Here is a 55,457-nt window from a genome sequence, read left to right as displayed (position 1 = left end):
ATTAAAATGCGCTAGCCGTGATTTATACCGCTTTAGCCCACTCAACTATGAGTGGGCTTTTTTATTTTTATGATAAACTGGCCGCCATTGTTATTTTTTAAGCGGTTTTTTTGTGTCTTCTTCTGATTATTCTTTAAGCTTATTGCCTAATTTTCCTATTGCTAAAAAGCAACCTTATGCGCTTACAACTCACGCAAAAACACGCAGTGATGATTATTATTGGATGCGCGATGATGAACGAAAAAGTGTCGAAATACTCGCGCATTTAGCACAAGAAAACGCTTATTGTGATGCACAATTAGCCCCTATTAAGCCATTACAAAGTGCATTATTTGAAGAGCTTAAAGACCGTATTGTAAAAGATGATAACACTGTACCGGTAAAAGACGGCCAGTATTGGTATCACTCAGAGGTTCGCGGAGATGATGAATATGCACGCCATTATCGCAGTAGCAGTATGGCAATGGCTAATAAAGTGTTGCTACTTGATGTGAATGAACTTGCTAACGGCTATGAGTTTTATGAGCTAGGGGAAGTGGCGCTGAGCCCCAGTGAGCAATTAATGGCATACTCTGAGGATACCGACGGCAGACGTATTTACACTGTTCGCTTTAAAGATTTAAACAACGATAAAATGCTCGACGATGTACTTGAAAATACCGAGGGGCAGGTTGTTTGGGCGAACGACAATAAAACCGTATTTTATGTAAAAAAGGATTTAAAAACCTTATTGGGTTATCAAGTTTTTAGACATGAACTAGGGACTGAGCAACACCAAGATGTACTGGTATACGAAGAGCAAGACAGCAGCTTTTTTATGGGCTTAGGTAAAAGCCGTGATGAAAGCTTAATTATTATTGATTTAGCGAGCACAGAAACTAACGACATGTGGGTGCTTGATGCCAATCAACCTAAAGGTGAGTTTACCGCTTTAATGCCGCGCGAAGAGGGGCATGAATTTGATATCGATAAGCTTGGTGGTACTTTTTATATAGTGACTAACTGGCAGGCCAAAAACTTTAGATTAATGACCGCAACAAGCGACACCATTGCTGATAAAAACCAGTGGCAAACACATACCCCTCACCGTGAAACTGTATTATTAGAAGGCGTTGAACTATTTAACGACTTTTTAGTGCTTAGCGAGCGCGAACAAGGCCAAGCACGCTTTGTTGTGGTTAACAAAAACGGCGAGCGAATGAACCTTGAGTTTGATGATCCTTGTTATTACGCCGCTATTGCGATGAACCCAGAGCCAAGTGTAGCTCATGCTCGCATTTACTATTCGAGCTTAACAACGCCAGGCTCGCTTTATAATGTTGATTTAACCACAGGCAAAAAAACCTTACTTAAACAACAAAAAGTACTCGGTGATTTTAATGCAGGAGACTACCAGTCAGAGCGACTTATGGTCAGCGCTCGAGATGGGGTAAAAGTGCCGGTGTCGTTGGTATATCGTAAAGATAGCTTTAAAAAAGATGGCTCAAATCCGTTGTTTCAATATGGTTATGGCGCGTATGGGATCACCATAGATCCTAGCTTTTCGAGTACGTCACTGAGTTTACTCGACCGTGGTTTTGTTTATGCAATTGCGCATGTGCGTGGTAGTGAAATGCTAGGGCGTTCATGGTACGAACACGGTAAAAAACAACATAAACAAAATAGCTTTAATGACTTTATAGATGTAACCAAAGCGCTCACTGAGCAAGGATACGGCAACAAAAGTAAAGTATTTGCCTCTGGTGGCAGTGCTGGGGGGTTATTAATGGGAGCTGTGGTAAATCAAGCGCCTGAGCTTTACTGTGGAGTGGGCTGCCATGTGCCATTTTTAGATGTACTTACCACCATGTTAGATGAAAGCATTCCGCTTACAACAAATGAGTATGATGAATGGGGTAACCCAAATGACCCCCATTTTTACGAGATTATTGAAGCGTATTCACCGTACGACAATATTAGTGCGCAACACTACCCCAATATACTGGTGACAACCGGTTTGCACGACTCACAAGTACAGTATTGGGAACCAATGAAATGGGTGGCTAAAATGCGTGAATATAAAACCGATGATAATATTTTAGTGTTTAAAACCGACATGGATGCAGGGCATGGAGGCGCATCGGGTCGCTTTAAGAGCTTAGAAGAAAAAGCGCTAGAAATGGCCTTTTTTATCGCTTTGTCATAGCCCGTAAATGATTTTTACAAAAAAGCCTCAGTAATAACTGAGGCTTTCTATTTTTTAAAATAACTTAATCTAGGTAGGCTTTTAACATCCACACTAGTTTTTCTTGCTCTTTAATGTAGTCACTCATTAATGACGCGGTACCTTCATCATCAGCTTCAGCGGCTTGTGCAAGAATATCGCGCTGCATTTTAATTAAGCTGCTGTATCCGGCCAGTAAGTTCTCTACTGCGGTTACGCCGTCGCTGATCCCTTTTGCTTCTTTAATTTCACTTACTTCTAAGTAATCTGAAAATGCATGTAGCGGTGCACCATCAAGCGTTAAAATACGTTCTGCGATTTCATCTACTTTTAACAGTAGTAAGTTATAAATTTCTTCAAACTTTAAATGTAATTCAAAAAAGTTTCGGCCTTTAATATTCCAGTGAAAACCGCGGGCATTCATATATTGAATTTGATAGCTGCTTAAAAGCGTATTCAGTGACTTAATAATATCTTCACTTTTTGTACTGTTTAAACCAATTGCATTTACTTGCGACATACTTTGCTCCTTAAATAACCGTTTTATGAATTTGTTTACACCTTGTTCAATACAGTCAGTATTGCCTAAGATAGTGTATTAATAAAATCGTTTATACATATTGGTGTCATAGCTAAAAGCTATCACCGTATCTGTGGTTTTATAAATAAATTAACTAACGCCATTTCATAGATATGGGTTGTGTTTATAAAAATACTACCTTGAGCAGCGAAATTGTTTATTTTGTGAGTACAAAATATGATCTAAAACAAGCTTTTGACAGGCGCAGCGCAGACTTATTTTATTTATTGATTTAGGTCAAAAAACGCGCATAAGTAAAGCGTATAGTTAATATAACCCAACTTGATAGAGAGCACTTTATTAAGTTAAGGGGGCTACTTGATTAGATGCGGAGAGAAATAATGGAAGCTAAAACACGTAAAGAGAATAAAGCTGAACTCATCGTTATTGGTATTGCTTTGGTCGCGTTTGTTGTTGGATTAGTTGCACACTTAGCGGGTGCGAGCTTTGCTAACTCTGATGCCTTTGGTTATATCGCTGCACCAATGCCTTTGGTGCTAGGTATTATATTTTTGATTAGCTACAAAGTGGCCGCTGCTGCCGAGGATTAAATGTCCTCATTCAAGCGCTCAAGAATATAATTAACGACCTGACGTGAGTAAATCATACTGGTATGGCTTAAATGAAACACCTTGTGTTCAGCCATACCTCTGAGCTTAGTCTCATCTAATAACACAGTGCCATCAGAGCGGCTGCCTTTTACAATGAGTGGCATTAAGCCAATCGGTAAGTCGCCGGCAATGCTATATAGCTTGGCTTTAAAAGGCCAGTCACCATTTTTTGAGAGTAAAAATTCAACACTATTTTTTAATAATAGCTCAAACCCTTTTTGCTGCATTTTTTCAGCAATATGGCTGCCAGTATGTGGCGTTCCTAAGGTGATTACCTTTTCAACATGATGACTTGGCGCTGAGTTTGCCTCTAAATAGGCGCGAGCAACTAAGCCCCCCATAGAGTGACACACTAAAGCAGAAGGCTCGTTGCCAATAAATTCATCTATTTGCGAAAAAATAGCATCCCGATTAGGGTCACGCGTATTGTAGGTTAAGTTTAAAACTTTCACCCCCGACTCTTCTAGACGCGAACATAACGGGCGCATAACCAAGCCAGACATATATAAGCCATGTAAAACAATCACGTGTTTAACTTTCATACGCCCCCTAATACCAATTTTATTAAAAACATGATCATTCTAGCGTATTAAATAATCCGCTACCTACGTTAAAAATTATTTATATAGAACAACTATATGTCACAATTTTCGCCTTGTTACCGACTTATTTACTTGTCGCTATAATAGATAACTAATTTAATGCAATTGGTATAACCTATTCTAGTTACATTAATTGCTGAGGTTTTATCTCAATGTTAGTGGTGTCGGTATTAACCCAAACTTCACCATCTTGAATAGTAATAGCCAATTTAATATTACGATCAACCAACGCAGCTAATAGCTGAGTAGCAGCATAATCAAGGCTAAAAATACTTAAGTTTTTAAACTCGTATAATTTAGGCTGATGCTTTTGCCACCAAATAGCTTGGTTATTTTCGCCATAGGTATATAAAACTACTTTTTTCGCTTTATTACAGGCTTTTTTAAGGCGCTTTTCATCAGGCAGCCCCAGCTCAATCCACAGCTCTATTTCTTCACTGTAATTGACATGCCAAAGCTCCGGCTCATCATCAGCACATAAACCTTTAGTAAACTCTAATCCATCACAGCTATTAAGTGCAAACGCTAGTAAGCGGATCATCAAGCGCTGCTCAGTTTCTGAAGGGTGTTGTGCCAAGGTTAAATTAAAGTCTTGGTATACGTGACGGTCCATATCGCTAAGCGATAGTTGCGCTTTAATAATGGTAGATTTAAGAGCCATAATATCTAATCTGAAAAAATTTGCGCCAGTATAGCGCAATTAAATGAATTGCCAGTTAAAATAGCTACAAATTATATGTTAGGAGTTAAAAATGGCTATCCAGTGGTTCCCTGGTCACTAGCATTAACTTCCGCCTTTATTCGCTGCTATCTTGTCTTTAATTTAAAATCAATGGATTATAATCGTTTTATTTCCGCTGTCTTCCATTGTTTGATTGCTAAATCCAAGTCATCCAGTACCCCGCTCAGTACCCCCGTCAATAAAAATACTATATACTCATGTTATTCATTAAATGTATAAGAGTGCGTCATATGCGCTTGACTGATCGCAAGATAAAATCAATAACTGCTACCGGCAAAGAACAAACCTTTTCTGACGGTAATTGCTTAATATTACGTGTAAGAGCTAATGGCACTAAGTCTTGGCGGTTTAAATATACAGTTAATAAAAAGGTTACCAAACTATCTTTAGGAAGCTACCCAGCAGTAACACTTGCGGCAGCAAGAGATATAGCAATGCACTATATGCAACTTTTAGCTAAAGGTGTTGATCCTAAGGAATATGAAAGCACTAAGAAGTTAGAGCTAACGAGGAAAAAGGCAAATACATTTTTGGCAGTTGCTGAGTCTTGGTATGAACGGAAAAAGCCAATGGTGACACCCCACCACGCAGCTAGGGAATGGCGAACCTTAGAGATGTATATATTTCCAAAAATGCAAGATATGCCTTTAGAAAGCATTACAGCAAAAGATACAATTGAAATACTAAGGCCGCTTGAGTCTGATGGTAAGCACTCAACAATAAAGAGAATTTGTCAGAGCCTAAATCAGATCATGGATTACGCGGTAAATCACGATGTACTCAATGCCAATCCACTAGCAAAAATCATAAAAGTTTTTACTAAGAATACGGTAAAGCATATGGCTACAATAAGGCCTGAAGAGCTACCTGACTTTTTAAGCGCTTTAAATAACTCACAAACCATTCAGAACAAAACTAAACTTTTAATCTTGTGGCAACTGCATACCATGACTCGCTCTAAAGAAGCCGCCGGTACTAAGTGGGCAGACATTGATATTGAAGAGGCTGTTTGGGTAATTCCTGCTGAAGAAATGAAGCGTAGAAGGGCACATCGGGTGCCTTTAACTCCTGCCACTCTGGCTATACTTGAACAGATGAAGCCACTCAGCGGTCAACATGAATATGTATTCCCGAGTGAGCGTAATGAAAAGAGCCATGCAAGCACTTACACAGTTAATGCAGCTATAAAGCGCAGCTTGGGTTATAAAGATAAGCTGGTGGCTCATGGCCTTCGTTCTGTTGCGTCTACTGCACTACATGAGCAAGGCTACGATAGCTTGTTAATTGAAGCTTGCTTAGCTCATGCAGATGAAAATGAGACCAGAGCGGCATATAACCGCTCTGATTATCTTGAGCAACGTAGGCCAATAATGGAGTGGTGGAGTAGGTTTGTAAATAGTTCGATCTCTAATCAATATTTTGAGTAGTAATAAGATTATTTAGAACTATTTTTGATATTTCATGATCAAGTTTACCTTCAGCTTTCATTTTAAGGTAAGTATTTATAATTATCTCAAGTTCGAGGTTTAGAGGTCTATTCTCTTGAATAGCTGACTGCCTTAGTATTTTAATAGTCTCTTTAGTAAGTGTGTAATTAGTTTGTAGTTTTGTTGCGCTTTTTTTTCTATTTTTATATTGTCGCCATGCTTGCATAGCTTTAGCTTTTTTTAGTTTGTTTGATGGGGTGAGTAGTTGATAATTCGATTTTATGCAAGGCACAAGAGCCTTAGTACCATAAAATCTCTTACCTTCTTTCTTTACAAGATAATCTGCAAACCAACTTGCCTTGTGAGGTGTTTTATCTTTGCACCAACTACATCCTTCCCCATTTGAACACTTTTCAAACTTCACTTAATACAATTCCAATAAAACATAATTAGCTTAACTTACATTATAATAACTATAAGCGCTAGTATCATGTACTAGTATATGATACTAGTATTGAATTTAATTTTATGAGTATTTTTAAAGATGCTTTTTGATGGGAACTACAAGGAACTACTTGCCTTTTTATACTTCTTCACTGAGGACTTCTCAGCACATTCGTCTGTTAATTCTGTGTCAAGATCATTTGGGATAGATAGCTTCTCTTGTAAAAAGGCGTTGGAAAGAATTAAACAAAAGTCACTTTTATCAATTAATGTCATCTACACTCAATCTAGGGGAGGGGAAACAAGAGAGTTTAAGAAAAATAATTATGCGTCAGAACTTTTTTTGAAAGGTTACTTGCCGGATTGTTATAAGGAGTTTATTGAAGATATTGCATATGCAAGGCGATACTCGAAGCCTTGGACAAATATTGAACGTGCCGTGTTACTTCTTTTTAGGTTCTTCGAGTATGAAAATAGTTATAGTAAATTTCTTGAAACTAAAGTTATCTCGCAGACCTTAAAAATTTCAGAAGCAAGAGTTCATTCAACAATCAAAAAGTTAAAATCCAAAAAAAAGGATGTGATCGTAGGCCGTGTTCATTATACAAAAAAACGTAAAGGATATTTTTTTTCATCGCTAATAAGATTAGAGTTCAAACATAAAAACAATCTACGAGACTGTGCCCTTCGTTCTATCTTTGTAAAGGATTATTTCTATAGAGGGAACTCTTTCGAGGTGAAGTTTCTAAAAAAGTTACATCAAAAAATGAAATTTTTTTCGAGAACGATCGAAAAAAGTGATGATGGGAGAAATAGAGGTAAAGTTTCAGATCAAGAGTGGGAGCATTATATATCTAACAGTAACCATGCGAGGATAGTGTTTATAGATAAATGCTTTAAAGGTTTTGAAATGGAGGAGGTCGAAAATTTCTTCACGTTTGATAATTTGATAAAAGCTTATCAAATTCTGAATAAACTAAACCTTACAGAATTAAGCTTGTTAGCTACCAATACTATTGATAGGTTCATTTGTGACTCTATTAGTGGGAAAGCTGAATTTCCTTATATCAATAGTTTAGCTCAAGAAGTACTTAAAAAAAGCTCTAAAAGCTTTAATGATGAAGAAGTTGATATCTTAGGGTTTTTAATAAGATCTTGGTTTAAAATGACACTTAGTCGAATTGAGACAAATTTAGCTGATATAGCAAAAACGCTCCCTGAAGGAGAGTTATCTATCGAGCCATCTCATCCATTAAAGAGGGTTGATTGTAATCTTATTTTTTTAGGCTACGGTATCGTTTCTTGTAATATGTTGGAGTATAGGGGTAAGCCATTAAGCACAATGAACTTGATAGGTTTTAATGTTTATGATGTGCAAAAAAATAAAAAGCTGGTTTACAAGTTATTAATTAAGATACACTTTTTGGATGTAACTCCAGAGTGAACTTTTTTTAATTTCCGTTATTTTCCGACCACGTCGAAAAAATCTATATGTAATTTGAGGTAACTTAGAAATTGATGATGTCGGATAGGTAAGATATACCTATTTAACTTAGTCGTTTATGAGCACTAATAAAGTAAGAAAGTACACAAGAGCCTCTTTGTATAGTTAACCAACAAAGAGACTGTAAAATGACAAAACAACTTTCATATAACCCGGCATACCTACAACGTATCGAATTAGTTTTAAACCATGCCATTGAGCAATATCCTCGATTGAATGTAGTAAGATTTGACTTATATCTCCCTGATTATTATCAGTGCATAGATACACCTAAAGCAGTAGCGAGTAATTTAATATCTAGATTCTTTGCTTCATTAAAGGCAAGGCTTAGCAGTGACGCTATACAGCGCAGGCGTTTAGGGCATAGAGTTCATGATACAGACTTGTACTATGTCTGGGCGAGAGAGTTTGGGGTACTTGCTGATAAAGAGCATTATCATATTGCTATTTTTATTAATAAAGACAGGTTTCACTCTTTAGGCAACTACGATTGTAACTCTGGCAGCCTCGCATCCTTGATTATACAAGCATGGGCTAGTGCACTCGATATTCCCATAGATGAAGCGCAAAACCTTGTAAACTTTCCTGACAATGCGAGTAACTGGGTTGCAAGAAACTCTACAAACTATTCATTAGAAAGGGATATATCAGTATCTCGATTACGCTATTTAGCAAAAAATGAGACTAAGGTATGCGGGACTGGTAAGAGGAATTTTGGTAGCAGCTCTGTACCTAAGAGATCTTGATAAAGCACTGTTAAAAGCGCCCCAAGTAGGGCGCTGGCTTATTTAATATCATCTTCATAGATTTTTTGAATTATCTTCAATATAGCAATCGTATGAATAATGATTCTTATCGTATTAGTATTTAGCAATATATCCTCCTCTTAGTTGTTACTGTCTAAACTTAGTAGTTGCCTTTCTGCAAAAGAAACACAAGTTTCGCCTACGATAATGTGATCAAGTACTGTCACGTCTATTAGCGCTAAAGCACTTTCCAACTTCTTTGTAATGAGTTTGTCTGCCTGTGATGGCGTGGGATCGCCTGAAGGGTGGTTATGAGCAAAGATAACGCTGGTGGCATTTTTATTAAGCACAGATTTCACTACCTCTCTCGGATAAACCGATGCAGCATTAATCGTCCCAAAAAAGAGTTCTTGATAATCAATAATCCGATTTTGGCTATCCAAATACAACGCAGCGAATACTTCTCGCTCATACACACCTAGTTTTGCCTTTAAAAAGTCTATGGCCGTAGACGGGCTGTTAAGGGCTCCTAGGCGAGCATACCTTTGCTGCATTATTTCAGCTGCTCTTTCTAAAATTTTATCTTCTAAACATTTATATTGTGATTCGTATTGCTTGGTTTTAATTAAAGCCATGATCAAGTCCTCAGGTGGGTAATGAATACACTTGAGTGATATATGCCTTCAATATTTTTGATTTTGCCACCAGCTTAAAAAGTAACTTTCTACATAACTGACATATCTCTTGAACCTATAACGGAGATAGAAAAATGCGGTTAATCAAATTAAAAGAAGTTATTCAAAAAACGTCACTAGGCCATTCAAGTATTTATAAGTTTATTGCAGAAGGTACATTCCCAAAGCAAGTATCGTTAGGTGCTAAATCAGTGGCTTGGGTTGAGTCAGAGGTGGATGGTTGGATAGTTGAAAGAATAGAAGAAAGAGGTTAATTGTTTTATTTTGGAAGGTAATAAGAGCTATCTAAAATAGATAACTCTTGAAGAGCAGTTGCTACGGTGTGTATTCTGTTTCATGACATTTAGGACAAGGTGGCAAAGTATCATCATGATCGTCAAGTGTTACAGTGTTGCCACAATTATCACATTGGTAGGTACCGGTACCTGGTTTTTCCCCTGTTGTAGACATTTTTATATCCTCTGTAAGTTTACCTAAAAAGCTGCTTCTATTATTGAGTTGGTGATTCAATAAAACTCAGTTTTATAGTGAATGCATTAATTGAAAGGTGTTCATTAAACTTAGTAATAAGATATCCATCTGTAAAGGTATTAAAGGTAATTTATAGTCTTAAAATCGTAAGCGATAAATTGGCTACTTATTTAACAATGAGGAAAAGATATGAACTTTTTTTTAATGATTTAGAAAAGCAGCTCCCAGGTATGGATGGTGGGAACATCAATGCGCCTTTATGGCTTTCAGGTCTTGAATGGGCTGGTGCGGATGAAAAAGTAACCTTAGATATTACACGACCAACCCATGAAGTTCATGGTTATTGCGTTCCTTACTTATCTAGTGGGTGGAAAGCTGAAAACCTGAATTTTTATAAATGGCAATTCGACCAAAAAATAGCAAAAATCCTTTGTAAGGCCTTTGAATTTGAAGGTGGTTATAAAAATTACATGAAAGATCACTACTGTAATTTTGATTCGAATGAGTTTAAGTTAAATTTGTTCCCCCTCCCTTGCAAGAATATGAACACTTGGTCAGAGGAGCATATCGAACTCACTAAAACTAAGATTAAATACCACTATCAAACACACTGTTCAATTACTCGGTTTAAATTGTTTAATGCCTTAGTAAAACAGTTCCAACCAAAGGTTGTAGTTTGCTTTGGGCCAAAGTATGTCGAAGAATATAAAATGGCATTTTGGGGCGATACTTATAATGAAAACGAATGCGCAGAAGAACGAGTATTTCTAGGGAGCAAAAACGAGTTAAGAATACTTAAAGGTCACGGGTTGCCAGTGTTAGTGCTTGCGCCTTTTTTAGGGAGAAATTTAGTCGCAAATGTTGAGTTAAATAACGTGGGGGAAATAATAAAAACATATCTTTAGTACAGTTCAGCTATAGGCCAATTTTCCTCTTTGTTAGATAGCTTTATAAAACCTCAAAGGTGTATGTGATTAACTCATACTCTGGTAGGATGATTCATAAAACGTAAGGATTACAAGTATATGAATAATAATATCGAAAACATTCTACTAGCATTACTTGCTGGTGAGCCGGTATCAAATGCTGAACATGTAGTTTTAAAGGATGCTTTAAAGCCAGTATTTTTTGGTAAAGGTTTTATGACATGGGCCCGAAATGAAAAAAGGGATGAAATAAAAGAAAATATAATAAGTGAAGGCAATAGCTTAATTTACAGTGCTAAAACTGACGCAAATGCATTAATTGACTCATTCGCAAGTATGGCGAGTGAGTTAAATCAAGGTGGTCAATTAAACTTATTCTACGATCTCTACAAAATCTTCCCTAAGTTTCAAGGTGAAGCGCTTAAAGCTAAAGACGCTAAGCTTTTGTCTATAATTAAAGATGCACTTCAATCGGAAGACAAAGATGCAAAAGCAAGAGCTACTATGTTAATTGCTTTGTATGCCGAATCCAGTAACTCTCAATCTAGAAAGTCATCCGCAGGTAACGCAGCTGAGCAAGCTATAGAGTTACTAATGCGTTCAATAGGCTTAGTTAAAGGTGAAACGTACGGAACACAGTTCATTTATCAAGGCTCTAATACCGATTTCGTAATTCCTTATGCGGAAAGTGGCGATATCAATAGTGTTTCAGCATTTATTGCTGTCCAAGTTAGTACTAATGATAGAGCCCGATTAAGTTCAAGTGAATTACACCGAGGTGCAAAGAGATACTTGTGTTCACTCAATGGTTGTAATGCATCAAGTAAAAGCACTAAAGACATTGGTGATGATTTAGCCGCAGGTTATTTAGATAATGAAACGCATTATGTTGTCATTGAGCGTGAACGACTAGCTGCAATAGAAGATGCTGAAAGAAGGTTAGAGAAAGCCGAGGGAACTCCAAGAGCTGTGAATGCTAAAAGGCGTTTAAAATGGCTGAAAGCTTATGCAATTAACTATGAAGAATTTGCCCGTCAAATTAAGCAGTTAGCAAGTGAATGACTCCCTCTTCTTAACTATTAAATCAGTTATATAAACAAACAACTCTTAGCTTATATTTATACCCTGGACTTAGCTTCAGGGTTGAGTTAAACTATCAGTAATTAAAGTTTCGGAGTGATTATTTGTGCGGCATATTGAGCTGTTTGCTGGCTGTGGCGGCCTTTCATTAGGTTTAGAAAGTATGGGCTTTGAGTTTGTCTTAGGCAATGAATTATCACCTATGGCAGCAGAGACGTTTGCTTATAATTTCTTTAATGAAAATTTAAGTGAATTAGCTAAAGCCCAAGCAAAGTCGGAACGAGTGAAGTGGATTAATAGTCGCAATGATGACTTGAATACTAGGTTACGAGAAAACCCTTTTGAGTTTCCTACTATTGATGAGAGTGGTTACAGCGATTTACCTGTTGATGTTTGTGAATACGAAGGCAAGTTATTGGTTGGTAGTGTCAGGGAGCTAAACACTCTTTTATCACAACGACCGGAGCTTGCTGATGCGTTACATAATAGTTTCGGGAAAGGTGAATTAACACTTGTTTCAGGCGGCCCACCTTGTCAGAGTTTTAGTATGGCAGGAGCACGTAAAAAAGATTGTGAAAAGAATACCTTACCTTTGGAATTTGTTTCTTTTGTTGAGCGTACTAGGCCGCGTTTTGCGTTGCTTGAAAACGTAACAGGTATTTTAAGAGCATTTCAAGACGATGATGGTAATAAGTACCATGCATGGTATGAAGTCGCGAAAGCTTTCGCTTCTATTGGGTATGTGCCGCTTTGCCTTCACGTTAATGCGCGTTACGTAGGCATTGCACAAAACAGACCTCGCTTTATTCTTATAGCTATTCGACAAGATGTTCATGAGGCTATTTCTGAAGCACAGCACTTGAATGAGCAAAGCCTTAGTCTACTCGCTTCATCCTTGCCGTTTTTTAATATGGTGCAAGAACAGGGCGCTGAATTAGAATTTGGCCATTTAGATTACTTTGATGTAGATAAACAACCAAAGGAATTCGAAGGAAGCTTTTTAGCTGAACTTGTCAATGGGACTCAGGTTTCTGTTAGTGAGGCAATTGATGATCTTCGAGGTGAAGGTATAGATCCATCTAACTTTGTTACTCAACTTAACAGCACCTTTGAATTGCCAGATAGAGGCGTTACTCCAAATCACGATAAACGTGCGAATGGTGAACTTGTGCAAAGGCGCTTTAGGCTTTATCAAGTAATGCAACAAGTAGGTAGTAAAGCTATAAGCAAAGAGGTATTCGCTATTTTAAAAAGCGAATCTACAACCCTTAGTAATGATGCATGGGCTGCACTATCCAAGTATGAGTATTTAAATTTAGATGGTGAATTAGAGCTTATTAAAAGCCTTCAAGAGTTTATTAGTTATTTGAAACTTCATCCAACTAAAAAGCAAACACAGAAAGCTTTGGCTCCAAGCTCACCTGCACCAGCAGCTTTATCTATTCCTGATGATGCATGTCATTATCATGAAGATGAACTTCGAACTCTTACTGTGAGAGAGATGGCTCGTATACAGTCTTTTCCTGATAACTTTGAATTTCGCTCTAAGGTTACTACTGGCGGTAAAATGAGGCGTTATGAAGTACCCCAGTATACACAGGTCGGTAATGCTGTTCCGCCTCTACTAGGAAGGAAGTTGGGGATAGTTATCGAACAATTAAATTTTAATGACGCAGGCTAAATTCCTTCAAAATTTAGCCTGCCTTTAGTTCGGCCTTTCATTGTGTCCTAGCTTATTTGAAAAAGATAATAACCCTCAACTAGACTCAGCTGAGGGGAATAACTAGTCTTTTTTTAGCGAAAGTATAGGTCTATTGGAAAGGGGGCTGGTGTTTTTTTGTTCCCTGTCCGGCATCATTAATTTACTTATTTCCGCCTTTTTAGGCCATGATACTTTTAATTCTGAAGAGCCTCCAATCCGACTATTGAGTAAGTTTTCCAATAACTTTAATCTATCGCTATCAACTGTGGCATAACCTATTGGGACCGAGACCCCACTTTTACTATTTGGATACCCATGATACTGAACTACACCTAAGATATTAGGTATTAAAAAAACTTCCAAACGGTCTAATTCATTTGAAGTCATTAATCCAAAAGAAGTATGGTTTTTATGAAACTCACGAAACTCTTTATCGTCCCAGGTTGTTTTACCATGATGGACCATTATTAAATCAGCTGAATCATCATATTTAATAAGTGTTTTTTTTATCTTATCGCAAAAAGATATAAGAGAGTGGCTATTGGCACCCCAAAGACTAACATTGCTTGCTAACCAATATGCTTTTAGGAAAGTTTCAGCATTTGAATCTCCATTAGCATGTAACGACTCATTTAACATTCTCATGAGAGTTACATAATTTTTATCTATGTAAACTGGCCCAAAAATCGATTTAGTCAGTTGATTTCCATAGCCTGTTTTACGATCTTCTCGAGCATTTAGCCAACCAGAATAGTCTATATTATTACCGGTGACGAATTGTTTTAAAACCTCATCTTTTACAAGAGTGCAATATTCTTCTGCAGTTATCCCTTCTTCCGATCTAGGTATTGATCCTAAATAATCAGCAATATGTGCTTCTAATTGAGTGCTCAACGGCAGCTGTAGAGTATTATTTATATACTCACTAGCTCTTGTTATCCGTTTTACCTCAAGTTGCCCCATGTCACTAGGGGCATAATGAAACTCTATATCTACAGGGAACTGGATAATACCTCTATTAATTGCAGATACTACCTTATAGAGCTTTGTTCTATTTACTTCTTTCTCTGTTCTTCTGCTTAAATTTAAGTGAGTTTTATACTGAGCACTAAAATGACTTATAGCATCCTCTAGTTGAGCTGTTTTTTTAGAGTCTACTGGTAGCTCAGGTAAGCCTAGAAGTCTGTAGTTAAACCCTCGATCCTTACGTATTGAATGAGTAAAGGAGTCAAATATAGCTGTTTCGTTACGTTCAACATAATTCGTCAGAGTAACCTCATCTCCTTTTGAGGTTTGTTGTTTTAGCATACTCGTTGGTATTAATAACCCTTCTGAATCAAGTGATATCAATTTATTAGACATTAAATTATTTATTAGTTGATCAATCTCTCTTGTATTTAGCCCAAAGTAGCTTGAAATTTCATTGGGAGATATTTTTTCTAATATGAGCAAAAGTTTACAAGTAAATAACTCTAAAGCAGGGAGTAGCTTCTCTTCAGTCCATGCACAGTTAAATTCATATTTATTGGCAGGAACCAAAACGGTAATTTGATTACCGATTCTCATATCACTACTATTCATAATCAGCACCTAATAACGTTGTAGCATTAATCATCTGATAATCATTAGACTCAGATTGAACTTGAGCTTCTATGTAACCTAAAACATCACAAAGAGAGGAGTTACTTTTGTACTTTTGCTTCCACATTTCTTTTGCGCCAAGTATGATTAATCTTTCTTGAGCCCTAGAAATAGCTACGTTTATTCGAGAGCTATCTTTTAAGAAACCTTGGATCTTATCAGGATTATCACGTACTAGGCTAAGTATGATTATTTTATTTTCTTGTCCTTGATAAGAATCAACAGTATCGATCTTAATTAAGTGCCTTAAAGGTGTCATCCACTCTTCTTTACTCAGATGTGTCTCAATGTAATCTCTTTGAAGTCGGTACATAGCAATAATTCCAATGGGAAACGGAGACTCAGTGCTAACTAACGCCTCTAAATTAGAAATAACACTTTTATCTGTAAGCTTCTTGAGTAAGGAAATAATGGAGTCAATTTCAATTTGATTTATGAAGCTCTTATTTTGTTTTGTCTCTCCAGACTCTGATGTTGAATCTATCCATGTAACGCCTTTGTCCCAAGGCTTTGGCAACTTTTTATACCAATCTGGAGATGGACCTCGTCCTGTGTATAATTTACCAATGTCGCTGGCATAAAAGCATTCTGAAACTAAGTTTCCAATTGGTTCTATCATCCGGTATTGGGTATTTAGAGTTACACCATCACATGCTTTAAAACATTTTTCGAAATCACTCTCATCAAAAATATCAGCGTTAACTTCTAATTGCTTACTAGCTAATTTCAAATGTTCTTTATGATAAAAAGGTGGTAATTGCTTATGATCTCCTACAAGTAGTACTCTTTTCGCTGATTGCATTGCAACCATAAGTTCGCTAGCTTGAGCACGCCCTGCTTCATCTATAATGACCCAATCAAATTGTGAGTTCTCTATTGAAAGTGACGGCTTCCCAACCCCAACCAACGTCCCACAGACCAGTTGCTTTGTTTGTAACATAAACCTTTCGTATCCCGCTTCACCACTGCCTAAAACATCAAGCCATTCTTTACTCACTAATAGTACATCTTTTAATCGAGATATTTTTTCAGGGTTATTAAAACTATAACGTGCAGATATAACGTGATTTAATTTATCAAAAATTAGGCTGGTATCTTTTGGGAGTTCATCTATGGGGTTGCCGAGCAGCTTTGTAACTACTTTCTGTATTTTCTCCCAAAAGTATTTTTTCTCTGAGTCTATTCTTTCTAACTCTTGATTGTTGAGCGTTGTAACTCCAAGCTTGTTTAGTTTACTTTCATATTTAAGAGCTAATTGATCATATAACGAAGTTAACGGGCTCAATGTACGATAAGCTCGAGTAATCTCAGAAACTAAACTTTCTGGTAAATGTAATCGTTTAGCTAGGCTTTTTACCCTCAGATCATATTCCCTGTGGAATTTGTGCATAGACTTCCGCTGCAAAGATCTTGAATGTGATATAAGCATTCTTTCGTCAATTAAAGACTCATTACCTACACGAATTATGTCTAAATTATTACCCTTTTGAATGCATAACTCCTGCACTTTAATTGCAACGTTATCCACGGCACTATGTTGTTGACCAACTAATAAAATATTTTTTACAGACTCGAACTCGTATAAATAATGTATAAATTTAGCGATAAATGTCGTTTTTCCGGTTCCAGGTGGCCCTTGTAGTACTCCAATTGGTCCGTATTTTATTAATTTCTGGAAAGCCTCTAACTGCCTCGAATTAATTTCTTTTCCTGATTCATCATACATTTCTTTTAATAGTTCAATGTCTGGCTCATTAGAAAGTTCAGTTCTATTTAAACCTGATAATGGATTGAAATAGTTTTTAAGATCGGGAATTATTGCTTTGTTATTTAATACACGGTCAAGAGCTTTTTTCCGTAGCTCTCGAGATGATTTACTTCTTATAGACTCTATTTTCAGTAAACTACCGGGCTTTAGCTGATTGATCGCGGAATCAAACCTTACTTTTATTGACAAATAGTTTTCATTAGATTCAAAAGTATTAATTTCACCGAATGGTTCGCTAAAGTTTCCGGAGTAAATTAATAATTTATCGTCAAAGTCGAGCTCAAGTTGGTCATAGCCTTCTGTTGAGTAGGGTACTAATATGCCTCCGGAACCCTCTTTAATTTCACCATATTCAACCGAAACAGTTTTCCTCATATCTGTTTCAGTCTCACTTAATGACTTCCATATATCAGATGGTTCTATAGAGTTTTTTTCTTCTTCTGTTAAGGGAAGAGGATCGTCAGAGTGACTGCTAAACTTTTCAACCATCATATCAATTACAGGCTCTAGCCCTAAAATTACATCTACAATTGGATGTTGCTCGCACAATGAGCCATGTTTTACGGATATACTCTCTTTAATTAAAGATGTTGATTTACTTGATGCTGATATAACCGAACTTAATGGTATGTTTTCGTAAAACACCACGCTTGTTATTATTCTTTTTTCAACGTCAATCTTTAGTTGTAGAGAATCCTTAGCTCCAGTTAGATAGCAATCTAACAATCCTCCATTGTTTCCCTTTCCCCATTTTACATTAAAATAAAAGTTACCTTCGAATGGTTCTAAAACTTTAGCATTGGTTGGGAATTTGGAACTGCCCCAGCAGAGCTCAAGAGGTTTTTTAATATCCTCTTCAATACTGGATATTTTTTTAGGGTTCTGACTATCTTGAATACTGTTTCGAAGAGGTTTAAGCGAAATAGGAATTAAATCTTCGTCCCCTAGGCCTCTGTTAATTTCTTCTTTTATTACTTCTGAAAGATCGTCCCCAAATATAGTTTTAACTATTTTATATACTGCAAACCTATCTCGACCAAATGCATCGGTAATAGAAGGGTTTTTCGGGGTGTAATGAGTATTAAATGCAGGGCTTTCAGAACCATAATCCAGCAAATCAATTAAGATTAAATTAAGTGTTTCTTCATTTTCTTTAACTACAATATTTTCGGGATGGAGGTCTCCATGATATATATTTTTGCTATGAAAAAGATCTACGACCTCTATTATCTCTTTGGCAATATTGATTTTATTAGATAATTCCATATCCGTATTCTTTATGTAGTCTGATAGAGTTTCACCTGTTACATAGTTGGTAACTAAAAATACTCCCCCACCTTGCATAATTCCATAATCAATAAATTCTTGAGTTGGTAGTTTTGCAGAATTTATGTCATCTAATCTAGAAAAGAACTGTTGAACTCGTCTATTAACGCCCGGAGTTGATTTTTGGATACTGATGCTAGACCAAATTTTTACTGATATTTTAGATTTATCTTTTATGGCTAGGTATCTTTTTTTACAGCTAGGGCTTCCTAGTTGCGAAAATGCCTCGCTTTCTGTTCCTGGGTATGCAGGGTAAATATTCAAAAGGTTGAAAGGATTAATATCTTGTTTAATAAGAGAGCTATTCATCAGTTCATTGAAGACTTTATCATCTTCCAGTTTCATTTCTTGTTCAGGGGATGTGATTTTGTTGAATTCACTTAGCATCTCTCCTGCATCAGAAAATCTTTCCTTTGGATCCCACTGTAATGATTTTTCAAACCAATCATTTAGAGCACCGCCAAACAAGTCTTCTTCTGGCTTTATCCATTCCGGAGTATCACCATTATTTAGTTTGGTAGAAAAACAAATTTCATAGGCAACTAAGGCAAGTAAAAAAACATCAATACGAAAAGGATCAATTAATTCAGACTGCTCAAATAGTTCATCTTCAGGAAGGTTTATATTGCTACTTTGTAGCAATTTACGGTGTTCAGAAATAGTACCTTTTTGGTCAAAATATGAAGCAGCAAAACCAGATGCTAAAACAGTTGAGCTTTCTGGTGCGTACCATAAGTTATGTAATGCAATATCTCTATGAGCAATGTTTAAATTATGAAGTTCATCAAAAGGTGCGAGAATAGCTCTGACTATGTCAATTCTTGTGTTTTTGGACCAGTTTTCTAGATCAACTGATAAATATTCATCAAGCCTCGAATATGTTTTCCTTAGCTCATAAATTTCACATGTATCTTCTGTTATATCACTTTCTGATAGAGAGTTAATCGATCGTAGCAAGTAATCAGGTAATACAGATTGATCTCTAACATACTGACCTATATTTGTTTCTCGTAGAGCTATATTTGCCCAAGTACTTTGTAATGCAGACTTAGTCCCAAGCTGTGAAAAATCCCATCTACGAATTAAACCACCTAAAGTCGATATTTTTTCATCTTGAGCTTTGAACTCGTTATATAAATTTTCCCTATGAGTAAACCAAGGTACATCTTTTGATGCTATGTAACTACCAACCTTTAAACTCTTTGGCTCTACATTAGGTCCATCGAAAAACCTATTTATATAAGACAGATTACGCTCAGAATTAGGCCGCTCTTTACCTGATTTAATGAAGTAGTTAGCAACACCATTACTTTGTACAATTGACTCATAACCATTTCTAATTTGCATGAACTCATCTAGTGTATGGATAAACTCAGTTTCACTAGATGGTAAGTTTTCAGCTGTCGCTGTGCCACAAAGGACTACATGGGCTTCAACATGAAGACGATAGCCTAGTAAGCTCTCCATTTCACTTATTAAAAGGTTTTTAATACGCTGTGCGTGCTCTCTTTTAATTTGATAAGGGCTTTTCCCGCGATTGCGGTTATTCTGATACCAAATACCATTAGAGGAAGTAATTTTTCCGTTCCATTCTTTCAACTCAACAATTAGAATGCGATCGTGTGTAATAATGAGGCAATCAATCTCCATAGAGCCTTGGGAGTCTGCAATAACAATCCCTGCATAGGCTTGCCAGCTATCTTGCAACCCTTTCTCCATTTTATCAACAGCTCTTAATTCACTTTTGTGTAGTCCTGCTCCACCAACTATATTTAATTTCACTATTTTTCCCTAAACGGATCTTCGAGTTAAATTCTTTACTAGTTAACTAATTCATTACTAGTATTTTACTATTGTTATAATAACTAACACGGATAAATCTTAACAGCTTCTTATTTATCTTAAAGAAGAGTTTCAATAATGGGTTGTGAGTCTTTAGGTTACTCAACTTTACTGTGATTATTGTTTTTCGAGGAATATATTTAAATCAGCATAACCTTCACACTCAAACAATGCTTCACCATCACCAGCATAGATCTCTGGCTCTTCATTAGTTCCTTCATTGATTGCTTCAACTATTACATATCTAGGCGTCTCTTCTTCTCTTTGCTCTGTGTCAGCATAATCTACCCACAGTACATAATACTGTTCGCCTACTTTAAAGTAGAAGCTAGGGCATTGATCATTGTGCCAGCTTTTATCTATTAGGTAAGGGTGATCTTTTAAGTCAAAGCCGAGGTCAAAGTTTTGACCAAACTCTTGTTTATAAAGTGACATATTGTTTCCTTCTTAAAAACTAATTTAGCCAGTGCTACATGCACTGGCTCTATGCCGTACTTGCGTTATAAGGCGTTTAAATGCTCTATAGCCACCTTCCAAGGAAGTCTTCGGCCTGATAGCTTCATTTTCTCGTAGGCCTTAAACGCGGTTTCTTTCGTTACTATTTGTTGCCTAACAAGCTGCGTTATTAATGAAATAGTGCCTTGGACAACAATGCCTTCTTTTTCAGCGGCTTTTCTTAAAGCCATATCGCCAGTTACAAGAGGGCAGTTTTTTTGCTTAGCTAAACACAAAGCAAATATATCGTTACGGCTGGCATTTAAATACAGCGGAATTAACTCCATTGCATGCATCATTGAATCAGGTGATAGCTCTTCTAAAGTTAAGCCCATAGCAGGTAAATGTGCGTGTTCTTCCTCAAGTTCTTCAACGAATAAGATATCAGGTATGGCGAATTGATAAGGTAGCTGAAAAAGTTGGGTTAGTAGCTCACCTTCTTCCATATCTATTAATATATTGGCATCACTAATTAGTAGCCGCTGCATTAAGCACCTCTAACTTTCGCTCTTTGTGAAAGCTTGAAAGTGATACTCCTAATAGCTCTGCTGCTTTAGATATACCAATGTAGTCTTCACTTAGCGCACGATATACTAGCTGCTTATAGAGGTAAGTAACTTCATGTGGATAAGGTTCACCAGGTTCCTGAGTACGCCAGCCCTGCTTACCAAACCAAATAAACATATTCTTTTGGGTTTGATATGAAATTACACCAGACTGTGAAGCACGGAACAAAGAGGCAAGCATGCTTATGCCATACTCATGCTTGAGCATGTATAGCTCTTGTGCTTCTAATTGAGTTCGGCTTTTACCTAAGTGTTGTATTAAGCTAGTGCTTGGTAATAAAAAAGCCCCTGCGAAGTGATTACATGCCTTTTCTTCATCAAGCTTTTCAGACAGTCGGCTGTGCAATACTAAGTGACCCAATTCATGAGCGAGTGTAAACCGTTGACGATCACCACTTTGTGCCGTAGAGATAACAACAACAGGTAGTCCATTAATGTTACCCGCGAGACCATCAAACTTTTTACTTGTTTCTACATCAGTGCAAATTATCATTACACCTTTCGATTCCAGCGTATCAATCATGTCATGAATTGGATTTAAGCCTAAACCCCATTCATTGCGCATAGTGGTGGCTACACCTTCTAGCTGCTCATATGAATCAATCATATCAGGTAATGTACTTGGTAGTGAAAATGGCGTAATAGGTTTAATCGAGTCTGGATAAAAGTTTAAAAGTTCTTGCCAGCGCTCAGCCTGATCTAAAACATCACCATTTATACGATCTAAAATTTTCTGTGGTGTGCTTGCACGCTTACGATATTCCACACCTTCTAACTTTACTTTTATAGGACGGAAAAAGTATTCAGTGCGCACTTCAAGTGCGCTTGCAAGCTTTAATAAATTAGAAGAAGACGGCATAGCAGTACCATGCTCATATTTTTTTATAGCATTGGCGGATACACCAACTGCGGTAGCTAGTGCTTGCATTGATAGGCCTGAGGCTTTTCGGGCACGAGTGAATCGTTCAGCAAACATGTGTATGTACCTCGAGGTTTATAAAATTAATCTATTTGTCGCAAATATAAACCATTGGTGTATTTTTGTCCATAAACATAAATTGTACTTATGTAGCTGAGATATACTACTGGTTTTATTTTTACGAGAAGTTTAAAGGGATTATGTAGTAAACTAGGAGTTATTAGTTGAGGTGATAAATCGAAATTATTCACCCAGTACCCCACACAGTACCCCATGGTGTTGTGGGTTGAAATAAAAGGTTTACATATCAAATGAGTAGAGCAGGAATACAGTGGTTCCCTGGGCACATGAATAAAGCCCGAAATGAAATTAAAGAAATAATGCCACAAATGGATGTGATCATTGAAGTGCTAGATGCACGCATTCCTTACAGTAGCGAAAACCCGATGGTGGCTACCCTGCGTGAAGGTAAACCGGTCATCAAAATTTTGAATAAAGCCGATTTAGCTGACCCTAAAATGACCCAAGCGTGGAAGGATTACTTTGAGCAAGAAAATGGCGTAAAAGCGATTGCATTTGGTAACGATAAAGCGGCTGAAGTGCATCGTATTAATGAGCTATGTAAAAAGTTAGTGCCGCATAAAGTTGGTGCCGATAAGCAAATTAAAGCCATGATAATGGGTATTCCAAACGTAGGTAAATCTACGCTTATTAATGTGCTTGCTGGGCGTATAGTGGCTAAAACAGGTAACGAGCCTGCAGTAACTAAGGCGCAGCAACGTATTAAGCTTGATGATGGCATTATGCTTTATGATACGCCAGGGATGCTGTGGCCAAAAGTAGAAAACGAAAACTCAGGTTATCGTTTAGGCGCAACCGGTGCGATACGTGATACCGCTATTGAGTACGAAGAAGTAGCAAGTTACACCGCTGAGTATTTATTGCATGCTTATCCTGAGCTTTTAAAAGCACGTTATAAGTTAGATGAGCTACCAGAAAGTGATTGGGAGTTTGTTGAAATGGCGGGTAAAAAACGCGGCTGTATTCGCGGTGGTAACCAAATCGATACGTATAAAATGTCAGAAATTCTAATTAATGAATTACGAGATGGTATTATTGGCCGTATCACCATGGAAACACCTACCATGCGTGAAGAGGAAGAAATAATGGTGGCTGGATTGCGCGCTGCTGCAGAGGCTAAAAAGCAAGCCAAAGAAGAAGAGAAAAAACAACGCCGAGCACGTGCACGAAAAAACCGCCGTTAATTTTTAAAGCGTAGGTTAAAGCCTTACGCATTAAATTACAGACATAAAAAAAGCCCGTAAGGGCTTTTTTAGTTTCATATCTACCGTCACCGATATGAGCAATGTAGCAAGTAAATGAGTAGGGCGGAAACAGGTCATAAACAGCAAGGGGCGTTGTGGTTTATAACAGGTTTCCATAGCTGTTAGCGTGCGCCACACGTCTGTTTCAGGGTCGAGAAACAAATGAATTTTTCAGTCACAAAAAGCAATGTACCGCCTTCTTGTTGATAGTGATTATCAGTTAGATTTGAGTGGTTGTCAACATCTTAATGCAAATAATTCTCATTAACTTTGGGCTGATTGTATATTAAATTACAGGCATAAAAAAAGCCCGTAAGGGCTTTTTAGTTTCATATCAACCGTCACCGATATGAGCAATGTAGCAAGTAAGTAATAGACGATTATCTGCAATCAATATCAAGGGGCGTTGTGATTAATAACAGATAATCTTAGCTTTAACGTGAGCCACACGTTGTTTCAGGGTCGAGAAACAAATGAACTTTACCGTCACAAAAAGCAATGTACTTCCTTCTTGTTGAGATTGATTATCAGTTAGATCTAAATAACTGTCAATACCCAAATGCAAATAATTCTTATTTTAATTTTTTGTTCATTTATAGCACTAACGTAAGGGCTGTAAAACGGATTTCATGTTGCGGGGAAAACACTACTTTATAGCTACTATTAAATAAGCTGAAGCGAAGCTACTGGGAAAAAGTAGCCTGCCACTAACCGGTGTTGCCTGTATTAATAAAGTAATTACGGATCTAGCTTTATTAGAAATTAAAGACGGCGCTTTTCACTTGTTAGAATGCGCGCCAGGAGTAAGTGTTGATGAAATTAAAGCCAAAACGGCGGGTAATTTAGTTATTTGTGACAAAGTCAAAACCATGACTTTTGAGTAATTTTACTAATGATGGGCATGGAGCAAAATAATTTTATATGCTTCATTCCATCACTGCATTACACTTATTTAGCACTTAAGTCATTTAAATTCAGTTTATAACGGGCCCCTATCAAGCCCATCTCATACCCCAAAATATCTTTAAAGCAAGTTTTTTATAAATTGATTGCATTTTAAGCGACTTCTATGGTGATGTTCGCTTTAAGTAATGCTATACTCCCGCCGAATAATTTATCGACTTTATTAAGAGTAAAATTAATGGCAGATTTATCGAAGTACAGAAACATTGGTATTTTCGCGCACGTTGATGCGGGTAAAACCACAACTACTGAGCGTATCCTAAAGCTTACAGGTACAATCCACAAAAGCGGTGAGACACATGATGGTGAGTCTACTACCGATTTCATGGAGCAAGAAGCTGAGCGCGGTATTACTATCCAGTCTGCGGCAGTAAGCTGTTTCTGGAAAGATCACCGTTTTAACGTTATCGATACTCCTGGACACGTTGACTTCACAGTTGAAGTTTACCGTTCACTTAAAGTATTAGATGGCGGTGTGGGTGTATTCTGTGGTTCTGGTGGTGTTGAGCCACAATCAGAAACTAACTGGCGCTACGCGAACGAATCAGGTGTTGCACGTATTATTTTCGTAAATAAATTAGACCGTATGGGTGCTGATTTTTACCGTGTAACTGAGCAAGTACAAAAAGTACTTGGTGCTGTTCCATTAGTTATGACTTTACCAATTGGTATTGAAGACGAATTCGTAGGTGTTGTAGACGTTTTAAACAAACAAGCATATGTTTGGGATGAGACAGGTCTTCCTGAGAACTACTCAATTGTTGACGTTCCTGCAGACATGGTAGAAAAAACTGATGAATACCATGAGTTCCTAGTTGAAACTGCTGTAGAGCAAGACGATGACCTAATGGAAGCGTACATGGAAGGTGAAATGCCTTCAGTTGAAGATATCAAGCGTTGTATCCGTAAAGGTACTCGTGACCTTGCGTTCTTCCCTACATACTGTGGTTCTGCATTCAAAAACAAAGGTATGCAATTAATCCTTGATGCTGTTGTTGATTACTTACCAGCTCCTACAGAAGTTGATCCTCAACCTCTTATGGATGAAGAAGGTAACGAAAACGGCGAGCACGCAATTGTATCTGCAGACGAACCTTTCAAAGCGTTAGCATTCAAAATCATGGATGACCGTTTTGGTGCGTTAACTTTCGTACGTATTTACTCTGGTAAGCTTAACAAGGGTGACACTATCCTTAATGCATTTACTGGTAAAACTGAGCGTGTTGGCCGTATGGTTGAGATGCAAGCTGATGATCGTAAAGAACTGACTGCAGCACAAGCGGGCGATATCATCGCTATCGTTGGTATGAAGAACGTGCAAACTGGTCACACTCTTTGTGATCCTAAGCACCCAGTAACACTTGAGCCAATGGTATTCCCAACTCCAGTAATCTCGATTGCTGTACAGCCTAAAGATAAAGGCGGTAATGAGAAAATGGGTGTTGCTATCGGTAAAATGGTTGCAGAAGATCCATCTTTCCAAGTTGAGACTGATGAAGATTCAGGCGAAACTATCCTTAAAGGTATGGGTGAGCTTCACTTAGATATCAAAGTAGATATCCTTAAGCGTACTTACGGCGTAGACCTTATCGTTGGTCAGCCTCAAGTTGCTTACCGTGAAACTATCACTCGTGAAATCGAAGATAGCTACACGCATAAGAAACAATCTGGTGGTTCTGGTCAGTTCGGTAAAATTGATTACCGCATCAAGCCTGGCGAAGTGGGTTCTGGCTTTACATTCTCTTCATCAGTTGTTGGTGGTAACGTACCAAAAGAATTCTGGCCTGCAGTTGAGAAAGGCTTCAAGTCAATGATGGGTGAAGGTGTTCTAGCTGGCTTCCCAGTACTTGACGTTGAAGTTGAACTTTTCGACGGTGGCTTCCACGCCGTGGATTCATCTGCAATTGCTTTCGAAATCGCTGCTAAAGGCGCTTTCCGTCAGTCTATCCCTAAAGCGGGTGCACAACTTCTTGAGCCAATCATGAAAGTTGACGTGTTCACACCAGAAGATCACGTAGGTGATGTAATTGGTGACCTTAACCGTCGTCGTGGTATGTTAAGCAATCAAGAAGCTGGTTTAACTGGCGTTCGTATTAAAGCTGACGTACCGTTATCAGAAATGTTCGGTTACATCGGTTCACTACGTACAATGACATCAGGTCGTGGTCAGTTCTCTATGGAGTTCTCACACTACGCACCATGTCCACAAAACGTAGCTGACACAGTAATCGCTGCAGAAAAAGAGAAAAAAGCAGCTAAGTAATTAGCACTTTAACTCTTTAAAAAAACCCGCACTTGTTGCGGGTTTTTTATTGTTTAACTTTTATAAAGCATGATTGATTTAAAGATAATGAAGCCCGTCGTATTAAATGAGCATGGTTAAAAAAATGAGTGTAAACGCAGCTAAAAAAAAGGAGCAACACAAGATTGCTCCTTTTTTATTTGTAGTGGTATTAACTTAGCTTATTTGCAGTTTTTGTGATGAGTGCTTTAAACTTCTTTCGATGTGATTCACTACTAAAGTTCTGAATAGGCATTGTCACTTTATGTTCTAATGGTAACAGCGGTGTTGCTGTTGAATAACGCCCTACAGGTGGAACGGCTATCTCTTTGAGGTGTACTTTAAGAGCTGCTAATGTTGCATCATTATCAACTTCACTCGGGCAGAGGAAAATGCCCCACTGCCTTAGCTTAATGCCTAGCTTGATACTACTTGAGTAACGCACAATAGGAGCAGCGAGGATGAGCCCTAATAAAATAGGAGATAACCACCAAAAAAAGACCGGTGTAAAGTAATAAGCAACGCTACCCCATACAATGGCAACAAGCGAAGAAAACAATGTATAACTAAACGCTTCTTTCCATGGCACCATTCTGCCTTCACGCGGTTGAGCGTCCCATTTTACTTTTTTACCTAAAAATACACAGACTACAAAGTACGCATGAAATACCATCATTAATGGTGCCACAATAATGGCAAACACGGTTTCAATTATAGATCCTAAAGTAAGTTTTAATGCACCACCAAAGCGCTGCTTACGGTGTACTAAGGTAACAATCACGCCCATGAGTTTAGGCAATAATAAAATAATGATAGTTAGGTAAAGTAATGAGTCAATGAGTTCTGTTTTGGCTATTTGCCAAGTTGGAAATAGTTGATAGGCGCGATTAAAATAGACATCACTATTTAAAGCGCGTGTTACCGCATCTATGGTACTTAACGCCAGCATAGATAACCAAATGAGTGATGATATATACGCGGTTGCACCCAGTAAAAAATGCAGCTTACTCATTAGCTTTAATTTTGCTGATGATAATAAGCCAAGGTGTTGAATATTACCTTGAACCCAGCGTCTATCGCGTACAGCATAATCTAATATGTTGCTCGGAACTTCCTCGTAACTGCCTTCAATATCGGCAAGTAATAATACGTCCCAATTCGCGCTATGTAATAAAGAGGCTTCCACAAAATCATGACTTAAAATTTCACCACCAAAAGGCGCTTTACCTTTTAGTGTTGGCAAGCCACAGCAATCAATAAATGCTTTGACGCGAATAATGGCATTATGGCCCCAGTAATTGGCTTTATCGGTTTGCCAAAAAGCAGAGCCGGTAGCTAACATTGGACTATAAAGAATTGAAGCGAACTGTAAAAAGCGTCCAAAAAAGGTATCTTGGCGCACAGGAATAGGGATAGTCTGAATCAATCCCGCTTGTGGATTATTTAGCATACTGGTAGTGAGCTCTAGCATGCATTGGCCAGTCATTACACTATCGGCATCCAATACAATCATATGCTCGTATTGGCTACCCCAGCGCTCACAAAAGTCGGTTAAGTTACCTACTTTACGATGTTTGTTATCTTCACGGCGACGATAAAATACCTGCTTTGCAGTATCACCTAAGCGCTCACATAAAGCATGCCATGCGCTTAATTCATTACTAGCAATAGTTGCGTCTTGTGTATCGCTCAGTAAATAAAAATCAAAGTGTTTTAATTGCCCAGTGGCTTTTAACGATTGCAAGCTCACTTCAAAACCAGCAATAACTCTATGGGTGTCTTCATTATAAATAGGCATAACTACAGCCGTTTTTTGCTGTGATAGTGCTTCATTGTTAATGGAGATCGGTTTTATTCTTCTTAGCGTGAGCGGATCTATACGAAATAGCTGTAGTATAAAACCAATGCAGCCACTACAAAACGCGGTGACTATCCAAGCAAAGGTAATAGAAAACAAAGCAAGCAGTGCATACTCAAGCAAGGTCATGCCATTTGAGTTTAAAATTTCAAACATAATTGAAATGCCATAGCCTGAGAGGCCAATAGCAGCTATAGCAAATAACCATACGCGAAGTGTTTTAAAAGGCATTGGTGTGCCAGTACTTTGTTTACTTGATGTCATTTGGATACCAAACATAGCTCCATACCTCGCTCACTGCTTTGTTACGTAGCTTTAGCGATAAACGCATATCTACAGGGTTACTGTCTTCTGGGGCGACTTTGAAGGCAACTCGCCAGCCTAATGATTTTGGTAGCTTTTGCACTGTAATATCACGCGCTTCACCTGTGCTAAGTTGCAAGTCTGCGCTAAGTACTAATTTTTCAGATAATTGATTGATATCAGGACCGGTAAAGTCAACAGTAAATTGACGATGGCTTTTTGGCGGTGGATTATCTTCACCAGGTAATGCGGCACTACCAATACGCGTTCTAGCTACTTTGGCCAAATTATTTTGGCTTAGATAATCATTAAACGTCGTCATCTTATAGCTAAACTTTAATGCCTCTCCTGCTTTGAACGGCTTTTCAGGAACCCAATAACTTACAATATTATCGTTTGTTTCAGTATCTGTTGGAATTTCTACTAGCTCAACACGGCCATTGCCCCATTCACCTTGTGGTTCTATCCAAAGGCTAGGGCGGTCATGGTAATGCGCTTCGATATCAAAGTAGTTATTGAAGTCACGGTCACGCTGCACAAGGCCAAAGCCTTTTGGATTCTCATATGAAAAAGAGGTTACACTGAGTTGGGATGGATTATTAAGCGGACGCCATACCCAATTACTCTCTTGTGACTGCGTGAGCAAACCATCTGAATCATGTACTTCAGGGCGGTAATCATCAAAAAACTTAGTGCTATTTTCACCGTGATAAAACATGCTCGTTAATGGCGCTATACCTAGCTTTTTAACATCTTTACGAGCAAAAATTTGCATGTCGACGTTAACACGTGTCTGTGTGTTTGGGTCTATTTCAAACTTGTAGGCTCCCGCTACCGATGGGCTATCGAGTAAAGCAAAAATAGTAATATTAGTTTGCTCTGGTGTTGGTTTTACTAACCAAAACTCTTTGAATGAAGGAAACTCTTCACCAGATGTTTGTGCGGTATCAATTGCCAACCCGCGTGCTGATAAGCCATAAACTTGATTAGGTCCAACTAGGCGAAAATAAGAAGCGCCCTGAAACACCATAATTTCATCTTTATAGTCATCGTTATTTAGTGGGTAGTGCAATCTAAAACCAGCATGCCCTAACTGTGTACCTTCAACACTTTTCGCTATTTCATCTTTTAGGTGTGCTGCTGTTCCATCATATTGATAAAAGTCTGTGCTAAATGGGAGACGGCTAAGCTTGGCATCTTGATCAACGATATTGATTTTGACTGGGGTTTTATATAAAAAACCTGGGTGAAACAGTTGCAGCTCATAAAGCCCTTTATCTTTCCATACCGATTGATCGTGTTTGAAGCGGATTGAGCGGTAGTCTTGATAATCAATACTATTGAGCGCTTCTATTTGTATGTTTTTAGGTGCAATGTAATCTTGCTCAGCAAGCTTTTTAGCACGCGCACTTATCACATCAAATAAGCTGCCTTGTGGTATTGCCGCTTCTAATGAGGTTGCTGCAATGGCGTTGTTCGTTCCCCACAGTGAAAAAACTATCAACATCCCTACCAAAGGTTTAAAAGCCCTTTGACAAGTTGATATAAGGTGAATGCGTTCTTTCATTTTGAATCCTTTATAAAAATATATTTACAGCGAGAGTAACGTTTATCTCAATGGTTTTTATATGGGTTAGCAGGACTGGGCAATTATCGTTTTAGCGCAGGTGTAGTAACGCAGCTTCACACTTTGTATTTATTAAACAATAAATGAAAGGTGTGAAATTTGATAAAGGCCATATCAAGGTTTGCATAGATAGTAAGCAATGTTTGCTGAAGCTTGTCTGAATTACATTTGTATAAAAAATAAAAAAGCCGCGAAAGCGGCTTTTGAGTAACTATATAGATATTTTAGGTCACAATACCTAATTGTTAACCGACTAATTAAGCTTAATCAGCATACTTTGTTGCTTTGTACGTTAATTTAACATTACCAAAAGGAATGGCGCCGTTTACACGCACTCGCCACTTACCTTCTTTAGGGTTGGTAAATGAACAGCTTTCGCTATTACCGAAGCTTATTGAGGCGCAATCTTTTCTGAAAAGAGTCGGGTTTCTTTTATGGCGTACAAATAAGTTTGCATCACCCCAGCCACCGTCAAGGCTAACCGTTAGCTCGTCATAACCTTGTGGGATTTCAAAGCTGTAGCTTTTCCACCAAAACCACCCGCCAATATTATTAATTTCGCCAATAATTACTTCAGGTTCTGGCTCAGGTGGCGCGATAATGGTCGAGCGAATATCGACAATAACAGGGTCATGATCTGACGCTCTGTAAGGACCTTGAGCATATAAGGTTGATTGTTGTGCGTCAGATTTAAATTCAACATTATAATCAAGCGAGATAGGCTCATCGGCATTAATGTGCCAATCGGTTGTACTGACTACTTTATTTAATAAGCTTGGACTGGCTAGGGCGTGATCTAAACTACCCGCTCGGCCAGAAAAGCTATAAGAGTAACCTAAAGTGTTGCCATCTAGCTCAGCAACCACATTTTTAAGGCCTTTATCAGCAAATGCACGGATAGGATCTTCCATTGCATAGGCGTTCATGTCGCCAACAAGAATGATATCTTCATCATCAACCCCTGTTGGTTTGCTATTTAACCAATCAGCAAATGCATTGGCGCCAGCAGTTCGAATTTCGTTCCAACATGCTTGGCCGTCATTTTGATCAGCGTTTCCACCAGTTGCACTTCCACAACCACCTTTAGATTTTAAGTGAGCAACGGCAACAGTAAAGACTTCTTCTGTCTCTAAAGACTTAAAGCTTTGCGCAATAGGTGCGCGATTGCTGTAGTCAAAAGGCGCGTCAGTTGTAATCGCTGCTGTTCCTACTTGCTGTACTTTATCAGCACGATAAATAAGCGCGGTAGTAATAGCGTCGGTACCGATTTTATCAACGCCAAAGTCCACAAATGCATATTGATTTTGACTGTCGGCATCATTAAGTGCATTTACTAAGCTTGCAACTGCGCTAAATTCGCCAAAGCCGTCATTTTCAATTTCCATTAAGCCAATCACATCAGCTTGCATAGCACTGATAGCACTAACTAGTTTGGCCTGCTGACGAATTAATTCTACTTCTGAGTCAGCGCCTCGGCTAGTTGGGAAACCGCCGCCTTGGCCGTCGCCATTAAAGTAGTTAAGTACGTTAAAGCTGGCAACACGTAAATCAGCGTCAGGGTTTAACTCTGGTGCATCGGTACGCGGATTCGTTGCTATAAACTGAGGTGTGACCGTTGGGTGAATACGGTAAGTGCTAAAACTGTACGCTAGGGCGCCAGTAACGGTATTTACTGTATCGCCTGTGCGTAGAGTATTCTCTGCTGATAACCCTGGGACAGGATAAGCGATAGGATCGCGGTTTTGACGAGTTGAGCCATCATCTAAGAGTATTTTTTTATTTAGATTTTGCGCTTCAACCGCATTCGCAGCCGCGCCAGGAAGTGCAACTTGAGTACCTTGGTATAAGCGTTCAGTAGCAAGCTCTAGTTCACCATATCGACCTAAACCATAATTGTTAGTAACAATAAGTGGCTGCTCTAGGGTCACCAACATACCTTCAAATGCTTCTAACTCACTTTGATCGATAACGGGTAAAGTGATTTTAGTCGGATAAGCTGAAAGGCCGGTATCACAAATAGCAACTTGGCTAACATTACCAATTTGGGTGGCATCAAAGTACTCTTCAACAGTACCTTGTACGCGAACATGATCGCCAACATTCATATCAGTATTGGTAAAGTAAACAAATACCCCTTCAGAGGTAAGTGGGTTTGTATCTTCATCACTATTAAGTGAATTTACAAAAAAGCCTTTGAGCTGATCATCTGCTTGGAAATCAGCTGTCACAACGCCTTCAAATTCAACCACAGTGTTAACCAGTGGACTGCTTGCGCCTTCACCTTGAATACTGCTAATTAATGTTTTATCAGCGCCACATAGTAAAGGATCTTCAGGTTCTGGCTCAGGATCTGGATTAGGTGAAGAATTCCCTGCAAAGATACCTAGATCACTAAAATCATCTTGATCAAATTGCAGCCATAGCTCACTTGGATTAAAAGCGCCATCGGCATCAGTGCGTCCGTTTAGCTCGGTTTCTTTACGGCGCAATGTTTTATTTTGTGTTTTCACGCCCCCTTCTGACCAAAATGAACCCGGGTCTACACCGCGCTGGCCAAAGCTATCAATAACGGTTGAGCCTTGCGTAAGTACCAGTGCGTCATCACCATTAAAGTTAGTGACGGCGCTGAGTTGATCTGCTTTTTCTTTTAATTCAACTGAAGCATTACCATTAACAATGACATACGTGCTATTAGCAGCAAGTTCACCGGTTAAATCGAGCGTATTGTTTGCCTCTGTATTGCCATTTGAATAGAGACTTAGGGTGTAGCCATCCAATGACAGTGGGGTTGTCGAATTATTAAATAGTTCTACTGCTTTATTATAGCTACTGCCCTCTACGTATTCTGATATAACGAGGTTAGCGGTAGCGGGTGCACTGAGGCTTGCTAACACAAGCGCCAATGGCGTTATTTTTGTTTTCAACATTATTATTTTTTCCCGTGTTTTTGTTTCCCCAAATGGGACGCTTAGTGTAATGAAAAATAATTACAAATAGAATACAGAATGTTAACAATGTTAAGTTTTGTTATTTTTTGAGGTAGAACGTACAGTTGTGTGTTTGGTTTTAGGTAAGACAGAGCCTGTGTAGTGTGATTACTATCTATAAAAATAGGGGGTAACGCTGCATAAATGCCAACTATGTGTTGTTCTTAAACATAAAAAAAGGGCAATAAAGCCCTTTTATATCAATATGCTTTTATTACTTATTTAAATAGCGGGCTGCCTGCTTTGCAAAGTAAGTCAGAATGCCATCAGCACCTGCACGTTTAAATGCTAATAAAGATTCCATAATAGTGGCTTCCTCACTCAGCCAGCCGTTATCAATAGCGGCTTTATGCATCGCGTACTCACCACTTACCTGATAAGCAAATGTTGGTACACCAAATTCATCTTTAACGCGGCGTACAATGTCTAAATAAGGCATACCTGGCTTAACCATTACCATATCGGCGCCTTCTTGCAAATCAAGAGCCACTTCGCGAATAGCTTCATCAGAGTTGGCAGGATCCATTTGGTAAGTTTTTTTATCAGCGCCTTTTAAGTTTCCTGCTGAACCGACAGCATCTCTAAATGGGCCATAGTAGCTTGATGCATACTTTGCTGAATAGGCCATAATGCGAGTGTGAATAAAGCCATCAGCTTCAAGGGCTTCACGAATTGCACCAATACGCCCATCCATCATGTCTGATGGGGCAACAACATCAGCACCTGCATGTGCGTGTGATAGCGCCTGCTTAACTAAAATTTCGGTAGTGACGTCATTAATTACATAACCTGCATCATCAATAATGCCGTCTTGACCATGCACAGTAAATGGGTCAAGTGCAGCATCGGTGATCACGCCAAGCTCTGGAAAGGTTTCTTTTAATGCGCGAACAGTTCTTTGTGCTAAGCCATCATCGTTATACGCTTCTTCAGCGAGTAGAGATTTTTTATCTGCAGGGGTAACAGGGAAAATAGCGAGCGCAGGGACGCCTAAATCAACTAATTCTTTAGCTTCTTCTAGCAGTAAATCAATTGATAAACGTTCAATGCCGGGCATCGATTCAATGCTTTCACGACGATTTTTACCTTCAAGCACAAAAACAGGATAAATAAGATCATTAACACTCAGCTGGTTTTCAGCCATAAGGCGACGAGAGAAATCATTACGGCGCATTCTACGCATGCGAGTATATGGGAAAAGGTCTAGTCCAGATTGGGCCATAAGTTATACGCTCCTACTGTGAGATTGGAAAATTAACCACTTGATTGCGGCCATGTTGTTTTGCTAGATAGAGTGCCTTATCGGCACGCTCAGTAAATATTTCAGGGTTATGAACATCATCGGCAATATGAGTATAAACACCGGCACTAATGGTGTATTTAATCGTAGTACCTGCAACACTGACAGTGTTTTTTTCTATTGCGCACCGTATTTGCTCGGCAATAGCTAACGCACCTTGATTATTAGTATTGGGTAGCAGGACGACAAATTCTTCACCACCATAACGCACCACTTCATCAAGAGGGCGTTTTAATTGTTGTTTAATAACATCACAGACTGCTCGAATTACCTGATCGCCGGTTAAGTGGCCATACGTATCGTTGATTGCTTTAAACTTATCTATATCAAGCATAATGATGCTCAAGGGTGTTTGCTCACGGCGTGAACGGCGAATTTCCATGATTATTTTTTTATCAAAAAAGCGTCTATTTTTTCCCCCTGTTAGAGCATCTTCCATATTGAGTTGTTCAAGCTCGCGGTTTTTATCTTCAAGTTCCCTAAGTGTGACTTGTAACTCAAAGGTGCGCTCATCAACTTGGTTTTCAAGTTCATGACGAGTGCGCTCTTGTAATTCAATCCGCTCATTTAAGAGCGCATCTTGCGCTGCACTTTTTGCAATCAACGCCTGTTGCGTTGTGACTTGCTCATCGCGTTGTAATATAAATAATTTTATGACGGTGTAGCTTAAACAAAATGAGCAGCTTAATGAGGCTGCGAAGGTGAGTATTAAGCTGGATCTAGTGACTATATACAGGCCTGTTAACGCAACGGAAAAATGAATGACTACAATTAAAAAGAACCCGAGTGCCATTAATAGAGATTTATTGGGGCTCGTGGGGTTTTTTCGTAGATAAAATAATGTTGTGACAACATGATAACTTAAAATGACAGGAATGCTTAAAATAGCAAACAAAGCCACGCTCGCAGTAGGCAGCAAACCTATAAGTACAATAACCAATGCATATAAGGTGGTAATTATTGTTTGCCCTTTAACTAAGTTGGATTTAATGGGTATGCAAACATGGCGCTGTAAAGGAAGAAACAATACCGTGATCAGCATAAGCAAAATAGGCAGCATTAGTTGCTGTAAGGCGGCTATGCTTGGAGAGGCATAACGAAACCCAAATCCGCCTAAATATGCTAAAAATAGGCTAAGCATCAGTGTAATCACACCGGCATAGGCAAAATAATGTTTACGTGAAAAAGCAAATAAAACCAAGCTACTGATAGCCAAAGAAAAAATAAATCCAATCAGTAATCCATAGTGCAAGTTAAGCATACTTTTATGGGCTAATAATGCATCTTGTTGCCATAAGGTGAGGGGGACGCGAAGCCCGATTCCCGCATTATTATTAACGTTAAGATAAACGGTGGTTTCGCTGTTAGCGGGAAGTGTTAATTTAACCAGCAAAGAGTCACTTTTAATCGCTCTATTAGATAAAGGAAGAGCATCACCAAGATGTTCCGATTTTAGTTGCTTCTCACCCATAAAGTGGTACAGGTATACATTGTTTAGAAGTGGGTTATCTAACGATAAAATTGGCTCTGTTGGCTTATTAAGATAATTATTTAGTTGAAATTTAATCCACACAGGGCGAGTTTCAAGACCTAAATTAAGCGGTTTATTATTAAGTGACTGCCATTGTTGTAAGTTGCTTTGTTGCGCATCTTCTAATGAGTTGGGGGTAAATGAATAATGAATAGACTCTATTTTTTTTGAGCTAAATTCGCTATTTATATCAATTGCACTTGCAGGAAAACAGGATGCATAAAACACCATGATGAATACCAGCAAAGCGCAAAAGGTTCGCATTATTTTTTCTCTAATCCAAATAAGCGATTAAAGTTTTCACTCGTATGCTTTGCCACTTCAGATGCCGGAATGCCATAAAGCTGAGCAAGCGTGTCACACACATAATGCAGCAGTGCTGGCTCGTTTCGTCTTGATTTTGGCTTTGGTTTCACTGTACGAGGAATTAAAAAAGGTGCATCGGTTTCTATTAATAAACGCTCAATGGGAATGCTTGGGATCAGTTGTTGTAACTCCTTGCCACGTCTTTCGTCACATACCCAGCCGGTAATACCAATATAAAGTCCTAAGTTTAAGTAACCTGAGAGTGCTTGTGCATCACCAGTAAAACAGTGCAGTACACCGCGTACAGTAAACTCATTTAAAATAGCAAGCATGTCGTCACTGGCGTCGCGTTCATGCAAATAAACAGGCAAGTTGAGTTTTTCAGCTAATGCGAGCTGACGACGCAAAACAGCACGTTGTATATCTCTTGGGGAAAAGTCGCGATTGTAATCTAGCCCGCACTCACCTATGGCAATAACCTGCTCATTTTGAGCGAGCTGAGTAAGTTGTTGCTCAAGCTCAGGGGTTGCTGTTTTAGCGTCATGAGGGTGAATACCAGCGGTAGCATATTGATTATAGTGCGCAGCAAGTGCTAATGATTCTTCACTGGAGCTGATATCACAGCCAATAATCAGCATTTGGTTTACGCCCGCATCTTTTGCTCTGGCGAGCACCTCTTGATGCTGACCATCAAATTGATGATTAGTTAAATTTACGCCAGCATCAATTAACGTGTATTGCATTACTGAGTACGTTTTACACGAATTGAACGGTTTTGATCTGCTTTTTTAAGCAAAAAAGAGTTGAATACGCCACGGCTAATAATAACAGTATCGCCTTCGTCTAATCTTAAGCTATCTGAACCAATTTGACGCCATTGCTGGTTATTTTCTAAGGTAATAATTAGCTCACCATAAGGTGCTTTTTTAACAGATGAAATCATTGACGTAATAGACTCTTCACCATTTTCCGCAATTTCTTTATGCTCTAAACCAAACTCTTTTGCTTTAGTGGCCACAGGCGCTGTTGCAGCGGGAGCCTCAGCTTTTACATTTGTTTGTGCCGATTTGCTTAGCTGGCTTTGTGCTGGTTGTGTTAATGACTTTCCGGCAATGGTGTTGTCGTAGCAGAGTAAACGATTAAAGTCGTTTTCAATAAAACTACAGGCTTGCAAAGCTTGCTCATTAATAGGAGTAGCGGCTAAAGCCGGTACACTTGCTAAAGCGAGTAAAGAAAGTAAATACTTGTTCATATTATTCCTTAGATTCTTGTTGTGGTTTTGCGGTATAAAATTTAGCTAAAATTAAACCAAGCTCAAATAAAAGCAGCATAGGTAGTGCCAATAGGGTTTGTGAAAGCACATCAGGAGGCGTTAAAAACATTGCCACTACAAATACGCCAACCACTATATAGGGGCGCTTTTCTTTTAGACTTTGTGTGGTTGTTGCACCGCTCCAGCAGAGCAACATAATTGCAACTGGGATTTCAAATGCGATCCCAAAAGCAAAAAACAGCTTGAGCACAAAGCCTAAATAACTACTTATATCGGGCGCAAGTGTCATCATTTGCGGCCCTACACTGGTGAAAAACCCTAAAATTATAGGTAGCACCACAAAGTAACAAAAAGCAATGCCACTATAAAATAAGATAATACTGGAAGCCAATATGGGTATCAGCATTTTCTTTTCATGTTGATATAAACCCGGGGCTATAAACCCCCAAATTTGATGCAAAATCCAAGGAATGGCAGCAAATAAAGCAACAAACAACGTCAGCTTAAAAGGGGCAAAAAACGGTGCAGTAACATCCGTTGCAATCATAGTGGCTGTACTAGGTAAATGAGCAACTAAAGGAGCGGCTACAAAGGTATAAATATCGTTTGCAAAGTAAATTAAGCCAATAAAAATCACTAAAATACTTAATAACGATTTAATTAACCGGTCACGTAATTCAATTAAATGAGCGACAAACCCTGATTTTACTTCCTCAGTCATTGTGTTTTATACCGTGTATTAAGTGCATGAAAAAAAGAGAGTGCTATGTTCACTTTGAGTCATCTGTTTGTTGGCTATTTGATGCTGGCGTTTGACTTTTTTTATAGCTATGGGTGACTGATTGCGCCGCTTGTTGTAGCTCAGAAACAGAGTTTTGTAGGTCAGGACTTAAATCTTTAAGATCTTGTTGCTCTGCTTTTTTTAGATTTTCGTGTAGTTCATGCACACGAAGCTCCTCGCTCACCTCCGCTTTTACGGAATTGGCCATTGCTTTTGCTGTTTTAACCCAACGGCTCACAGTTCTAATAGCGACAGGTAAGCGCTCAGGACCAAGCACCACCAAACCGACAATAAATACAACAACAAGCTCCCACATTCCCATGCTGGTTAAACCTTGTCGTTGTCTTTAGTTTTGCTAGTTGTACTTGAATCGATAGGTGTTGATTCTGCTGATTTTTCAATGTGTTCTGTTTTATTTTCGCTGGCTTGTTTTTCAGCGCTTTGCTCATCCGACATCGCTTTTTTAAAACCTTTAACTGCGCCGCCTAAATCACCACCGATACCGCGTAGCTTTTTGGTACCAAATAAAAGTACAATGATTGCAAGTACAATTAATAGCTGCCAAATACTAATACCACCAAACCCCATGGTTTTCTCCTGCTTTTAAAGCCGTTAATATTAAGATTAAATGCTGATTATACGCCCACAGCGGTAAATAGCACTTAGTTTATGCGCGGCGCCAAGCCGCTATAAAGCCAACTACAGCACAGCCTAAGACAACGCCAGCAGCCATTAAGTTGTGTTGTAAATAAAATAATGCTGAAACAATCATCGCTGCACTACTAAAAAGTCCTAAAACCAAGGGCTTATGTGAAACCGTTGATGTTGGAGGTTGTGCGTGCGGTGCTCGTTTTAAATTTTGATAAATTAAATCAGGCAACTCAGGCATTTTTTCTGCCCAAAACGGTAAGTTTGCATACATTTGCTTTAGTACAGAAAGCGGGCCAACCTGTTGTTTTACCCAGTCTTCTAAAAACGGTTTTGCGGTTTTCCACAAATCTAGTTGTGGATAAAGCTGGCGACCTAAGCCTTCAACATACAACAAGGTTTTTTGTAATAATACGAGTTGTGGTTGAACCTGCATATTAAAACGACGTGCAGTATTAAATAAATTAACCAGTACATGGCCAAATGATATTTCAGCAAGTGGTTTATTAAAAATGGGCTCGCAAACGGTACGAATGGCAAATTCAAACTCTTCAATGCTGGTATCGGGCGGCACCCACCCTGAATCAACATGTAGCTGAGCTACTTGGCGGTAGTCACGATTAAAAAAGGCAATAAAGTTTTCAGCTAAATAGCGTTTATCTTCTTTGTTAAGTGTTCCCACAATACCGCAATCTATACCAATATATTTAGGATTATGCGGGTTTTCGCGCGACACAAAAATATTGCCAGGGTGCATATCTGCATGAAAAAAACTATCGCGGAATACTTGGGTAAAAAACACTTCCACTCCGCGCTCAGCTAGTAATTTCATATTGGTATTTTGTGCCATCAGTGCTTCAGTATCTGACACCGGAATTCCGTAAATTCGCTCCATAACCAGCACATTATTGCGGCTGTAGTCACTGTATACTGTTGGAATATATAGCGATTCTGAGCCTTCAAAATTACGCTTTAATTGAATGCCGTTAGCACCCTCACGCATTAAGTCTAGTTCATCGAGTAATGTTTTTTTATACTCTTTAACCACTTCTACAGGGCGTAAGCGTTTCGCTTCATTAATTAACTTACCAACAACTTTAGCTAATTTTTCCATTAAGGCTAAGTCGGCGTTGATTTGTTGCTCAATATTAGGGCGAATAACTTTAATAACAACATCTTGCGATTCGCCCTGCGCATCAACTAGGGTGGCAGTATGCACTTGAGCAATTGAGGCCGATGCCAAGGGGGTTTGTGAAAACTCGCTAAATAGCTGGCTAATATCATCTATTTCTAATGCTTTTTCAATGATCTTTTGCGCTAATTCACCTTCAAAAGGTTCTACCTGATCTTGTAAAAAGGCTAACTCTAGCGCGATATCGTGGGGTAACAAGTCACGACGGGTTGAGAGCATTTGGCCAAATTTTATCCATACCGGGCCTAGTTGTTGCAGCGCTAAACGAAGTCTTAAGCCCGGGGGTTTATTTTTGTGTTGGTTGCGCAACCAAAACAAACTTCCTCGTGCAAGTTTAGCAAACCAAGGTACTTTGTGTTTTGGAATAAGCTCATCGAGTCCGTAGCTAAGCAGGGTTTTAGTTATGTAATACAGTCGGGCAGTTGACACAAAAAATCCTTAGCGCGTTAAAGTGCTTTAATTAGGGCGTTAATGCGTTGCTCAATGGCAGCAACTTGGCTTTTTAGTGCTCTATTTTGTTGTTTAAATTGCGCAAGCTCTAATGGGTGAATGGTGATTGCCAATTCATCTTGGAACAGGCTAATCAAGGTGCTATCGAGCTGTGATTTTGCTTTTTTACCTTGCTGCTTAAACGACTGAAAGTGCAAATAAAGTTGTTGTGCAGGTGCATCCCCAATATGCTTTGCTAGTTGCTCTGGCCAATCAATGTCTAAACTTGAAAAGGCGGAGCTATAATTTTGAGCTATATTTAAATCGCCTTGTAAATCAAGCTTATCTTGGCGAATAAGTTGAGTCAGCATGGCTGGGTTTTTCAGTGCTAACAACGTATCTATATTGGCGCTGATCATACAATCAGCGTCAGCATGTTCGAATGCAGTGTAAAGATGTAGCTGCTGATTGGCATAAGTAATGGCTATTTTTTGCTGCCAGTCTCTAACCTCAACTAATAAGCGCTGATGCTCTACCGTTTTTAGTTTATCGAGTAAGCTCGGATCGAGTTTAAGCGCTTGATTTAATACTTGCTCAATAAGCGAAAGTACAAAGCTCGGTAGCATAAAAAAACTGCCTGCAGCCGGTTGTTCTTTACTGTGTTCTTCAAGCGCCATAAATTACTAACCTTAGTATTTAAATCCACGATGCAGGGCAACAATGCCACCAGTTAGATTTTGATAAGTCGCTTGCTCAAACCCTGCTTCGACCATCATCGCTTTTAGCGTTTCTTGATCTGGGTGCATACGAATTGACTCAGCTAAATATTGGTATGATTCACTGTCGTTAGCAACCAACTTACCCATAGTAGGTAAAATGTTGAAAGAGTAAAAGTCATACGCCTTGCTGAGAAGCTCTTGCTCTGGTTTTGAAAACTCAAGAATGAGTAAACGACCACCTGGCTTTAAAATGCGGTACATAGAGCGCAATGCTTTATTTTGGTCGGTAACATTACGCAAACCAAAAGCAATCGTAATTAAATCAAAACTATTATCAGGGAAAGGTAAGGCTTCGGCATTCATTTGTACGTAATCAATGTTGCCTACAAGGCCTAAGTTATGCAGCTTTTCGCGGCCTACTTTTAACATTGAAGAGTTTATATCACCTAAAACAACCTGACCGGTTTCGCCAACAAGCTGGCTAAACTTTGCAGTTAAATCGCCAGTACCGCCGGCTAAATCTAATACATGATGACCTTTACGAATACCTGAGCTGGCAATTGTTTGACGTTTCCATAAACGATGAATACCAAAAGACATGAGATCATTCATAACATCGTACTTTGTCGCAACAGAATGAAATACATCAGCAACCATAGAAGCTTTTTCGGTTTCGGCAACAGTTTTATAGCCAAAATGCGTGGTCTTTTCAGGGTTCTCGTTCATGATTAATCTCTATCGTGGTAATAAAGACTAGTGTACTTGATTGTGCACCAAGGGTGCAATTTGAATATGATTTATCAGTTAATTTTATTGTTTGAACAGTGTACTGGGTTATTGAGAAGAGCGTGACTTAAAAGCTGCGTTTGAGGCACTTTTAACCAGCTGGTTAAAGTCGCCTTGTTGTTGCTCAGTGATCCCTAGTGAGAGAGAAATGGGGGGTAGTTTTAGATCGCTTTTTGAACTAATAAAACGTAGCTTTTCAACTCCGCCTATAACTTTTTGTGCAATAAGGTTAGCGGTTTCGGGTTCTATGTTAGCAAGTAAAACGATGAATTGATCTTTTGCAGAGCGCCCAGCTAAGCCACTTTGCGAAACATATTTTTGCACTTGCTTAGCCACTTTATTTAAAATCACTTCGCCAATGGCATCGCCAAAATTATTAATAAAATGCTCTAAATTATCAATTTGAATGGCAATAGCTGAGATTGATTTTTCTTGTTTTAACCATAACTGTGTTTGTTTGGTTAAATAATGGCGTTTATATAAGCCAGTTTGTGGGTCAATCACATGTTGTTTGCGTAAGGTATTAAGTTGTTTTTTAGTGGCTTCGTGTAGCTTTTTGGCCTGACTTAGTTGGTGTTTAAATTGTGCTTGTTGCGTTAATAAAAGCTGAGTTTGTTCATTAAGCCTTTCTAAAGCAATACGGCTGTTGGCAATATTATTTTCATCTAGAGAGTGCATACAGTCATTAACATGACCTGCAAAGTCGTTTAGCTTTTTTTCGGTCTGTTGAGCATTTTGCGATAGTGAATTGATCACGCCATTGACGTTTTCAATCATTGCAACTTCGGTTTTATGCCCTTGATTTAAATATTCAAAATAGAGTTGTTCAATAAACAGCTCATCAATATTTTGAAGGGCATCTATGGCATCATCAATGGCATTATTAAGCGCAAAATGGATTTTACTAATGTATGTATACACAACTTGAAAATTTAAGGGGGTAGGAGGCAAAACATGATGCTCTAAAAACATACATACTTTTGTCATTTTTTCTTGTGCTATAGCCATGGAATCATGGAACATCATTTGCAATTACCAACCAAATACGCATAAATGCTGATTTATAAAACTCGTCCAATGAGGCAATTTGCTTCCAAGCGCAGATACAATAATCATTATATCTGTGATTTAAAAGTAAAATGAGGCGTAGTTGATTAAAATGACGCTATAAATTCAATAACCGTTGCTTTTTTGAGCAATTACTCTAGGGCCTATTGACCTATCAGGATTAAAACTTGTTCAATCTAGAGGTGATTTAATCGCGGCGCGAGATTTGTAACCTAGTGGGCTAAGTAAAAAGCGAGTAACAAAGAGTTAATCACCTCTAGGCAGAACCCTTTGGACAGCGCAAGTTTGGCATCTATGCTGCGTTATCGCCTACTTATGGGGAGTAACCACACTACATAGGCTCTGCCTTGCCTAGAAGCCAAACACACTGCTGCAAATTTAACCTCGAAAGATAAACAGACCCTAGTTATTTATAGTTTTGTATTAACTTAAGTTAATAAAATGACTGCTGGCGTATATTTTTCGCAGTTGGTCGTATATCTATTTGCTATTTATTCAGCCTAAGATAGGTTTATCACATCTGTAACGTCATTAAGCTCAATAACTATGAATTTATCTCTTTCGAAAAAAATGCGCCTTTCCTTATTAAGTGTCACTTTAGTGTGCTCACTAAGCGCGTGTCAGCTCACCGCAATTAATGCGGATCAACAATTTACGCAAGCGGCTGAAAATATAGTACAGCATCGCCAAAATGTTAGCCCGTATAGTAACCCCGAAGGAGTTGATGGCTACTTATTACCTAATTTGTCAGCTGAATTTTTAGCGCAGCAATATCAAAAAAACACCCAGCTATTAGCAGATTTAGATGCCATAGATGTAAGTAAGCTCAGTGATGAAAACCAAATTAACTACAGTATTATTCGAGCGCAAGTGCAAAATAGTGTTGATGAATATGTATTTAATACGCACTACATGCCTTTAACGTCAGAATATGGCTTTCATTCAAGCTTATCGTTTATTGTTAATAGCTCTGATTATAAAACTGCACAAGATTATCAACACTATTTAAAGCGATTACAGCAAGTGCCGCGCTTTTTTGAGCAAAACATAGGTTGGATGCGCAAAGGATTAGAGGTTGGTTTAACTCAACCCAAAGCGGTGTTAATTGGTTATCAAGACTCGATTACTGCTTACATTGTTGATGACGTCACACAATCTGAATTTTATAAGCCATTTTTAAACAATACCGCGGGTTTAAGTGATAGTGAATTTGCAGATTTGCAACAACAAGCTAAAGCAATTATCAGTAGCCAAGTTATTAATGCCTACAAAGACTACTTAACTTTTTTTAATAACGAATACTTACCAGGCGCCCGTAGTGATATTGGTATTTCGTCAACACCGAATGGTGAGGCCTTTTATGCAAATCGTGCTAAATATTACACCACCACACAAATGACCCCAAAAGAAATACATGAGCTGGGTTTAGCGGAGGTTGCGCGCATTCGTAGTGAAATGGAAGCGGTTATTAAAGAAGTAGGTTTTAAAGGCACGTTTGCAGAATTTATCTACTTTTTACGAACAGATCCGCAGTTTTACGCCACAACGCCTGAGCAATTATTAAAAGAGGCCGCGTATATTGCAAAAAAAATGGATGCGCAGTTGCCTAAATTATTTCATACCTTACCGCGCAAACCTTATGGCGTAGCGCCGGTGCCTGCCAATATTGCTCCTAAGTACACTACTGGGCGCTATTCAGGTTCGAGCCGTGATGATCAAGCCGGCTTTTATTGGGTGAACACGTACGCTTTAGATAAACGACCACTCTATGCTTTAGAAGCGTTAACTTTGCACGAAGCTGTGCCGGGTCATCATTTACAAATTTCACTCAATGCAGAACTTGAAAGTTTACCTAGCTATCGCCGTGATGCGTATTTATCAGCGTTTGGTGAGGGCTGGGGATTGTATTCAGAGTACTTAGGCGTTGAAGCGGGTTTTTATCAAGACCCGTACAGCAACTTTGGTCGTTTAACCTACGAAATGTGGCGTGCTGCACGTTTAGTGGTTGATACGGGTATGCACATGTACGGCTGGAGTCGTGAGCGTGCAATGAATTTTATGGCCGATAATACGGCGCTTTCATTACACAATGTAAAAACAGAAACCGATCGTTATATTTCATGGCCTGCACAAGCGTTGTCATACAAAATTGGTGAGTTAACAATTAAACGTCTGCGTGCAGAGGCCGAGCAAGCATTAGGTCAGCAGTTTGATATTCGTGAGTTTCATCATCAAATATTGCGCCATGGTTCAGTGCCTTTGTCGGTGCTTGAGCAGCAAATACGTTTGTATATACAAGCAGAATTAGCAAAAACAGATAGCTAATAGCGCATTATTTTGAAACTATAAAAGCGTGGTGTTATTTAATGACATCACGCTTTTTTAGCATTTAAGGATAAGTAATGAGTCAATTTATAATGTTCAGTATCGATGTGTTTGCCAGCTTATTTATTGTTGTATTTGGATTGCTGGTTATATTAATTGTTATTTTTTATGTTCGAGATGTTACCCAAACAAAGCATGCTATTAGGCGTAATTATCCGGTAATTGGACGTTTTCGGTACTTTTTTGAGCGCCAAGGTGAGTTTTTCCGTCAGTATTTTTTTGCTCTCGACCGTGAAGAAATGCCCTTTAATCGCGCCGAACGCAGTTGGGTATATCGGGCTGCTAAAGATGTTGATCATACGGCTGCTTTTGGTTCAACCCAAAGCTTAGAAACGACAGGCACCGTAATGTTTATGAACTGCGCATTTCCTACCTTAGATGAAGAAGCTCTAGCGCCTAGCAACGTAACGCTTGGGCCTTATTGTAAATTTCCTTACACCACAAATTCGTTATTTAATATATCGGGCATGAGCTTTGGCGCGTTATCCAGTCCTGCTGTACGTGCACTCTCAAAGGGGGCAAAATTAGCCGGTTGTTGGATGAACACGGGGGAAGGCGGACTTAGTCCGTATCACTTAGAAGGTGGTGCCGATATCGTGTTTCAAATTGGTACGGCTAAATATGGTGTACGCGACGAGCATGGAAATTTAAGCACAGAAAAACTAAAAGCAGTTGCTGCACACCCTGCAGTTAAAATGTTTGAGCTGAAAATGAGCCAAGGTGCCAAGCCAGGTAAAGGCGGTATGTTACCTGGGCGAAAAGTGAATGCTGAAATTGCTAAAATAAGAGGCATACCTGAGGGGCAGGATTCAATTAGCCCAAATGGGCACCCAGAAATAAAAAATCCAAACGATATTTTAGACATGCTCACCACGATAAGAAGTACAACCGGTAAACCGACAGGCTTTAAAGCGGTAATTGGTGAACATACTTGGTTAGAAAGTTTATTTGCCGAGATAAATCATCGTGGTATTGAGTCTGCACCCGACTTCATTACCATTGATAGTGCTGATGGTGGTACCGGCGCTGCACCTCAGTCTTTACTCGATTCGGTGGGGTTACCGCTAAAAGAAAGTCTTCCTTTAGTTATTCAGTTACTAAAAAAGCATGGCCTTAGAGAGCGAGTTAAAATTATTGTCTCTGGCAAATTAATTGTGCCCTCAAAAGTTGCGTGGGCATTAGCACTGGGTGCCGACTTTGTTGTGTCTGCACGTGGACATATGTTTGCACTAGGCTGCATTCAGGCTATGCAATGTAATAAAGATACCTGCCCCACAGGAATTACTACGCATAATGAACGTTTACAACGGGGCTTGAATGTTGAAGATAAAGCGCAGCGGGTCGCAAATTATAATAAATACATTCATTACGGTGCGGGGCTTATTGCACATTCTTGTGGCGTTACCAGTGCCCGCGAATTAAAACGCAAACATGTGCGTATAGTGCAAGAAAGTGGTCTTTCTGAGCCACTAGATAAAATGTACGAGCACTATCATTAGATATAGCTTAAAGGCGCTTAAAGCGCCTTTTTTAATAAAATAAAGACTTAGTTTAGGGTCAAACAGACCCTAATTTAAATGGCTTATTAGCAAGCTGAAAAACGCGTCTTTGGTATCGCAAGTGTGGGCATTTAAAATCAATTGCTCACCCAGTGCTAATGTTTGTTTTTGTACGTTTAACCGTGCGGCCTCATCGGTAATGCCTTCTATATCAATTACATTAGCAAGACCTATAGTGCGTCTAATTAGCTCTATGCCACAGTAGCCAATAGCATCTTGTAAAACATGTTTCATAAAATACTCTGCGTAGCCTGAAGCTTTAAGTGTCTCATCAGTTGTTTGCTTATTTATGAGCTCAAACCACTGTTGTTCAAATGTGGCGTAGCATTCAACCAATGTACTTAATAAATGGGTTTGATAATTACGACGTGCTACAAAGTCGTCAATGCGACCGTGCTGAGCACAGTAATTTAGTAGTAAGTTACCGATAAAAGATCCAATATCAAAGCCAATAGGACCAAAAAAGCCAAACTCAGGGTCGATCATTTTAGTGGTAGTTTGATTAACAAAAATACTTCCGCTGTGCATATCGCCATGCAACAAGGTTTGTGGGTTCGATAAAAAGTTAGCTTTTAGCTTTGCTACTTCAAGTTTTAATGCCCCGTTTTTACGAATAGCCTCAACTTCAGTTTGTAATTGTGCCGGATAGTTGTTGCGTTCATGCTCTGTGTACGGATCGCTAAAAAATAAATCTTCAGTAATTTGGCACAATTCAGGGTTAGTAAATTGGCTAATACGTGCTTTTTTATCTTGCGCTAATAAATAAAAGTCAGAGTTATAAAAGCCCGTTTGGCTTAAATACACAGCTACGTGGTGAGCAAGGTTTGGAAATTGTTCAGCATTATTTTGCGCTGTTCGCAAAATTTGCATATCACCTAAATCTTCTAAAATGGTCAGGGCTAAGTCTTTATTGTAATGTAAAACAGTAACCGTATGCGCAGGGCAAATAGCCCCATGATTAAGTAAAACTTCTGCCTCAATTCGTGCTCTATCAAGTGTTAATGGCCACGACTCACCTACACAACGCGCATACGGTAAAGCTTGCTTTAATATAATACTGTTGTTTTGCTCATCCGTAATTCTAAATACTAAGTTGAGATTACCGTCACCAAATTCATAAGCGGTAAGCGCTTGCCCCGGCTTAAAAAAGTCGTATTGATTAGATTCAATTAACGAATTGATGTAATTAATAGCGTGCTGTGCATTAAAAGCAACATAGTTAGTCATGGTTTTATTCTCAATAAAGATGCATTTAAGCATTCTATACCTTTAAATGTTTAGATGTCTATAAGTCTAACTTGAGAGTTCTTCAAAGTGGTGTAAAATAAACCTACGCACTTCTAATCTTTTGAGCCTTATGCAAAATTTAATCGCAAGCAGTTTAAAATATGAAAATAGTACGCTGAGCGTACTTGATCAATATTTGCTTCCTCATCAACAAGTGTGGCATGAATGCCACACTGTAGAGACAATGAAAGAGCTGATCATCAGCTTAAAAGTGCGTGGTGCGCCACTTATAGGCTTAGGGGCCAGTTTATTAATTGCTTATTTAGCTGAGCAAGGTATGACTAGAGACGCGCTTGCAACCGCCATAAATGAGCTAGAAGCCACTCGCCCAACAGCGGTTAACTTAATGCATTGTATGGCGGCGTTGCGCCAAGCGCTTAAACAAACTGATTATGTTGCCAGTATTGTTGCAACGGCTGAGCAGTTATTTATTGAAGACATTGAGCTATGTGAGCGTATGGCAACACGTGGTGCCGAGCTAATAAATAGCGGCGACAATATATTAACTCACTGTAATACCGGCGCTTTAGCCACTGCGGGCATAGGTACGGCATTGGGTGTTATTTATAAAGCACAACAAGTCCATGGCAATGTTCATGTGTGGGTGGATGAAACACGCCCCTTACTGCAAGGCGGGCGTTTGACCGCGTTTGAATTGGAGCGTTGGCAAATACCTTACACGCTAATTTGCGATAACATGGCGGCCAGTTTAATGGCTGCAGGTAAGGTAGATAAAATTGTTGTAGGGGCTGATCGTATTGCTGCTAATGGCGACTTTGCCAATAAAGTCGGTACTTATAATTTAGCGGTGCTTGCGCATTTTCATAATATTCCATTTTATGTGGTGGCACCGGTTACTACGCTTGATCTAAAGACTGCCCAAGGTAGCGATATAGAAATAGAGCAACGTAATCCACAAGAAGTGCGTGGTGTTAGTGGTAGTTTTGGCGAGGCATTGTGGGCTCCCACTAATGCTAATGTATACAACCCCGCATTTGACGTAACACCCGCAAAGTTGGTTACTGGGTGGGTGTTAGATACCGGTGTTTATAACCAGAGTCAGGTAGAAAATGGCGTACTCTTAAAGCTGAAGTAATTTTGTGATGCGTTTGGTCCACGTTATGTTTATTAGTGTGGACCAGGGTTTTGAATGATTAAATTACGGTAATAATGGAAATTGCTCTGCAATCGGTGATTCCGTGCTTTGTGCTACCCAACCTTCTGTATTGTTAAATAGACGAATAGCGGTAAATTCTGGGTCGCTACCCATATCAAACCAATGAGGGGTAAGCTTAGGTACTGAGATCAAATCGCCTTGTTGACAAAGTACTTGGTACACTTTACTGCCAATGTGTAAGCAAAATAACCCTTGGCCTTTGACAAAAAAGCGTACTTCGTCTTCGCTGTGAGTGTGTTCAAATAAAAATTTTTTGCGCAATTCTGCAGCATCAGGGTTGCCTTTAACCAGCGATATAACGTCAACAGTTTGATAGCCGCCTTGCTGTTTTAAGCGTTCAATATCGCCGTTGTAGGCAGTTAAAATATCATCATTGCTGGTGCTTTCAGTAATCTCGGTATTTGCCTGCCATTGCTCAAAACGCACATTAACCTTAGCAAGTTCAGCGGTAATTCGTTGAACGTCGCTACTGGTCAGCAGTGCATTATTGGCGTCAGAATCTGCAAAAATAGTGAGTTGGCTCATGCTAAATGCTCCGCTTTAAATTGGCTAAAATCGTTAATGTAGCTGTGCTTTGATGAGCTTTCTTGCCCATCGCGAATTAAATGTAAAGTTTTAAGCCCAGCGGTTTTTGCAGCATCAAGCTCTGCAACTACATCACTTAAAAACAATACTTCGTCTGGGTTAAAAGGCAATTGCGTTATTATGTTTTCATAGGCGCTTGGCGCTTGTTTAGCGCCTACTTTTGTATCAAAGTAATCACTAAATAGTGAGCGAATATCGCCAAAGTCAGAATACTGAAAAATTAAATGCTGTGCTTTCACAGAGCCCGACGAATAAACGTATAACTGTTGGCCAGCTTGCTTTTGTTGTTGTAAAAATTGATAAGCATCTGGGTATAAGTGACCAGTAAAATCACCGTTTTCATAGCCTGTTTGCCAAATTAAACCTTGTAATTGCTTAAGTGGCGTTATTTTTTTATCTTCTTCAATCCAAGTAAGTAAAGTGCTAATAACGGTGTCGATATCGGCATTAGGCTCGTTAATTTCAGCTTTTACAGCGCTAATTTGTTCTGCTACTTCAGGCTGTTCTGTGTGACCGCGCACAAATGCAGGCAGTTGTTGTGCGGCATAAGGAAATAGCACATCTTTTACAAACGAAATACGCGTAATAGTGCCTTCAATATCAGTTAGCAATGCTTTGATCATAGTGCGGTTCCTGTTATTTTTAAGCGTTCTAGCTCGCAACTAAATAAAAACTCTAATGCCTCTAAATGGCGGCGAACTTCATCAATGTTACGGCCAACAGCATATAAACCATGACCTCTGATCAATACGGCATGCTTAATTGGTGAGTGTAAGTGATGGTCGCTCACAAGTAGGCTTAAACGGTCTATATCTTGATCGTTATCGAAAATAGGGATAGCCAGTGATTCTAAGTGCGATGTAATACCGCTGAGCGCTTTTTGCATCTCGTAGCCGGTTAGTTCAAGCTGATGGCGTTGAATAATATTTGAAAGTACAGTTGCCGCTACCGAGTGAGTATGCAAAACATATTGCGCGTCAGGAATAAGTTGATACAAGCTCAAATGCAGTTGTGTTTCGGCTGAGGGTTTTATTGCCCCTGCAACACGCTCACCTAAATGATTTAATTGTAGAAAATGCTCAGGCATTAACGCGCCTTTGTCCTGGCCACTGGCTGTGACTACAAAGCCCGTACTGGTGCGAGCTGAAAAGTTTCCACCTGTTGCGGGTACCCAACCTTTTTGACTGACCCATTTTCCGGCTTCAATAAGTTCTGAAATAGCGGTATTGTTTTGCATACATTCCTCACTAATGAGCATAAAGCTATTTGTTTTAGACGGCTATACTTCTGTTTTAAGCAATGATAGCATCGCTTTGGGCGTAAAACCATCATTAAGGGTAACCAGTGTTTGAAAGTAAATTGCCAAATTTAGGCACCAGTATTTTTAGTCAAATGACTGCTTTAGCAAATCAATTCGAAGCGATTAATTTATCGCAGGGTTTTCCTGAGTTTGATGCTCCTGAGCTACTTAAAAAACAGCTTAATCATTATGTGCTTGAAGGAGTTAATCAATATTCACCTTCACCTGGTGTACCGCGCCTGCAGCAACAAATTGCCCAGTTAGCAAAACGAAAATATGCGGTTGAAATAGATGCCGCGCAGCAAGTAACTGTAACCTCAGGGGCAACCGAGGCGCTGTTTGTTGCCATTCAAGCGCTAGTGCGCGAAGGTGATGAAGTCATTGTATTTGACCCCGCTTATGACTCATACCAGCCAGCGATTGAATTGGCCGGTGGTAAGTCAGTTAATATTGCTCTGCATGCTCCGAGCTATGTAATTGACTGGCAAACGGTGGCTGCGGCTATTAATAGCAAAACGCGGGCTATTATTATCAACACTCCACATAACCCAAGTGGTAAAACGTTAAAACAGCACGATATTAATGCTCTAAAAGCCTTAGTCATCGAGCATGATTTATACCTGATAAGTGATGAAGTATACGAGCATATTACTTTTGATAAGCAACCACATTTAAGTGTGTTACGAGATGAGGAATTGCTTGCTCGCAGCTTTGTGATCTCAAGCTTTGGTAAAACCTTTCATAGCACCGGTTGGAAAATGGGCTACTGTATTGCGCCTACTGATTTATGCGAAGAATTTCGAAAGATTCATCAGTATGTTACTTTTTCAAGCTTTACGCCTGCACAACATGCATTAGCCGATATGTTAGAACAGCAAGGTGAGCATGTGGATGCGCTAAGTGAGTTTTATCAACAAAAACGCGATGTGCTCAGTAATGCTCTACAAGATAGCCGCTTTAGCATTTTACCAAGTGAAGGCACCTACTTTTTACTGCTTGATTACAGTGATGTATCTGACTTAAATGACGTAGAATTTTGCCAATGGTTAGCAGAACAAGCTGGCGTTGCAGCCATTCCACTGAGCGTGTTTTATCAGCAACCAAGCAATGATAAAGTTATTCGTTTATGTTTTGCTAAAAATGATCAAACCTTAATAGAGGCGGCACATATTTTATGTCAACTTTAACCTTAGCATTATTACAAAGCTCGCTGCATTGGCTCGATAAAAAAGCCAATTTAGCGATGTTTGAAAAACAGCTTGCTAACATCACCAATCAACCTGATTTAATTGTACTTCCTGAAACCTTTGCCACTGGATTTGCGGTTAACCTTGACTGTGGCGAAGCTGAAAATGGCTCAGTACTGAGTTGGCTCAAGGCACAGGCGAAGCACTATAATGCGGTAATTGCAGGCTCGGTATTGGTAACCCAAGGAAGTAAAAAAGCGAATCGGTTTTACTGGGTACAACCAAATGGAGAAGTGAGCTATTACGATAAACGGCACTTATTTTGTTTAGGTAACGAAGGCGAGTTTGTAGTGGCAGGACAAACGCGTGAAGTGTTTGAACTCAATGGGTTTAAAATATTGCCACAAGTATGCTACGACTTACGGTTTCCGGTGTTTCAGCGCAATAACAATGACTACGACGTGATGATAAATATTGCCAATTGGCCAGCAGCAAGGCGCAATGTATGGGACACTTTATTAATGGCACGAGCAATGGAAAACCTATGCTACGTGGTTGGCGTAAACCGGGTTGGTGAAGATGGCAATGGTATTGCTCACAGTGGTGGAACTGCAGTGTATGACTTTAAAGGTGAGCCACTGATTAAAGCGAATGACGACCAGCAAGCACTACTAACAATCACGTTAAATAAAGCGCCGCTTGATGAGTTTAGAGCTAAATTTCCGGCACATTTAGATGCTGATGCTTTTACATTGGTATAAATTAGCGCCCAGCCGATAAAGTGCTAAAATAGCCGCTGATATTTTTATTGGCGGCTTTATGAATACAACCCTTATTACACCGGTAATTTTAGCTGGCGGTATTGGCACACGGCTTTGGCCGCTGTCGCGCCAAGCAATGCCAAAGCAGTTTTTATCTTTGCTTGATAATAAAAACCAGCAGTCGTTATTGCAAAGTACGTTAGTGCGTGTTGCAACTGAGGGCTTTAATCCCGCTATTTTGGTCTGTAATGAGCAGCATCGATTTATTGCCGCGCAGCAGGCTGCATTTGCAAAGCCCCATGCCATAGTACTTGAGCCAGAAGGCAAAAATACCGCACCAGCCATTGCCCTTGCCGCGCACTATGCATTAAAAAATAATATTACTGGTCCCTTGTTGGTGATGCCTGCCGATCATTATATTGAAGATTTTACGCCATTAACTGCTCAGTTATCTGATGCGGTGACACTGGCTGAGCAAGGTAAATTAGTTACATTTTCAATTACGCCAACAGAGCCGCATACCGGTTATGGCTATATCAAACAGGGCGCAGCAATTACAGGTACTGCTTGCTTTGAGGTAGATCAGTTTAAAGAAAAGCCTGATTTAGCAACTGCATCAAGCTACTTAACTGAGGGCGGTTATAGTTGGAACAGTGGCATGTTTTTATTTACTCCCGCTGCATATCTAAAAGAGCTGGAACGCTTTGCGCCAAAAATAGCTAAAAGTGTTGCTAGTGCCATTGATTTTAAACAAGACTTAGCGTTTACAAGAGCAAATACTCATGCACTTGAATCTTGCCCAAGTGACTCGATTGACTACGCTATTTTAGAGCGCAGTAATAATGTGGTGGTAATGCCCGTTGCGTTAAAGTGGAGCGATGTGGGCAGTTTTTCTGCACTGGCAGCGCTAAGTAAAAAAGAGCCACAAGGTAATAGCCCACACCAAGAACATATCGCCCAAAACAGTAGTAACAACTTAGTTATTAGCGAAGATGGACACACAATAGCGACGTTAGGGGTAAGCGATTTAGCGGTTATTCATACCCACGACGCCACTTTAATTGCTGATCAAAATGCGCTTGATGCCCTCCCGTTATTACTCAAGCAATTGGCAACAACACATAATAACAAACTGACACACCATCAGGTGGTTTACCGCCCTTGGGGAAATTATCGTACGCTGGTAGAAAGTATCGGTTTTAAAGTAAAAAAAATAACCGTTAATAGTGGGGCTAGGCTCTCAACGCAGCGTCATCAGCATCGCGCTGAGCATTGGGTTGTGGTGTCGGGCACTGCAGATATATGTATTGATCAGCAAAGCTTAACGCTGACCCACGACCAATCTTGTTATATTGCAGCAAAACAGCTGCACAGTTTAGCGAATAATCAGCCCGAGCCCTTAGTTGTTATTGAAGTTCAAACGGGTGCCATTTTAGATGAAAGCGATATAGAGCGATTTGACGATATATACGGCAGAAAATAACAGTATAAATAGTGAAAATACTTGATTATTTGTCACTGTAGTAAAACTTGATAGCCCGTAGCCCGT

Annotated in this window: 46 protein-coding genes and 1 pseudogene; 18 read left to right on the top strand and 29 right to left on the bottom strand. The window is 39.1% G+C overall.

Annotated features, from left to right (window positions below; translation table 11 throughout):
- Positions 1 to 112 precede the first annotated feature (112 nt).
- On the top strand, positions 113 to 2,185 hold the full coding sequence (locus tag CWC14_RS04130) for a S9 family peptidase (RefSeq protein ID WP_138561449.1): 2,073 nt from the start codon (positions 113 to 115) through the stop codon (positions 2,183 to 2,185).
- Between the two features lie 64 nt (positions 2,186 to 2,249).
- Here CWC14_RS04130 and CWC14_RS04125 read toward each other — a convergent pair whose 3' ends face one another.
- Positions 2,250 to 2,723 carry a Dps family protein gene (locus CWC14_RS04125; RefSeq protein WP_008112861.1) on the bottom strand — a complete coding sequence of 158 codons (474 nt, stop codon included), beginning with the start codon at positions 2,721 to 2,723 and terminating at the stop codon, positions 2,250 to 2,252.
- A gap of 401 nt (positions 2,724 to 3,124) precedes the next feature.
- On the opposite strand from CWC14_RS04125, the gene CWC14_RS04120 reads away from it, so the two are divergent.
- Positions 3,125 to 3,334, top strand: coding sequence for a hypothetical protein (locus tag CWC14_RS04120; protein ID WP_138561447.1), 210 nt, complete (start codon positions 3,125 to 3,127; stop codon positions 3,332 to 3,334).
- Here the strand turns inward: CWC14_RS04120 and CWC14_RS04115 are convergent.
- On the bottom strand, positions 3,331 to 3,936 hold the full coding sequence (locus CWC14_RS04115; RefSeq protein ID WP_138561445.1) for a PGAP1-like alpha/beta domain-containing protein: 606 nt from the start codon (positions 3,934 to 3,936) through the stop codon (positions 3,331 to 3,333). The two genes, CWC14_RS04120 and CWC14_RS04115, sit on opposite strands and share 4 nt — an antisense overlap.
- A 184-nt stretch (positions 3,937 to 4,120) precedes the next feature.
- Positions 4,121 to 4,657, bottom strand: a complete 537-nt coding sequence (locus tag CWC14_RS04110) for a YaeQ family protein (RefSeq protein WP_008112865.1) — start codon at positions 4,655 to 4,657, stop codon at positions 4,121 to 4,123.
- A gap of 278 nt (positions 4,658 to 4,935) precedes the next feature.
- On the opposite strand from CWC14_RS04110, the gene CWC14_RS04105 reads away from it, so the two are divergent.
- A complete protein-coding gene (locus CWC14_RS04105; RefSeq protein ID WP_249928686.1) occupies positions 4,936 to 6,165 on the top strand; it encodes a tyrosine-type recombinase/integrase in 1,230 nt (409 codons plus the stop codon).
- Here CWC14_RS04105 and CWC14_RS04100 read toward each other — a convergent pair.
- Entirely contained in the window at positions 6,146 to 6,589 is a 444-nt protein-coding gene (locus CWC14_RS04100; protein WP_138561443.1) for a hypothetical protein, read from the bottom strand. The genes CWC14_RS04105 and CWC14_RS04100 overlap by 20 nt on opposite strands.
- Positions 6,590 to 6,709: 120 nt before the next feature.
- On the opposite strand from CWC14_RS04100, the gene CWC14_RS04095 reads away from it, so the two are divergent.
- Together CWC14_RS04095 and CWC14_RS04090 are read left to right on the top strand one after the other, a co-directional pair.
- Positions 6,710 to 8,053, top strand: coding sequence for a hypothetical protein (locus CWC14_RS04095; protein ID WP_138561441.1), 1,344 nt, complete (start codon positions 6,710 to 6,712; stop codon positions 8,051 to 8,053).
- A gap of 188 nt (positions 8,054 to 8,241) precedes the next feature.
- On the top strand, positions 8,242 to 8,859 hold the full coding sequence (locus CWC14_RS04090; RefSeq protein WP_138561439.1) for an inovirus Gp2 family protein: 618 nt from the start codon (positions 8,242 to 8,244) through the stop codon (positions 8,857 to 8,859).
- A 140-nt stretch (positions 8,860 to 8,999) separates the two neighbouring features.
- Here the strand turns inward: CWC14_RS04090 and radC are convergent, their stop codons facing one another.
- Positions 9,000 to 9,494: a RadC family protein gene (gene radC, locus CWC14_RS04085; protein ID WP_086993136.1), complete on the bottom strand. Its 495-nt coding sequence runs from the start codon at positions 9,492 to 9,494 to the stop codon at positions 9,000 to 9,002.
- Positions 9,495 to 9,628: 134 nt separating this feature from the next.
- On the opposite strand from radC, the gene CWC14_RS04080 reads away from it, so the two are divergent.
- On the top strand, positions 9,629 to 9,808 hold the full coding sequence (locus tag CWC14_RS04080; RefSeq protein ID WP_138561437.1) for an AlpA family transcriptional regulator: 180 nt from the start codon (positions 9,629 to 9,631) through the stop codon (positions 9,806 to 9,808).
- Between the two features lie 61 nt (positions 9,809 to 9,869).
- On the opposite strand, the gene CWC14_RS04075 is transcribed toward CWC14_RS04080, so the two are convergent.
- The gene (locus CWC14_RS04075) at positions 9,870 to 10,004 is read right to left on the bottom strand and encodes a zinc ribbon-containing protein (RefSeq protein WP_138561435.1); all 135 of its coding nucleotides are present in this window, start codon (positions 10,002 to 10,004) and stop codon (positions 9,870 to 9,872) included.
- Positions 10,005 to 10,183: 179 nt separating this feature from the next.
- On the opposite strand from CWC14_RS04075, the gene CWC14_RS04070 reads away from it, so the two are divergent.
- The 3 genes from CWC14_RS04070 (at position 10,184) to CWC14_RS04060 (ending at position 13,712) form a co-directional block, all read left to right on the top strand.
- Positions 10,184 to 10,930: a hypothetical protein gene (locus CWC14_RS04070; protein ID WP_138561433.1), complete on the top strand. Its 747-nt coding sequence runs from the start codon at positions 10,184 to 10,186 to the stop codon at positions 10,928 to 10,930.
- Between the two features lie 120 nt (positions 10,931 to 11,050).
- Positions 11,051 to 12,013: a hypothetical protein gene (locus CWC14_RS04065; RefSeq protein ID WP_138561431.1), complete on the top strand. Its 963-nt coding sequence runs from the start codon at positions 11,051 to 11,053 to the stop codon at positions 12,011 to 12,013.
- Between the two features lie 124 nt (positions 12,014 to 12,137).
- Positions 12,138 to 13,712, top strand: coding sequence for a DNA cytosine methyltransferase (locus CWC14_RS04060; RefSeq protein WP_138561429.1), 1,575 nt, complete (start codon positions 12,138 to 12,140; stop codon positions 13,710 to 13,712).
- A 102-nt stretch (positions 13,713 to 13,814) separates the two neighbouring features.
- Here the strand turns inward: CWC14_RS04060 and CWC14_RS04055 are convergent, their stop codons facing one another.
- The 5 genes from CWC14_RS04055 to CWC14_RS04035 all read right to left on the bottom strand — a co-directional run bounded on the left by CWC14_RS04055 (position 13,815) and on the right by CWC14_RS04035 (position 22,347).
- Complete coding sequence (locus CWC14_RS04055) at positions 13,815 to 15,314, bottom strand: hypothetical protein (protein ID WP_138561427.1); 1,500 nt, start codon at positions 15,312 to 15,314, stop codon at positions 13,815 to 13,817.
- The gene (locus CWC14_RS04050; protein WP_138561425.1) at positions 15,307 to 20,250 is read right to left on the bottom strand and encodes an AAA domain-containing protein; all 4,944 of its coding nucleotides are present in this window, start codon (positions 20,248 to 20,250) and stop codon (positions 15,307 to 15,309) included. The genes CWC14_RS04055 and CWC14_RS04050 overlap by 8 nt, the downstream gene beginning before the upstream one ends.
- 177 nt (positions 20,251 to 20,427) lie before the next feature.
- Complete coding sequence (locus CWC14_RS04045) at positions 20,428 to 20,745, bottom strand: hypothetical protein (protein WP_138561423.1); 318 nt, start codon at positions 20,743 to 20,745, stop codon at positions 20,428 to 20,430.
- A gap of 65 nt (positions 20,746 to 20,810) precedes the next feature.
- Positions 20,811 to 21,293: a PIN domain-containing protein gene (locus tag CWC14_RS04040; protein ID WP_138561421.1), complete on the bottom strand. Its 483-nt coding sequence runs from the start codon at positions 21,291 to 21,293 to the stop codon at positions 20,811 to 20,813.
- On the bottom strand, positions 21,274 to 22,347 hold the full coding sequence (locus CWC14_RS04035) for a helix-turn-helix domain-containing protein (protein WP_138561419.1): 1,074 nt from the start codon (positions 22,345 to 22,347) through the stop codon (positions 21,274 to 21,276). The genes CWC14_RS04040 and CWC14_RS04035 overlap by 20 nt, the downstream gene beginning before the upstream one ends.
- Before the next feature lie 254 nt (positions 22,348 to 22,601).
- Here CWC14_RS04035 and ylqF point away from each other — a divergent pair, with 254 nt between their 5' ends.
- The 3 genes and pseudogenes from ylqF to fusA all read left to right on the top strand — a co-directional run bounded on the left by ylqF (position 22,602) and on the right by fusA (position 26,841).
- The gene (ylqF, locus tag CWC14_RS04030; protein WP_138561417.1) at positions 22,602 to 23,555 is read left to right on the top strand and encodes a ribosome biogenesis GTPase YlqF; all 954 of its coding nucleotides are present in this window, start codon (positions 22,602 to 22,604) and stop codon (positions 23,553 to 23,555) included.
- A gap of 734 nt (positions 23,556 to 24,289) precedes the next feature.
- A pseudogene (locus CWC14_RS19640) lies at positions 24,290 to 24,499 on the top strand (succinyl-CoA--3-ketoacid-CoA transferase); the annotation flags it as partial.
- 257 nt (positions 24,500 to 24,756) lie between these two features.
- The gene (fusA, locus tag CWC14_RS04020) at positions 24,757 to 26,841 is read left to right on the top strand and encodes an elongation factor G (protein WP_138561415.1); all 2,085 of its coding nucleotides are present in this window, start codon (positions 24,757 to 24,759) and stop codon (positions 26,839 to 26,841) included.
- Between the two features lie 190 nt (positions 26,842 to 27,031).
- Here fusA and mdoH read toward each other — a convergent pair whose 3' ends face one another.
- The 14 genes from mdoH to CWC14_RS03950 form a co-directional block, all read right to left on the bottom strand.
- The gene (gene mdoH, locus CWC14_RS04015; protein ID WP_138561413.1) at positions 27,032 to 28,996 is read right to left on the bottom strand and encodes a glucans biosynthesis glucosyltransferase MdoH; all 1,965 of its coding nucleotides are present in this window, start codon (positions 28,994 to 28,996) and stop codon (positions 27,032 to 27,034) included.
- Positions 28,968 to 30,587, bottom strand: a complete 1,620-nt coding sequence (locus tag CWC14_RS04010) for a glucan biosynthesis protein G (RefSeq protein WP_138561411.1) — start codon at positions 30,585 to 30,587, stop codon at positions 28,968 to 28,970. The genes mdoH and CWC14_RS04010 overlap by 29 nt, the downstream gene beginning before the upstream one ends.
- A 323-nt stretch (positions 30,588 to 30,910) precedes the next feature.
- Positions 30,911 to 33,574 carry an ExeM/NucH family extracellular endonuclease gene (locus CWC14_RS04005; RefSeq protein WP_138561409.1) on the bottom strand — a complete coding sequence of 888 codons (2,664 nt, stop codon included), beginning with the start codon at positions 33,572 to 33,574 and terminating at the stop codon, positions 30,911 to 30,913.
- A 274-nt stretch (positions 33,575 to 33,848) separates the two neighbouring features.
- Complete coding sequence (gene hemB, locus CWC14_RS04000; protein ID WP_076922321.1) at positions 33,849 to 34,856, bottom strand: porphobilinogen synthase; 1,008 nt, start codon at positions 34,854 to 34,856, stop codon at positions 33,849 to 33,851.
- 13 nt (positions 34,857 to 34,869) lie between these two features.
- Positions 34,870 to 36,729, bottom strand: coding sequence for a sensor domain-containing diguanylate cyclase (locus CWC14_RS03995; protein WP_138561407.1), 1,860 nt, complete (start codon positions 36,727 to 36,729; stop codon positions 34,870 to 34,872).
- On the bottom strand, positions 36,729 to 37,514 hold the full coding sequence (locus tag CWC14_RS03990) for a TatD family hydrolase (RefSeq protein ID WP_138561405.1): 786 nt from the start codon (positions 37,512 to 37,514) through the stop codon (positions 36,729 to 36,731). Before CWC14_RS03990 ends, CWC14_RS03995 begins: the two co-directional genes overlap by 1 nt.
- Positions 37,514 to 38,023, bottom strand: a complete 510-nt coding sequence (locus CWC14_RS03985; protein WP_076922318.1) for a hypothetical protein — start codon at positions 38,021 to 38,023, stop codon at positions 37,514 to 37,516. Before CWC14_RS03985 ends, CWC14_RS03990 begins: the two co-directional genes overlap by 1 nt.
- Position 38,024: 1 nt before the next feature.
- A complete protein-coding gene (gene tatC, locus CWC14_RS03980; RefSeq protein ID WP_069438908.1) occupies positions 38,025 to 38,765 on the bottom strand; it encodes a twin-arginine translocase subunit TatC in 741 nt (246 codons plus the stop codon).
- 49 nt (positions 38,766 to 38,814) lie between these two features.
- Positions 38,815 to 39,147, bottom strand: coding sequence for a Sec-independent protein translocase protein TatB (gene tatB, locus CWC14_RS03975; RefSeq protein WP_138561403.1), 333 nt, complete (start codon positions 39,145 to 39,147; stop codon positions 38,815 to 38,817).
- A gap of 5 nt (positions 39,148 to 39,152) precedes the next feature.
- Entirely contained in the window at positions 39,153 to 39,413 is a 261-nt protein-coding gene (tatA, locus tag CWC14_RS03970; protein WP_013466200.1) for a Sec-independent protein translocase subunit TatA, read from the bottom strand.
- A 79-nt stretch (positions 39,414 to 39,492) separates the two neighbouring features.
- Entirely contained in the window at positions 39,493 to 41,094 is a 1,602-nt protein-coding gene (gene ubiB / locus CWC14_RS03965) for a ubiquinone biosynthesis regulatory protein kinase UbiB (RefSeq protein ID WP_028834688.1), read from the bottom strand.
- Between the two features lie 17 nt (positions 41,095 to 41,111).
- Positions 41,112 to 41,771, bottom strand: a complete 660-nt coding sequence (locus tag CWC14_RS03960) for a ubiquinone biosynthesis accessory factor UbiJ (RefSeq protein WP_138561401.1) — start codon at positions 41,769 to 41,771, stop codon at positions 41,112 to 41,114.
- Between the two features lie 12 nt (positions 41,772 to 41,783).
- Positions 41,784 to 42,539 (bottom strand): bifunctional demethylmenaquinone methyltransferase/2-methoxy-6-polyprenyl-1,4-benzoquinol methylase UbiE, encoded by a 756-nt coding sequence (ubiE, locus tag CWC14_RS03955; RefSeq protein ID WP_008108541.1) that lies wholly within the window; start codon positions 42,537 to 42,539, stop codon positions 41,784 to 41,786.
- A 108-nt stretch (positions 42,540 to 42,647) separates the two neighbouring features.
- On the bottom strand, positions 42,648 to 43,607 hold the full coding sequence (locus CWC14_RS03950) for a GGDEF domain-containing protein (RefSeq protein WP_138561451.1): 960 nt from the start codon (positions 43,605 to 43,607) through the stop codon (positions 42,648 to 42,650).
- Between the two features lie 606 nt (positions 43,608 to 44,213).
- Here CWC14_RS03950 and CWC14_RS03945 point away from each other — a divergent pair.
- On the top strand, positions 44,214 to 45,992 hold the full coding sequence (locus tag CWC14_RS03945) for a DUF885 domain-containing protein (protein WP_138561399.1): 1,779 nt from the start codon (positions 44,214 to 44,216) through the stop codon (positions 45,990 to 45,992).
- A gap of 77 nt (positions 45,993 to 46,069) precedes the next feature.
- Entirely contained in the window at positions 46,070 to 47,551 is a 1,482-nt protein-coding gene (locus tag CWC14_RS03940; RefSeq protein ID WP_138561397.1) for an FMN-binding glutamate synthase family protein, read from the top strand.
- 69 nt (positions 47,552 to 47,620) lie between these two features.
- On the opposite strand, the gene mtnK is transcribed toward CWC14_RS03940, so the two are convergent.
- Positions 47,621 to 48,838, bottom strand: a complete 1,218-nt coding sequence (gene mtnK / locus CWC14_RS03935; protein ID WP_249928685.1) for an S-methyl-5-thioribose kinase — start codon at positions 48,836 to 48,838, stop codon at positions 47,621 to 47,623.
- A 130-nt stretch (positions 48,839 to 48,968) separates the two neighbouring features.
- Here mtnK and mtnA point away from each other — a divergent pair, with 130 nt between their 5' ends.
- Positions 48,969 to 49,994, top strand: a complete 1,026-nt coding sequence (gene mtnA / locus CWC14_RS03930) for an S-methyl-5-thioribose-1-phosphate isomerase (protein ID WP_138561393.1) — start codon at positions 48,969 to 48,971, stop codon at positions 49,992 to 49,994.
- 63 nt (positions 49,995 to 50,057) lie between these two features.
- Here the strand turns inward: mtnA and CWC14_RS03925 are convergent, their stop codons facing one another.
- The 3 genes from CWC14_RS03925 to CWC14_RS03915 are packed head-to-tail and all read right to left on the bottom strand — an operon-like array spanning position 50,058 to position 51,897.
- Positions 50,058 to 50,600, bottom strand: coding sequence for a 1,2-dihydroxy-3-keto-5-methylthiopentene dioxygenase (locus CWC14_RS03925; protein WP_008108531.1), 543 nt, complete (start codon positions 50,598 to 50,600; stop codon positions 50,058 to 50,060).
- Entirely contained in the window at positions 50,597 to 51,283 is a 687-nt protein-coding gene (gene mtnC, locus CWC14_RS03920) for an acireductone synthase (protein WP_138561391.1), read from the bottom strand. Before mtnC ends, CWC14_RS03925 begins: the two co-directional genes overlap by 4 nt.
- Positions 51,280 to 51,897, bottom strand: a complete 618-nt coding sequence (locus tag CWC14_RS03915; RefSeq protein WP_036957053.1) for a methylthioribulose 1-phosphate dehydratase — start codon at positions 51,895 to 51,897, stop codon at positions 51,280 to 51,282. Before CWC14_RS03915 ends, mtnC begins: the two co-directional genes overlap by 4 nt.
- A 107-nt stretch (positions 51,898 to 52,004) precedes the next feature.
- Here CWC14_RS03915 and CWC14_RS03910 point away from each other — a divergent pair, with 107 nt between their 5' ends.
- Genes CWC14_RS03910 through CWC14_RS03900 form a run of 3 tightly spaced genes read left to right on the top strand, consistent with a single transcriptional unit; the run spans position 52,005 to position 55,391 of the window.
- Complete coding sequence (locus CWC14_RS03910; protein ID WP_138561389.1) at positions 52,005 to 53,147, top strand: methionine aminotransferase; 1,143 nt, start codon at positions 52,005 to 52,007, stop codon at positions 53,145 to 53,147.
- Complete coding sequence (locus tag CWC14_RS03905; protein WP_013466188.1) at positions 53,135 to 53,908, top strand: amidohydrolase; 774 nt, start codon at positions 53,135 to 53,137, stop codon at positions 53,906 to 53,908. Before CWC14_RS03910 ends, CWC14_RS03905 begins: the two co-directional genes overlap by 13 nt.
- Positions 53,909 to 53,966: 58 nt before the next feature.
- The gene (locus CWC14_RS03900; protein ID WP_138561387.1) at positions 53,967 to 55,391 is read left to right on the top strand and encodes a mannose-1-phosphate guanylyltransferase/mannose-6-phosphate isomerase; all 1,425 of its coding nucleotides are present in this window, start codon (positions 53,967 to 53,969) and stop codon (positions 55,389 to 55,391) included.
- Positions 55,392 to 55,457 lie beyond the last annotated feature (66 nt).

The organism is Pseudoalteromonas sp. S3260 (assembly GCF_005886925.1).
GTDB classification, from domain to species: Bacteria; Pseudomonadota; Gammaproteobacteria; order Enterobacterales; family Alteromonadaceae; genus Pseudoalteromonas; species Pseudoalteromonas tetraodonis.
Note: the sequence above shows the minus strand (reverse complement) of the source record. Positions and strands in the feature narration are given on the sequence as shown.

Bases quoted from the DNA above. Each gene is read 5' to 3' on its own strand.
- mtnC (WP_138561391.1), bottom strand. From the start codon at position 51,283: ATGATCAAAGCATTGCTAACTGATATTGAAGGCACTATTACGCGTATT.
- ubiE (WP_008108541.1), bottom strand. From the start codon at position 42,539: ATGAACGAGAACCCTGAAAAGACCACGCATTTTGGCTATAAAACTGTT.
- CWC14_RS04095 (WP_138561441.1), top strand. From the start codon at position 6,710: ATGCTTTTTGATGGGAACTACAAGGAACTACTTGCCTTTTTATACTTC.
- CWC14_RS03995 (WP_138561407.1), bottom strand. From the start codon at position 36,729: ATGCGAACCTTTTGCGCTTTGCTGGTATTCATCATGGTGTTTTATGCA.
- CWC14_RS04090 (WP_138561439.1), top strand. From the start codon at position 8,242: ATGACAAAACAACTTTCATATAACCCGGCATACCTACAACGTATCGAA.
- mtnK (WP_249928685.1), bottom strand. From the start codon at position 48,838: ATGACTAACTATGTTGCTTTTAATGCACAGCACGCTATTAATTACATC.
- CWC14_RS03900 (WP_138561387.1), top strand. From the start codon at position 53,967: ATGAATACAACCCTTATTACACCGGTAATTTTAGCTGGCGGTATTGGC.
- CWC14_RS04115 (WP_138561445.1), bottom strand. From the start codon at position 3,936: ATGAAAGTTAAACACGTGATTGTTTTACATGGCTTATATATGTCTGGC.
- CWC14_RS04080 (WP_138561437.1), top strand. From the start codon at position 9,629: ATGCGGTTAATCAAATTAAAAGAAGTTATTCAAAAAACGTCACTAGGC.
- tatA (WP_013466200.1), bottom strand. From the start codon at position 39,413: ATGGGGTTTGGTGGTATTAGTATTTGGCAGCTATTAATTGTACTTGCA.
- ylqF (WP_138561417.1), top strand. From the start codon at position 22,602: ATGAGTAGAGCAGGAATACAGTGGTTCCCTGGGCACATGAATAAAGCC.
- CWC14_RS03905 (WP_013466188.1), top strand. From the start codon at position 53,135: ATGTCAACTTTAACCTTAGCATTATTACAAAGCTCGCTGCATTGGCTC.
- CWC14_RS04040 (WP_138561421.1), bottom strand. From the start codon at position 21,293: ATGCAGCGGCTACTAATTAGTGATGCCAATATATTAATAGATATGGAA.
- tatC (WP_069438908.1), bottom strand. From the start codon at position 38,765: ATGACTGAGGAAGTAAAATCAGGGTTTGTCGCTCATTTAATTGAATTA.
- CWC14_RS04120 (WP_138561447.1), top strand. From the start codon at position 3,125: ATGGAAGCTAAAACACGTAAAGAGAATAAAGCTGAACTCATCGTTATT.
- CWC14_RS03985 (WP_076922318.1), bottom strand. From the start codon at position 38,023: ATGAACAAGTATTTACTTTCTTTACTCGCTTTAGCAAGTGTACCGGCT.
- mdoH (WP_138561413.1), bottom strand. From the start codon at position 28,996: ATGTTTGGTATCCAAATGACATCAAGTAAACAAAGTACTGGCACACCA.
- CWC14_RS03945 (WP_138561399.1), top strand. From the start codon at position 44,214: ATGAATTTATCTCTTTCGAAAAAAATGCGCCTTTCCTTATTAAGTGTC.
- CWC14_RS04125 (WP_008112861.1), bottom strand. From the start codon at position 2,723: ATGTCGCAAGTAAATGCAATTGGTTTAAACAGTACAAAAAGTGAAGAT.
- CWC14_RS03915 (WP_036957053.1), bottom strand. From the start codon at position 51,897: ATGCAAAACAATACCGCTATTTCAGAACTTATTGAAGCCGGAAAATGG.
- radC (WP_086993136.1), bottom strand. From the start codon at position 9,494: ATGGCTTTAATTAAAACCAAGCAATACGAATCACAATATAAATGTTTA.
- CWC14_RS04105 (WP_249928686.1), top strand. From the start codon at position 4,936: ATGTTATTCATTAAATGTATAAGAGTGCGTCATATGCGCTTGACTGAT.
- CWC14_RS04035 (WP_138561419.1), bottom strand. From the start codon at position 22,347: ATGTTTGCTGAACGATTCACTCGTGCCCGAAAAGCCTCAGGCCTATCA.
- mtnA (WP_138561393.1), top strand. From the start codon at position 48,969: ATGCAAAATTTAATCGCAAGCAGTTTAAAATATGAAAATAGTACGCTG.
- fusA (WP_138561415.1), top strand. From the start codon at position 24,757: ATGGCAGATTTATCGAAGTACAGAAACATTGGTATTTTCGCGCACGTT.
- CWC14_RS04065 (WP_138561431.1), top strand. From the start codon at position 11,051: ATGAATAATAATATCGAAAACATTCTACTAGCATTACTTGCTGGTGAG.
- CWC14_RS03925 (WP_008108531.1), bottom strand. From the start codon at position 50,600: ATGAGCCAACTCACTATTTTTGCAGATTCTGACGCCAATAATGCACTG.
- CWC14_RS03950 (WP_138561451.1), bottom strand. From the start codon at position 43,607: ATGGCTATAGCACAAGAAAAAATGACAAAAGTATGTATGTTTTTAGAG.
- CWC14_RS04010 (WP_138561411.1), bottom strand. From the start codon at position 30,587: ATGAAAGAACGCATTCACCTTATATCAACTTGTCAAAGGGCTTTTAAA.
- CWC14_RS04005 (WP_138561409.1), bottom strand. From the start codon at position 33,574: ATGTTGAAAACAAAAATAACGCCATTGGCGCTTGTGTTAGCAAGCCTC.
- CWC14_RS03940 (WP_138561397.1), top strand. From the start codon at position 46,070: ATGAGTCAATTTATAATGTTCAGTATCGATGTGTTTGCCAGCTTATTT.
- CWC14_RS04045 (WP_138561423.1), bottom strand. From the start codon at position 20,745: ATGTCACTTTATAAACAAGAGTTTGGTCAAAACTTTGACCTCGGCTTT.
- CWC14_RS03960 (WP_138561401.1), bottom strand. From the start codon at position 41,771: ATGGCGCTTGAAGAACACAGTAAAGAACAACCGGCTGCAGGCAGTTTT.
- CWC14_RS04055 (WP_138561427.1), bottom strand. From the start codon at position 15,314: ATGAATAGTAGTGATATGAGAATCGGTAATCAAATTACCGTTTTGGTT.
- tatB (WP_138561403.1), bottom strand. From the start codon at position 39,147: ATGGGAATGTGGGAGCTTGTTGTTGTATTTATTGTCGGTTTGGTGGTG.
- CWC14_RS03990 (WP_138561405.1), bottom strand. From the start codon at position 37,514: ATGCAATACACGTTAATTGATGCTGGCGTAAATTTAACTAATCATCAA.
- CWC14_RS04075 (WP_138561435.1), bottom strand. From the start codon at position 10,004: ATGTCTACAACAGGGGAAAAACCAGGTACCGGTACCTACCAATGTGAT.
- hemB (WP_076922321.1), bottom strand. From the start codon at position 34,856: ATGGCCCAATCTGGACTAGACCTTTTCCCATATACTCGCATGCGTAGA.
- CWC14_RS04110 (WP_008112865.1), bottom strand. From the start codon at position 4,657: ATGGCTCTTAAATCTACCATTATTAAAGCGCAACTATCGCTTAGCGAT.